This window comes from Mycoplasma sp. 744 (assembly GCF_034863305.1).
In the GTDB taxonomy this organism is placed as follows: Bacteria; Bacillota_I; Bacilli_A; order Mycoplasmatales; family Metamycoplasmataceae; genus Mycoplasmopsis.
In genome coordinates, this window is sequence record NZ_JAYFFF010000002.1 from 57672 (window position 1) to 115342 (window position 57671).

At 23.0% G+C, this 57671-nt stretch carries 39 protein-coding genes, 2 tRNA genes and 1 pseudogene (2 of these 42 cut by a window edge); 26 read left to right on the forward strand and 16 right to left on the reverse strand.

The window, feature by feature from the left end; all coding sequences use genetic code 4:
• The 10 genes from VBM87_RS01455 to VBM87_RS01500 form a co-directional block, all read left to right on the forward strand.
• Nucleotides 1-6184, forward strand: the 3' portion of a protein-coding gene (locus VBM87_RS01455; RefSeq protein ID WP_323177063.1) for a hypothetical protein. 5678 nt of this gene lie to the left of the window's left edge; only the last 6184 of its 11862 coding nucleotides appear in the window; its start codon lies beyond the left edge, outside the window; it ends in the stop codon at nucleotides 6182-6184.
• A gap of 263 nt (nucleotides 6185-6447) precedes the next feature.
• On the forward strand, nucleotides 6448-7653 hold the full coding sequence (locus tag VBM87_RS01460; protein WP_323177064.1) for an arginine deiminase family protein: 1206 nt from the start codon (nucleotides 6448-6450) through the stop codon (nucleotides 7651-7653).
• Nucleotides 7654-7751: 98 nt separating this feature from the next.
• Nucleotides 7752-8795: an ornithine carbamoyltransferase gene (gene argF, locus VBM87_RS01465; protein WP_257076224.1), complete on the forward strand. Its 1044-nt coding sequence runs from the start codon at nucleotides 7752-7754 to the stop codon at nucleotides 8793-8795.
• Nucleotide 8796: 1 nt separating this feature from the next.
• Entirely contained in the window at nucleotides 8797-9735 is a 939-nt protein-coding gene (arcC, locus tag VBM87_RS01470; protein ID WP_323177065.1) for a carbamate kinase, read from the forward strand.
• A 94-nt stretch (nucleotides 9736-9829) separates the two neighbouring features.
• Nucleotides 9830-11560 carry an APC family permease gene (locus VBM87_RS01475; protein ID WP_323177066.1) on the forward strand — a complete coding sequence of 577 codons (1731 nt, stop codon included), beginning with the start codon at nucleotides 9830-9832 and terminating at the stop codon, nucleotides 11558-11560.
• 834 nt (nucleotides 11561-12394) lie between these two features.
• Complete coding sequence (locus VBM87_RS01480; RefSeq protein WP_323177067.1) at nucleotides 12395-14377, forward strand: S8 family serine peptidase; 1983 nt, start codon at nucleotides 12395-12397, stop codon at nucleotides 14375-14377.
• Nucleotides 14378-14527: 150 nt separating this feature from the next.
• The gene (locus VBM87_RS01485; protein WP_257075567.1) at nucleotides 14528-15070 is read left to right on the forward strand and encodes a hypothetical protein; all 543 of its coding nucleotides are present in this window, start codon (nucleotides 14528-14530) and stop codon (nucleotides 15068-15070) included.
• 349 nt (nucleotides 15071-15419) lie between these two features.
• The gene (locus tag VBM87_RS01490) at nucleotides 15420-17024 is read left to right on the forward strand and encodes an IS1634 family transposase (RefSeq protein ID WP_416349187.1); all 1605 of its coding nucleotides are present in this window, start codon (nucleotides 15420-15422) and stop codon (nucleotides 17022-17024) included.
• A gap of 521 nt (nucleotides 17025-17545) precedes the next feature.
• A complete protein-coding gene (locus VBM87_RS01495; RefSeq protein ID WP_323177069.1) occupies nucleotides 17546-19588 on the forward strand; it encodes an HsdM family class I SAM-dependent methyltransferase in 2043 nt (680 codons plus the stop codon).
• A gap of 59 nt (nucleotides 19589-19647) precedes the next feature.
• Nucleotides 19648-20715 carry a restriction endonuclease subunit S gene (locus VBM87_RS01500; protein WP_323177070.1) on the forward strand — a complete coding sequence of 356 codons (1068 nt, stop codon included), beginning with the start codon at nucleotides 19648-19650 and terminating at the stop codon, nucleotides 20713-20715.
• A gap of 232 nt (nucleotides 20716-20947) precedes the next feature.
• Here the strand turns inward: VBM87_RS01500 and VBM87_RS01505 are convergent, their stop codons facing one another.
• Both VBM87_RS01505 and VBM87_RS01510 read right to left on the reverse strand, forming a co-directional pair.
• Nucleotides 20948-22030, reverse strand: coding sequence for a M42 family metallopeptidase (locus tag VBM87_RS01505; protein WP_323177071.1), 1083 nt, complete (start codon nucleotides 22028-22030; stop codon nucleotides 20948-20950).
• Nucleotides 22030-28011: an MGA_1079 family surface serine endopeptidase gene (locus VBM87_RS01510; protein ID WP_323177072.1), complete on the reverse strand. Its 5982-nt coding sequence runs from the start codon at nucleotides 28009-28011 to the stop codon at nucleotides 22030-22032. Before VBM87_RS01510 ends, VBM87_RS01505 begins: the two co-directional genes overlap by 1 nt.
• 255 nt (nucleotides 28012-28266) lie before the next feature.
• Between VBM87_RS01510 and VBM87_RS01515 the strand changes: the two genes are divergently transcribed.
• The 3 genes from VBM87_RS01515 to VBM87_RS01525 are packed head-to-tail and all read left to right on the forward strand — an operon-like array spanning nucleotide 28267 to nucleotide 30105.
• Nucleotides 28267-29136 carry a hypothetical protein gene (locus VBM87_RS01515; RefSeq protein WP_323177073.1) on the forward strand — a complete coding sequence of 290 codons (870 nt, stop codon included), beginning with the start codon at nucleotides 28267-28269 and terminating at the stop codon, nucleotides 29134-29136.
• A gap of 13 nt (nucleotides 29137-29149) precedes the next feature.
• Nucleotides 29150-29587 (forward strand): transcription antitermination protein NusB, encoded by a 438-nt coding sequence (locus tag VBM87_RS01520; RefSeq protein ID WP_257075573.1) that lies wholly within the window; start codon nucleotides 29150-29152, stop codon nucleotides 29585-29587.
• An 8-nt stretch (nucleotides 29588-29595) separates the two neighbouring features.
• Complete coding sequence (locus VBM87_RS01525; RefSeq protein WP_323177074.1) at nucleotides 29596-30105, forward strand: hypothetical protein; 510 nt, start codon at nucleotides 29596-29598, stop codon at nucleotides 30103-30105.
• 40 nt (nucleotides 30106-30145) lie between these two features.
• On the opposite strand, the pseudogene VBM87_RS02925 reads toward VBM87_RS01525, so the two are convergent.
• Nucleotides 30146-30964: pseudogene (locus VBM87_RS02925) on the reverse strand (ATP-binding cassette domain-containing protein); the annotation flags it as partial.
• A 696-nt stretch (nucleotides 30965-31660) separates the two neighbouring features.
• Here VBM87_RS02925 and VBM87_RS01545 point away from each other — a divergent pair.
• The 7 genes from VBM87_RS01545 to VBM87_RS01575 all read left to right on the forward strand — a co-directional run bounded on the left by VBM87_RS01545 (nucleotide 31661) and on the right by VBM87_RS01575 (nucleotide 35576).
• Nucleotides 31661-32077 carry a hypothetical protein gene (locus tag VBM87_RS01545; protein ID WP_323177078.1) on the forward strand — a complete coding sequence of 139 codons (417 nt, stop codon included), beginning with the start codon at nucleotides 31661-31663 and terminating at the stop codon, nucleotides 32075-32077.
• Between the two features lie 121 nt (nucleotides 32078-32198).
• The gene (locus tag VBM87_RS01550) at nucleotides 32199-32414 is read left to right on the forward strand and encodes a hypothetical protein (RefSeq protein WP_323177079.1); all 216 of its coding nucleotides are present in this window, start codon (nucleotides 32199-32201) and stop codon (nucleotides 32412-32414) included.
• A 73-nt stretch (nucleotides 32415-32487) separates the two neighbouring features.
• Nucleotides 32488-32661: a hypothetical protein gene (locus tag VBM87_RS01555; protein ID WP_323177080.1), complete on the forward strand. Its 174-nt coding sequence runs from the start codon at nucleotides 32488-32490 to the stop codon at nucleotides 32659-32661.
• 110 nt (nucleotides 32662-32771) lie between these two features.
• Nucleotides 32772-32927 carry a hypothetical protein gene (locus VBM87_RS01560; protein ID WP_323177153.1) on the forward strand — a complete coding sequence of 52 codons (156 nt, stop codon included), beginning with the start codon at nucleotides 32772-32774 and terminating at the stop codon, nucleotides 32925-32927.
• Between the two features lie 51 nt (nucleotides 32928-32978).
• On the forward strand, nucleotides 32979-34961 hold the full coding sequence (locus tag VBM87_RS01565) for a lectin like domain-containing protein (RefSeq protein WP_323177081.1): 1983 nt from the start codon (nucleotides 32979-32981) through the stop codon (nucleotides 34959-34961).
• Nucleotides 34962-35016: 55 nt separating this feature from the next.
• The gene (locus tag VBM87_RS01570; protein WP_323177082.1) at nucleotides 35017-35250 is read left to right on the forward strand and encodes a hypothetical protein; all 234 of its coding nucleotides are present in this window, start codon (nucleotides 35017-35019) and stop codon (nucleotides 35248-35250) included.
• Between the two features lie 125 nt (nucleotides 35251-35375).
• On the forward strand, nucleotides 35376-35576 hold the full coding sequence (locus tag VBM87_RS01575; RefSeq protein WP_323177083.1) for a hypothetical protein: 201 nt from the start codon (nucleotides 35376-35378) through the stop codon (nucleotides 35574-35576).
• Between the two features lie 37 nt (nucleotides 35577-35613).
• On the opposite strand, the gene uvrA is transcribed toward VBM87_RS01575, so the two are convergent.
• From uvrA to eno, 10 genes are all read right to left on the reverse strand, one after another.
• Nucleotides 35614-38445 (reverse strand): excinuclease ABC subunit UvrA, encoded by a 2832-nt coding sequence (gene uvrA / locus VBM87_RS01580; RefSeq protein ID WP_323177084.1) that lies wholly within the window; start codon nucleotides 38443-38445, stop codon nucleotides 35614-35616.
• Nucleotides 38446-38478: 33 nt separating this feature from the next.
• Entirely contained in the window at nucleotides 38479-40473 is a 1995-nt protein-coding gene (uvrB, locus tag VBM87_RS01585; RefSeq protein ID WP_323177085.1) for an excinuclease ABC subunit UvrB, read from the reverse strand.
• Between the two features lie 55 nt (nucleotides 40474-40528).
• Complete coding sequence (locus tag VBM87_RS01590) at nucleotides 40529-42079, reverse strand: PhnE/PtxC family ABC transporter permease (RefSeq protein WP_323177086.1); 1551 nt, start codon at nucleotides 42077-42079, stop codon at nucleotides 40529-40531.
• A gap of 197 nt (nucleotides 42080-42276) precedes the next feature.
• Nucleotides 42277-43020: an ATP-binding cassette domain-containing protein gene (locus tag VBM87_RS01595; protein WP_323177087.1), complete on the reverse strand. Its 744-nt coding sequence runs from the start codon at nucleotides 43018-43020 to the stop codon at nucleotides 42277-42279.
• A 2-nt stretch (nucleotides 43021-43022) separates the two neighbouring features.
• Nucleotides 43023-44288, reverse strand: a complete 1266-nt coding sequence (gene cypl / locus VBM87_RS01600; protein WP_323177088.1) for an ABC transporter thiamine pyrophosphate-binding lipoprotein p37/Cypl — start codon at nucleotides 44286-44288, stop codon at nucleotides 43023-43025.
• A gap of 123 nt (nucleotides 44289-44411) precedes the next feature.
• Nucleotides 44412-45374, reverse strand: coding sequence for a Holliday junction branch migration DNA helicase RuvB (gene ruvB / locus VBM87_RS01605; protein WP_323177089.1), 963 nt, complete (start codon nucleotides 45372-45374; stop codon nucleotides 44412-44414).
• Complete coding sequence (gene ruvA, locus VBM87_RS01610; RefSeq protein WP_323177090.1) at nucleotides 45340-45954, reverse strand: Holliday junction branch migration protein RuvA; 615 nt, start codon at nucleotides 45952-45954, stop codon at nucleotides 45340-45342. Before ruvA ends, ruvB begins: the two co-directional genes overlap by 35 nt.
• A gap of 120 nt (nucleotides 45955-46074) precedes the next feature.
• Nucleotides 46075-46157: transfer RNA gene (locus VBM87_RS01615), tRNA-Leu, on the reverse strand.
• A 50-nt stretch (nucleotides 46158-46207) separates the two neighbouring features.
• Nucleotides 46208-46283 (reverse strand) — tRNA-Thr (locus VBM87_RS01620).
• Between the two features lie 63 nt (nucleotides 46284-46346).
• Complete coding sequence (eno, locus tag VBM87_RS01625; protein WP_323177091.1) at nucleotides 46347-47714, reverse strand: phosphopyruvate hydratase; 1368 nt, start codon at nucleotides 47712-47714, stop codon at nucleotides 46347-46349.
• A 298-nt stretch (nucleotides 47715-48012) separates the two neighbouring features.
• Between eno and VBM87_RS01630 the strand changes: the two genes are divergently transcribed.
• A complete protein-coding gene (locus VBM87_RS01630; protein WP_323177092.1) occupies nucleotides 48013-48861 on the forward strand; it encodes an HAD hydrolase family protein in 849 nt (282 codons plus the stop codon).
• Nucleotides 48842-49390 (forward strand): hypothetical protein, encoded by a 549-nt coding sequence (locus tag VBM87_RS01635; RefSeq protein WP_323177093.1) that lies wholly within the window; start codon nucleotides 48842-48844, stop codon nucleotides 49388-49390. Before VBM87_RS01630 ends, VBM87_RS01635 begins: the two co-directional genes overlap by 20 nt.
• A gap of 6 nt (nucleotides 49391-49396) precedes the next feature.
• Here the strand turns inward: VBM87_RS01635 and VBM87_RS01640 are convergent, their stop codons facing one another.
• From VBM87_RS01640 to trpS, 3 genes are read right to left on the reverse strand one after another with little or no spacing between them, the layout of a single operon-like run.
• Nucleotides 49397-49801, reverse strand: a complete 405-nt coding sequence (locus VBM87_RS01640) for an MAG3450 family membrane protein (RefSeq protein WP_323177094.1) — start codon at nucleotides 49799-49801, stop codon at nucleotides 49397-49399.
• Complete coding sequence (gene thrS, locus VBM87_RS01645; RefSeq protein ID WP_323177095.1) at nucleotides 49794-51542, reverse strand: threonine--tRNA ligase; 1749 nt, start codon at nucleotides 51540-51542, stop codon at nucleotides 49794-49796. Before thrS ends, VBM87_RS01640 begins: the two co-directional genes overlap by 8 nt.
• A gap of 8 nt (nucleotides 51543-51550) precedes the next feature.
• A complete protein-coding gene (gene trpS, locus VBM87_RS01650; RefSeq protein ID WP_323177096.1) occupies nucleotides 51551-52546 on the reverse strand; it encodes a tryptophan--tRNA ligase in 996 nt (331 codons plus the stop codon).
• Between the two features lie 87 nt (nucleotides 52547-52633).
• Here trpS and VBM87_RS01655 point away from each other — a divergent pair, with 87 nt between their 5' ends.
• From VBM87_RS01655 to VBM87_RS01670, 4 genes are all read left to right on the forward strand, one after another.
• Complete coding sequence (locus VBM87_RS01655) at nucleotides 52634-53002, forward strand: hypothetical protein (protein WP_323177097.1); 369 nt, start codon at nucleotides 52634-52636, stop codon at nucleotides 53000-53002.
• Between the two features lie 200 nt (nucleotides 53003-53202).
• Nucleotides 53203-55560, forward strand: a complete 2358-nt coding sequence (locus VBM87_RS01660; RefSeq protein WP_323177098.1) for an MnuA family membrane nuclease — start codon at nucleotides 53203-53205, stop codon at nucleotides 55558-55560.
• A 154-nt stretch (nucleotides 55561-55714) separates the two neighbouring features.
• Entirely contained in the window at nucleotides 55715-56032 is a 318-nt protein-coding gene (locus VBM87_RS01665) for a hypothetical protein (RefSeq protein ID WP_323177099.1), read from the forward strand.
• 10 nt (nucleotides 56033-56042) lie between these two features.
• Nucleotides 56043-57671: the 5' portion of a hypothetical protein gene (locus VBM87_RS01670; protein ID WP_323177100.1), read on the forward strand. 948 nt of this gene lie beyond the right edge of the window; the window shows 1629 of its 2577 coding nt (coding positions 1-1629); its start codon is at nucleotides 56043-56045; the stop codon falls past the right edge of the window.

Below are 57671 nucleotides of genomic sequence, written 5' to 3' on the forward strand. Positions count from 1 at the left end.
AAATTTAGATACTATATTAAATAATTTAAAAAATTTTGATGTAAATCAAAAATCACAAATTAAAAATCTTATTGAATCAAAAACTAATAAAGCTCAAAAAGATCAAACTTTAAGAATTATTTTTAACTATGATAAATATTTAAATCAAACTAAATCATTACTTGAAGAATTAAGTAATATCAAAAATCAAGATATTTATTTACAAGATAACACATTAAATAAAAATAATTTTAATAATAGTTATTCACAGTTACAAAATGCATTGCAAATTAGTAATACTTTAGATTTTACTAATTTAACTGATAATCAAATTGATCAAAATTTGGCCCAATTGATTACCAATTTTAATGATTTAAAAACTAAATTTAATCTTTTAAATGGTTTACAATTGCAATTAATTCAAGATTTAGAAAAGTTTTCATTTTTAAATTTAGCTAATAAAAACGAATTAAAATTACAAATTAATAATTTAAAGAAAAATCTGGAACAAACTGATAAAGATAATATTTATCAACAAGCTTATCAATATAGTAAAAACAATGTTTTAACACAATTGAATGATAAAAACAATAGTTCTTTTTTAGCTACAGCAGAAAAAACAACTTTTATTGAACAAATTAATCAAAGTAATTATGATTTAAATCAAAAAATTTATGATCAAAAATTAGTTGATATTTTGCAAACCTTTATTAACCAAAATCATCAAAAATCACTCTTTAGTAGTCAAATTAATAATTTACTAAATGAATTAAATTCTACTCAAAAAAACTTTTATATAAATGAAATAAAAAATAATGCTTTAAGTATGAGTGAATCATTATATGAAAGTGCTAAAAAATTAAATGAGCAAATGATTAATTTGAAAAAATTAATATTAGCACACTTAAGTCATTTAACTCAAAAAGAAATTTTTGATATTAATAGTAAAGAAAATAAAATTAATCGTAATTACTTATATGCTAATGAAACTATTAAATTAGAATATGATACTAATTTAAATAATGCTATTTTGGTTTTTGATACTAATCAAAATATAAATTGAACTTCAGTAGAAATAGAAAATATTATTCAAAATTTAAATAGTGCTTTTAATGCTTTAAATACTAATGCAAATAATCAAAAATTACTTGATACTATTAATGAGTTGATGAATTTTGATCGTCAAGCTAAAGATCAATTAATCGTTAATGTTTTAAGGGAAAACGAAGAACAAAGAGCACTTTATGTATCAAATTTAAAAAATTTAGATCTTTTGATTACTCAAGCAAATAATTTAATTAATTTATCTAATGAAATTAAAGAAAGTCAAATTTTTCAAACAGATACAAAAGAAAATCAAAATTCTTTATTAGAAACTCAAAAAAATTTAATAGCTTTAAAAAACAGTTTTATTACTTTTGATATAACCACTTTGACTAAAGATAAAACTCTTGATTTAATAAATGATTTTGAAACTAAAATAAAAGCTCTTAATAATGCTAACAATTTATTAGATGGACAAAGAGGAGAAATTAAAAATATTATTGAAGGTTTTTATTTATTAACTAGTGAGCAAAAAAATAATTTAAAAGAAGATGTTAATAAATTAAGTAAAGAACCAACACAACAAGAGAAAAATAATATTTTTGATGTAGCACAATCTTTTGTTAAAGTTAATACAATTAATCAGTTAATTAAAAATAATTTATTAAATGCACAAGAAATTAATTTATTTGTCAATCAAATTAATCAAGCAACAATTGATCTTTCTAAAAATGTAGGAGCGGATCAAACTTTTGCAAGGATTTTACAAGAAGCTCAGCAATTAAATAATCAAAAACATTTAATAATTGAAGAAATAGGATTATACGCTCATTTAAATAATGCTCATAAAGAATATTTTGCTTTACAATTAAGAAATCAAAATTTAGACAAAATAGAACAAATTAAAGCTAATGCTTATAATTTAAGTCAAAAGTTGATAAGTTTAGAAAATCTTTTAAAACAACAAATGAGTCTTTTAGCTCAAGAAGATATTAGTGATATATTTAAAAATATTAATAAAGTTTATATTAACTATCGTTTAGCTACTAATGAAAATAGAAATAATTATGATAATGTTTATTTAAATGCTTTAAGTTTTTTGGATATAAATAATATAAATAATTTTACAATCTTGCAAGTTGAACAAATAATTAATGATTTAACTTATAGTTTTGCTCAATTAGATGGTCAAAATAACTTAGATAATGCTTTAATTAATCTTAATAATTTAAATTTAAATCAAAATCAAATTCAAAAAATAAATAATTTAATGACTCAAGCTTTAAATTATGATACTTTAATTAAAATTTCTTTATTAATTTCTAATTACAAAAATAATTTAACTTCTTTAGCTAATTTACTTAATCAAGCTCAATTAATTAAAAAAGAAGATATTTATTTATTAGATACAATAGAAAAAAGAAATAATTTTGATCAAATTATGCAAGATTCGCAAGTTAAATTAATTGAGTGAACAAATGATGATTTTGCTAATATAAATTATCAAAATTTTGAACACATAGTTATAAATACTAGCGAACAAAAAGAAAATTTAGAACATGTAATATTAACTTTAGATGGAATTAGAAACAATTTAAGAGTTAAAATTCATAATATGTTTAATTTACAAGCAAGAGAAATTTTACTTTTAGAAAATAAAATTAATTTGCTTGATTATAAACCCTTAAATATTGAAATAAATAATCTCTTATACGAAGCTTTTGAAAGAGCAAAATCTAATGCTCAAACTGAAATAGGGCGTTTAAATAATGTTAATGAAAGTGAAAAAAGTAATTATTTAAGCGAAATTAGAAAATTAGTATTTAATTTTGAGCAAATTGATGAACCAATTGATTTAGTTATTGATAATTTATTGAAAGAAATTAAAAAGCTTGATGAAACTAAAAATAACTTAATTACTTTATTAAATCAAATGCAAGCTTTAAATAATGCACAAAAAAATAGCTTTATTAATGACATTAAATCTTCTTTAAATACTGAATTAACCAATTTAAATAATGAGATTATTAATTTAAATAATGCAATGCAAAATTATAAAAACATTGCAACAATAAGTCAAAGTGATATTAATTTTGATCAAGCTTCAGATATTAATAAATATGCATATTTAAGTGCTATAAATGAAAGAAATGAAATTATTAATTATCAAAATGGTTGAAATATTTCTTTAACATTATTAAATGAAAAAATTGAACAATTTAATAATGTTATTAAACAACTTGATGGTTTGCAAAGATTAAATAATGTACAAGAAAAAATAAAATCAAAAATAAAAGCTAAAGAATTTAACAATTTAACTCAACAACAAATTGATGCAGCTTTAAATTTAATTGATAATCAAAAGACAATTAATAATGTATATCATTTAAAAGCTTCTTTAAATTTATTAAATACTAATTTAAACGATTTAAATACTTATATTAATAATAGTAATGTTATTACTCAAGATTTAAACTATACAGGTTCTGAAGTATCTTTAAAATTAGCTTATGATAATGCTTTAAATGAAGCTAAAACATTATTAGCAAACTTTAACAAAGAATATTCTTTAGCAAATGATATTTTAGATAATACTAAAGTGCAACAAACAATTGCAAATTTAGCCCAAGTAATTAATAATTTAAATGGTAAAGAAAATATTTTAGAAGTAAGAAAAGAAGCAATTAATAAAGTTAATAATTTTATTAATTTAAATAATGCCCAAAAACAAGGTTTAATTACTGAAATTGATAAAATTGTTACCCCAGAATTAGTAAGAGAAAAAGCTCTTATTGGCGAAGAAATAGATAAAATAATGTTTAATTTTAGCCAAAGAATTCAACAAGTAAAATTATTATTAGAAAGTGCTAATTATTTAAATGCTTCAAGTGATAAAAAAACTAATTTTGAAGCTTTATTCAATCAAACGAATAATTTAATTAATAAGGAATTGGGTTCAAATCTTACAAATCATCAAACTTTAAATTCATTATTAAATGATTTAAATTTAGCAATTGAAGATTTAGATGGTAATTTAACTTTAAAAGCTAAAGAACAAGAAATTATAAGTAAAATTGATTCCTTAGAACATTTAAATAATAATCAAAAAAATCAACTAAAAATAATCTTAGCAACATATAGTATTACTAGTCAAATGGACACTTTATTTAATCAAGCTCAATTAAGAAATAATTTAATGATGCGTATTAAACGTACTTTTAATGCAATTAATAGAGAATTAAATAATACTAATAATTTTTCTTATACTCAAGCAAGCGAAAATATTAAAAATCGTTTTGATCAAGCTAGAAATACTTATCAAGAATTAATTAAAGAAAATGGTCTAAATTATGATGAAAAACAAATTGTGCGTTTAGAACAAGAATTATTATTAACCTTTACTAATTTAGATGGAAATGTAAATTGAGCATTAATTAAACAAATTTTAATAGATGAAATTAATGATGAACATTTATTATTAAGTGAAGATAAAGAATTATTAATTAATCAAATTGAACAATTAGATGTTAATGTTAATAACGCGCAAAAAGAAGAATTTGAAAATTTAAGAAAAATTTTTAATCATTTAAGAGATAAAAAGATTTTAATGTTAACTATAAGAGAAAATAAAATTTTAGATATTGATGAACAAAATTCATTAATTGAAAATGTTTTAACTATTGGTGCTGATGATTTAGATAATTTAAAAAATAATAAAAATTTATTTGTGCAAAGTAAAACTAATTTATTACAAAAAATTGATTTTATTGCTTTATTAAAAACTGAGTATTCAGTATTTTTAACTAATGAACAAAAAACAAAAATTATTAATTTTTTAACTAATTTAGATTTAACTAATAATTTATTTGGTCAAAAATTAAATAATGTTAAATTAGCTTTAAATGCTTTAAAAATTATTAATGAAAATACCATTTTAAAAGAAGAAATAAAAAATACTTTTATTGAAAAAATAAGTTATTTAGAAATTGCAAACAATTTATACAATCAAGAATTAAATAATCTTTTAACATTATTTAATCAAATGCAAAATATTTATCAAAATCAACAATATAACAATGATTTTAAAATTGAATATTTGAATTCAATTAAAGAATTTGCTCTAAATGTAACAAGAGAAAAAATTATTCAAAATATTGAAAATCTTGAATTGCATTTAATTTTAAAACAACAAATTAAAGAAAGTAACTTAAATCAAACAAATAAAGATTCATTATTAAAAGAATGAAAAGAATTAAATTTTACTGATAATAATTATCAAATTTTAAATAAATATTTAAAACGTAAATTAGATGAATTAGTAAATTTAGAAACAAAAAATAATTTAGATTTAAATATTATTTCAAAATTAAACAATAATTTCTTAAATGTAAAAATTAATAATAATGAATATTTAAGCAAAATTAATTTTATTAATAATCAAATTATAGAATTAGATAAAATTTCACAATTAAATTTAAATAATATTAATTTAGATCTTTTTAATCAAAAAATTATTAATCTTAATGATAATAATGATTTAGAAAATAAAAGAGAAGAATTTAATAATTTAATTACTCAAATTAATAAAATTAACACTTTAGATATTGCAAAACAACTTAAAGATAATTTTATTTTTAATGTTTTAAATAACGATTATGCAAAACTTGATACAGTTATTGCTAATAATTTAATTAAAAAAGAAAAAATAGCAACTTTAAAACAAAATTCATTAATAATTTTACAAGATTCTAATTATGCTTTATTTGACCAATTAATAAAAGAAATTTTAAATATTAATTCTTCTGCTACATCTTTTAGTTATTTAATTAGTCAAATTGATAATAAAATTAATACTATTAATAATTTATTACAATCATTGGAAGATTTAAAAATTAAAAATAATGAAAATCAAAGTGATATTGATTTAAAAGAACAAATTCAAGATGCAGAAATAAAATCAAAAGAAATTTTAAAAAATTTAAATTTATATAATAATGAACAAATTAATAAGCAATTGACTTATAATCAAAATCTAATTGATAATAATCAAAATAGTAGCAAATCTTGAATTTGAATAACATGTGTTTCAATAGGAGTGCTTTTAACTTTAGGAGCATTAGGAATTTTCTTATATATTAAAAAGAAAAAAAGATTTTCATAAGTAACAAAAAAAGACAATACTTGTCTTTTTTAGTTTTTTTTATTTTAAAATCTGGTTTTTTCAGAAATTAGAATAATATAAAAAATAAAATAAATCAAAAATAAAAATATTTTTTATTTTTATGCAAAAAATTATTTTTTTTCATTATTTAGTTATTTATTTCAGGCATTAATTGTTATCTATTTAATAAATAATATAATTTAAATTGCTTAATTAAATATTAAGCATTTGTAATCTTATTCTTCTATATTTAAGGAGTATTCGTGAGTAAAATCAACGTATATAGTGAAATTGGTGTATTAAAAGAAGTTTTAGTACACACCCCTGGAGACGAAATCAGGCGTATCGCACCTGCTCGTCTTGATGAATTATTATTCTCAGCTATTTTAGAACCAAATGATGCTGTTAAAGAACATAAAAGTTTTTTAAAAATCTTACAAGACCGTGGAATTAAAACAATTCAATTAAGTGATCTTGTGGCTGAAACATATGTTAAATATGCTTCAGAAAAAGAAAAAGAAGCTTTCATTGAAAAATGATTAGATGAAGCTACTCCAGCTTTAACAAATGAATTAAGAAGCAAAGTTAAAACATTTGTTTTATCAAAAGCTGGCCAACCAGTAGAAATGGTTAGAACAATGATGGCTGGTGTAAGTAAACAAGAATTAAATGTTGAATCAGACATTGAATTAATTGTTGATCCAATGCCTAACTTATACTTTACCCGTGATCCATTTGCATCAGCAGGTAATGGTATTTCATTAAACAATATGAAATATGTCGTTAGAAAAAGAGAAACAATTTTTGCTGAATTTATTTTTTCAATTCACCCTTCATATAAATCAACTCCTCATTGATTTGATCGTTTAGATAACGGAAGTATTGAAGGTGGAGACGTATTTGTTTATAACAAAGACACCTTAGTAATAGGTGTTAGTGAAAGAACAAACAAAGAAGCTATACTTACAATTGCAAAACACATTCAAGACAACAAAGAAGCTAAATTTAAAAAAATCGTTGCTATCAATGTACCTCCAATGCCAAACTTGATGCATCTTGACACATGATTAACAATGGTGGATAAAAATAAATTCTTATATTCACCAAATATGTTATCAGTACTTAAAGTTTGAGAAATTGATTTAAGCAAAGAAATAGAAATGGTAGAAACCAATAAACCATTAGCAGACGTTTTAGAAAGTATTATTGGTGAAAAACCTGTTCTTATTCCTATTGCTGGTGAAAATGCAAGTCAATTAGATATTGATATTGAAACACACTTTGATGGTACAAATTACTTAACAATAGCCCCTGGTGTTGTTGTAGGTTACTCAAGAAATAGAAAAACTGAAGAAGCTCTTAGAGCCGCAGGTGTAACTGTTTTATCATTTGACGGTAACCAATTATCTCTTGGTATGGGATCAGCAAGATGTATGTCAATGCCATTAGTAAGAGAAGATGTCGAATAGTTAATATTTAATTTCTCCTTTTACATTTACTATATATTTTTAATTTATTTTAAAACTTAATCGATAAGATTAATTTAACTTTCAACGAAAGGAATATTATGCCTATTAATTTATTAGGTCGTAGTTTAGATTCTGCATTGAATTGAACTACTGAAGAAGTTAATTACGTTTTAGATTTATCATTAGATTTAAAAAGATCTAAACAACAAGGATTACACGTTAATTCTCGTCCACTTGTTGGTAAAAATATTGTTATTTTATTCCAAAAAGACTCAACAAGAACTCGTTGTGCTTTTGAAGTAGCGGCTGCTGATTTAGGTGCATCATGTACTTATATAGGTCCTTCAGGTTCAAATTTTGGTAAAAAAGAATCAATTGAAGATACTGCAGCAGTTTTAGGACAAATGTATGACGGTATTGAATTTCGTGGTTTTAAACAATCAGATGTTGATGCCTTAGTTAAATATTCAGGTGTTTCAGTATGAAATGGATTAACTGATGCAGAACATCCAACACAAATGTTTGCTGATTATTTAACAGTTAAGGAATTCAAAGGTGATTTAAAAGGTAAAAAACTTGTTTTTGCTGGTGATATTAAAAATAACGTTGCTCGTTCATTAATGATTGGTGCAGCATTCTTTGGTGTTCACATTGTTCTTTGTGGTCCAAAAGCACAATGAGATATAGTACAAAATGGTCCAGAACACAAAGAAGTATTTGAAAAAGTTCAAGAATTATTTAAACGTAATGGTGGATCTGTTACTTTCTCAGACAATAAATTAGAAGCGGCTAAAGATGCTGATGCTATTTACACTGATGTTTGAGTATCACTAGGTGAACCATTTGAATTATTTGAACAACGTATTCAAGAATTAGGTGATTTCCAAGTTGACATGGATATGATTAAAGCTGCTAAAGAAGATGTAATTTTCTTACATTGCTTGCCAGCCTTTCATGATGATCACACTACTTTCTCAAAAGAAATTAAAGAAACTTTAGGTAAAAAATATCCTGTTGTTGCAACTGGAGCTATGGAAGTTACTGATGAAGTTTTCCAATCAAAATACAATAAATCAATCCAACAAGCTGGAAACCGTATGCACACCATTAAAGCTATTATTTTAGCTACCTTAGGATACTAAAATGGCTAAAATTGTTATTGCTTTAGGTGGAAACGCCTTAGGAAATAATCCTGAAGAACAAAAAAAATTAGTACAAATTCCAGCTCAAAAAGTAGCAGAATTAATTAAAGATGGCCACCAAGTTTTAGTAGGACATGGTAATGGTCCTCAAGTAGGTATGATTTTTAATGCTTTTGCTGATGCTAAAAAAGTAAATGAAAAAACTCCTTTAGTTCCATTTGCTGAAGCTGGCGGTATGAGTCAAGGATATATTGGATATCATATGGTTACTGCCATTTCAAACGAATTAACTAAAGCACAAATTAGTAATAAAAATGTTCTTTACTTTTTAACGCAAACTATAGTTGATGTTAATGATCCTGCTTTTAAAAATCCAACAAAACCAGTAGGCCCATTTTATTTAACTAAAGAAGAAGCAGAATTAAATAATCCTAATTCTACAATTATTGAAGATGCAGGAAGAGGATATCGTAAAGTAGTTCCTTCACCAAAACCTTTAGATGTTGTAGGTATGGAAGGAATTAAAAAAGCATTTAACGACGGTAATGTTGTTATTGCTGGTGGTGGTGGTGGAATACCAACTATCATTAAAGAAAACAATCTTTTAGAAGGAGTAGATGGCGTTATTGATAAAGATTTTGCATTAGCAAAAATTGCTTCTAAAGTAGAAGCTAATTACTTTATTATTTTAACTGCTGTAGAACATGTTTATGTTAACTATAACACTCCTGAACAAAAGAAATTAGAAACAATTACTGTTAGCGAATTGGAAGAATATGTAAAACAAAATCAATTTGCTGCAGGAAGTATGTTACCAAAAGTACAAGCTGCTATTAGTTTTGTAAAAGAACATAAAGATAATGTAGCAATTATTGCTTTATTAGATAAAGTGGGTGAAGCAATTAATGGTACTTCAGGTACAAGAGTTATTAATGGTTAGTTTTAACTGTTATAAATTATTATATAATTATATTAAGCTTAAAATTTAAGCGTGTCATTGGGACTTATTAACTTTATTAATTAAAGGAAAAAAAATGAGTAACAACAAAGAAACTAAATCTATTTCTGAAATGTCTAGCTCAAAGAAAATTTCTTTCTTTAGTGCTATGTTCATTGTTATCGGTGGATCAATTGGTGCTGGTATTTTCTTCAAATCTGAAAGCGTTCTTAAAGGTTCACAAGGCAGTTTAGCTTTAGCTATTTTCTCATGAATTATAGGCTCATTTGCTGTTATAGCTATGGCCTTAGCTTTAATTGAAATAGCTAGTGTTAAAAATGACAACTTATCACTTATAAGTTGAACAAAAATTTTTAATGGTAAAGCAATATACAACGCAACCAAAAACTTCATGGTATATGTATACTTACCATTAACATACTTCTTCATGCCACTTTACGTTATTTTATCGTTACAAGATGGTATTGGTGCTCTTATTAATCAAGATGCATTTATTTTTGGCACACAAGCTGATTGAGTAATTTGAACAATTATTTCGTTAGCAATGTCAGCTTATTTCTTAATTGTGCCTTCATTATGATCAAAAGTAGGTAACATTCAAAATCAAATCGTTACATATATTAAATTCATTCCTTTAGCATTTGTTGCTATTATAGGTTTTGTATTAAAAGGTACAGTTGAAACTAGTCAAATTTCAGTAGGTATTGCTGAAAGTGCTGCACAAACTATCGCTACTGGAGGTAAACTAGGCAGCGTTTACGGCACAGGTGCAGGAATTGGTATTTTCTTATCAGTAAGTGCTATTTTCTTTGCATATGATGGTTTTTATGTTGCGGCTGGTATTTCTTCAGAAATGAAAGAACCTAAAAAAACTCCATTGGCTTTATTCTTAGGTTTAGCAATAACAACTGCGATTTACTTAGTAATTGCAATTTCTATGTCAATTAATGGCGGTGACTTCTTTGGTATGAGAGATTCAATGGCTGTATTATTCTCAGGTGGATCAAACGCAAATGAAGCAGCTAAAGAAACAGGAAAATTAGTTGCTAGAATCATTTTTGGTATTATGAACATTGGTATTGCTATAGGTGTTCTAGGTATACTAAATGGTTTTTCAATGTGAGCCCCTCGTTATGTAGAAGATTTAATTGCACAAGGTGAATTGCCTTATTGAGAAAAATATCATAAAAAACTTAACCCTAACTTCCCAATTGTAGGTGTTATTTACTCTCTTATAATTACAGTTCCTATTGTTATATTATTTACAATAATTGGTGCTTTAGGATATTCATTAACAAATTCAGCATATGAAATTTATAGTAATGATACTATCAAAACTATGGGTAAATTATATTCATTTGCTGATTTAATGGCGAACTGAACAGCATTATTTACTTTTGGATTTATTGGTTTTGCTATTTACGGTGCTCTTAAAAACAAGAAAACTAATAAAATAGAAATACCGCAAAAAGTTAAATTCTTTAAATTATGAGCAGTTAGTGCTATTATATTAATTTTACTTTCATTAGCTGTTACTATGTTAGTTCCTATTATTGACTTAATTTTATTAGGTGATTTCAGCGAAACTGCATATTTAGCTGCTAATACGGGTAAAACAGCTTCAGATGCTAAAGAATTTTTCCAAACTGAACTTATTTCACGTATTATGCTTGTTATTGTTTTAGGTATTTTTATTGCTTTATGTTTTGCTCCTTCAGCAATTCAAGATGCAATCAACAAGAAAAAATACGGTTCATTAGCTAAATTCGATGAACACAGAACAAAAGTTTTAGGTATTGAAGTTTAATTTGTAAATTTTAATTAAAAAAGGACTTAAGTCCTTTTTTCTTTTAATTCAATCTCTTTAAAGTTTAAGCATATTAGTATAAAAAACTTTAACAACTTCCTATATTAAATCTAAATTTATTTGAATATCTTCTAAAGAAATTAGTCGATAGAAGCATTTCAATAAAGTTGCGATATAGATAAAGTAATAGTAGACACGCACCATAACCATATGTAATTTATAACCATCAGTTGCATAACTTTCAGTTATATATTTATAAGTAGAAATATTATGTTTTGTTGTAATTTCTTCAATAATTTGTACTAATTTAGAATCGGTAAGAATTTTTGCATCTTAAATTAATAATGTTACACTATTATCTAATTTAGGAGTTCTTTTAGGAGAATTTTAGTTGTATTATTTGAAGCTCATGTATCAATAGCAAAAACTAAAAATTTAAACTATGAAATTTTTTATTAAGAATATTTTAAAAATCTTTTTCGATTTAAATAAAATAGCAATTAATATCAAATGTTATATAATTTTTGAAGTTACTTCTTTTATGTTTTGATGTGTTTTTATTACAAAAAGAAGACTAAATTTTATATCAGTAAAAACTTATAACAAAAAATTGTTAACCAAAATAATATTTTTAAAAGAAAATACTAACATTATTTTGTAAAATTATTTTTTCTAAGAGTTATATAATAGCAAAATTAAACTTTTATTTACAAAATTTTCTTTTTTAATAATTAAAAAATAAAGTAAATTGTGAAACTAATAATTTTTTTCAAAATTTTTATTATTTTTTTACATTCTTCAAACATATAAAATATAAAAACATAAAATTATTATATGAAGATAAAAAATATTTTTAATAAATTTGGAAAGTTAACTTATTTAGCAATACCTATTATTCCTTTTTCAGTTGTTATATCATCATATGGCAGTCATCATACAAGAGGAAGAGATACATTAAAACATATTAATGGTTATGGTATAACTAGATTAGTAAAAATAGAAGAATTATCATTTGAAAATAACCAACTAGTTATAAGAAATGTTGATAATGTAAAATCAGCAAAAATAGCAATGGTAAAGTTAAAAAATAAATTAAATAATAATGATAATTATAAAAATATAGAAAATACCAATAATAAAGTCATAAATAAATGAAAAAATCAATATTCTAATCTCAAATTAAATTTTGAATCTTTTTTAACAGACTATAGAATATGAATAATTTCTAGAGATATTTTTTCTAAAGAAGAAGTTGCATTTTTAAATAAAATAACTAGAGATAATGATGTTGAATATGTAAGTGTAATGACAAATAAAAATTATGAAAAATATTATGAACCTAATTTTTTAAGATCAGTCGCTTATCAAAAACAATCAATAGCTTATATGAAAATTAATGAAGAAGGTACAAAAAAACAATTAGAAGCCATTAACGTTTACAATCATTTAAAAAGTGAATCATTTAAAAAAGAAATTAACATAAAAACTAATATAAATCAAAAAAGATTTAAAGTAGGTATTATAGAACATGATGCTTGACTTGATAGACATCACAATGTATTTTATGAAAATAAAATTGAACAATTAGAACAAAATGAGAGAATCAATCATCCAGAGTTTTATAATTATAATTTTTATAATATACCTTCAATTCATGCGATGAATGTTGCTACAATTTTAGCAAGTAGATATGGTATAGCACCTGGAAGTGATATATTTGTTGCTCCTATTTATAACATAAAACAAAATATTTACACAGATAATAATTGTTTAAATAAGACAAAATATAATAAAGAATCTTATCTCTCACAAAATATAATAAACTTAGATTTTTATTATAAAGTTTGAATTAAATCTATTGATTATTTAATATCTAAAGGAGTTAAAGTAATTAATCATAGTTATTCAAGACCTGACAATAATATAGTTAGCGAATATATTAATGAAACAACTATTAAATATAATGTTTTACATGTATTTGCTTCTGGAAATCAAGGGAGAATAAATGGTAAAACGCAAAATTGGAAATTAGATCAAAATTCAATAGTAGTAGGTTCTGCTAAATTAGGAAGACATTCTAAATGAAGTTTAAGTGATTTTAGTACTTATATGACACAAGATAATATTAAAAATCCTCTTAATCCCTTGATAGTTGCTCCTGGAGAGGATTATGATTTATTTGATGGAAAACAATATGGAACTAGTTTTTCAGCTCCAGTAATAAGTGGATTATATAGTTTATTTATAAGACATCCTGAGATACTAAAATTTAAGGACTCACAACTTCCAGAATTATTTAAATCTATTTTAGTAACAGGTGCTAGTCAAATAAATAATACAGGTATAAAAAAATATAAAGTAAACGGATTAGAAGAAAGAACAGGAGCAGGAATGCCTGATTATGAAAAAATGTTAGAAATAATAAATAATGAACAGTATGAAGTTTTTAATAACTTAAGACTCAATCATTCGCAAATAGTTAAAGGTAAAAATAAAATTAAACTAAAATTTTTAGATAAAATAAAAATATCTCTAGCTTATAAAGATATTCCAGCTATTAAAAATAAAACATTAAAAGAAAATAAAGATAAAAAAATTACTTTTGCCCTTGTTTTAAAAAGAATAACCAAATCAGGTCAAATAGAAATAGTAAAAAGAATTTATGATATGTTTTCAAATGTTTTAGTTTTAGAACACAATAATTTTAAAGAAGATTCAGAATTTTTTTATGAATTAGAAACTATATCACAAGATAATAACTATATTAACAATCCAAATCAAACTATAGCAATCAGTTATTTGATTAATCATTACTAAATATTAAAATAATATAGTTTTAAAACTATATTATTTTTTTGTATTTTTTATTTTCATAAACTTGAAACTAAGGAATTAATTCCTTAAGGTGAATTATCATATTGAGAAAAATATCACAAAAAATTAAATCCTAACTTCCCAGTAGTAGGTGTGATATATTCATTAATTATTACTGTACCTATTGTAATTATCTTTAGACTAATTGGTGCTTTAGGTTACAGTTTAACAGCAGCTGATTATTCAATTTATAGTATTGATCATTCAATGTGTAAATTATATTCATTTGCCGATTTAATGGCTAACTGAACTGCATTATTTACCTTTGCATTTATCGGTTGTGCTATTTATGGAGCAATTAAAAACAAAAAAACTAATAGAATTAAAATTAATCAAACAGTACCTCACTTTATGTTTTGAGCAATAAGTGCTTTAGTATTAATTTTTGTTTCATTATTAATTTCTACTATTATTCCAATTATTGATTTATTCTTATTAATTGGTATTAAAGATAAAACTACAGATGCTTTTAGTACTCTATTAATTTCTCGTTTAATGCTTGTAATTGTTTTAGGTATTTATGCTGCATTATGTTTTATACCTTCAATAATTCAAGATGCAATCAACAAGAAAAAATATGGATCATTAGAAAAATTTGAAGAATATAGAAATAAAGTATTAAACTTAACAGTTTAATATTATAAAAAGGGGGATAATCCCCTTTTTATTTTTTTATAAAGTAACTAATAAATATATTAATGCAAATATTTAATTGGATAATAAATAATCAATATTCATTTTATAAATTTAAAACTTATTTATTCATTTTAATTTAATAATTGAATTAAATTAATGGTTGTTAGAAATCCCGCATTTCCCACTTGCGGGTTTTTTTATGCTTTTTTAACACCATACATATTTATAAATAAATATGTAAAAATTATAGCATTATGCTACTATTTTATGGTATAATTAGTTTATGGCAAGTAAAACAAGAAAAAGAACATGAATAATTTCTGTCTCAAAAAGATCAAAAGGTAATTACATTCAAATCGGTTATCAAAAATTAGATGGTGTTGGTTATGAAACGAGATTTGCAATTGGTTTTGAAAAAGATTTTGAAAAATACCAAGAGAACGCTATTGAAAAAATTAAAATGTTAATCAAAGATATGCCTTTAACCTACACTAAAGAAAAAATTTTAGATGTAATAAACAAGAAATTAAAAAATAACAAAACAGACTTAATCAAATACAGCGAAATATACAAAGGATTGAACCTAATCGGCTTATTAATAGATCATTTCGACATTTTTAAAGATTGTAATAAAACAAAATCAATAAGCCTAAATGAAGTTGTAAAACAACAAATTTACCACAGAATTAAACAACCATTAAGTGTTTGAGCAACATTTAACAGTTTGAAAAAAGAACAAGAAAATGTTTATTCAAAAAATGCATTTTATAGATCTTTAGATTACATAGCGGAAAATAGAGAACAAATTTTGCAAAACTTAAATGATGTTTTAGTCAAAGAACATAAAAGAAACGTAAATATTGTTTGATATGACTCAACAACAACTTATTTTGAAACATTTGATAGAAAAGGTTATAAAAAACCAGGTTATTCAAAAGATGGCAAGTTTAAAGAAGATCAAATTGTGATTGGCATGGCAACTGATTCAAATGGCATTCCCATTCACTACAAAGTCTTTCCGGGAAATACAGCTGATTCAAATACATTTATCAAATTTGTTTTAGAACTCCAAAAAATATACAAAATAAACAATGTAACTATTGTTGCTGATAAAGGTATGTCTGTTAATAAAAATATTAGATTTTTGGAAGACAAAGGTTTAAACTTTATTATTTCTTACCGTATGAAAACTGGAAGCAGACAATTTAAAGAATATGTCTTAAAACAAGAAGATTATGTACATTCTGATGCTGGATTGGTGTACAAAACACAAGAATTCGCATCACTTTATAGAAATGGCAGAAGCAATGGAAAACTTAGAAAAAGAATAATTACATTTAGTAAAAAAAGAGCAAAAAAAGACGCCGAAGATAGACGTATTTTAGTTGAAAACTTCCTTAAAAAAGCCAAAAACGGAAAAGTGTCATATGAAGATATGGCAGGCAATAAAAAATATAAATTCTTTAAACCGGTGAATGAATCTGGTTACTATGAGCTAGATACAGAAAAAATTGAGCAAGATGAAAAATTTGACGGCTACTATGTTTATGAAACAAATAGACAAGATTTAACTCCTGATCAGCTTGTTGATCTCTATGCTAAACAATGAAAGATTGAAGATAATTTTAGAAGTTTAAAAGGTTCATTAGCTATTAGAGCAATATATTTATCAACCTGAAAACACATCGAAGGTTATATATGTCTTTGTTTCTTAAGTTTAGTTTTACTTAAATTTTTAGTTTTTAAAATTAATGATTTAACTGGATTATCTGGAAAAGATAAATTTACAGAAGGTAGATTAATTGACATGATGAATAATGTCAAAGAAATTCAAGAAAAATTCAACAACCAAATAACAAAAACATTCGAGATAAACGATGATAATCTAAGTCAAAATTGAGATGATTATCATTTGGTTGAAAAAGTTTTTGAATTAACAAAAATTAAAAAATAAATATCCGCTAAAACGGATATTTTACAATTTATGCTACAAAGTGGGAAACGTGGGAAAAAGGGGGATAATCCCCTTTTTATTTTTTTATAAAGTAACTAATAAATATATTAATGCAAATATTTAATTGGATAATAAATAATCAATATTCATTTTATAAATTTAAAACTTATTTATTCATTTTAATTTAATAATTGAATTAAATTAATGGTTGTTAGAAATTTTAAAAATAAATAAATTTTATTCATTGAAATTATAATTTTAAAATATAAATATTTATTAAGATTGCATTAAATTTAAATAAAAAATTATTGATATAATAATAAAAACTCAAATTATGAAAATAAATAAATTCAAACTATAAAAAATAACAAAAATTTCAAAACAAAAGCCATCATAATAACAAAATTAAACAATAAATGTTATTAAATAAATATATAAAAATGAACTTAATACAATTAAAATTTAGAAATAGAGATAATATATTAAGTATTTAAAAATAAATATTTTAAAAGGACAATAAAATGAAAAAAATACAATCTATTGAACCAAATATAGCTGATCTTGTTAATGGTTGACTTAAAAGTTATGGCTTAGATTATAAATTAGAACAAGAAAAGCTAAATGAACAAATAGATAAAGCATTAGACGAATACAAATCTAAAAGTGGTGGCACAGGTGGTAATAGACCAGATGCCAAACTTTTATTACGTGATGAATATTTAAATTATTATCCTATTTTGATTGAATATAAAGGTTATAAAGATAAACTCGTTAAATTAGATAACTATAATAGAGTAGATAATAAAACTATTAAAAATGAACCTAATTATCAAAATATCAATAATTATGCTGTCAATGGTGCAATACACTATGCAAATGCTATACTTCATTATACTAATTACACAAAAATAATTGCTATAGGTGTTACAGGATATAAAAATAATGCTGGCAAAATTGAACATTCTATAGGAGTATATTATGTATCAAAAGATAATTTAGGAATGGGACAAGAAATAGGCAAATATAGTGATCTTTCATTTTTAAGAAAAGAAAACTTTAATGAGTTTATCAAAAAAGCTAATGAATTATTTTTATCTAATGAAGAATTAGAAGAACTTAAACAAAAAAGAGAACAAGAAATTACTTCAAGCCTTATAAAACTAAATAATGATATATATGCAAATGAAAAAGGTCTTAGCGAAAATGATAGAGTATATCTTGTATCAGCTTCAATAATGGCAACCTTAGGTATACCTAATAAAGTAAGTCCTTTAGAAAAATCTGATTTAAAATCTTCAATAGAAGAAGGTAACACAGATGGCGATATCATAGTAAGAAAAATCGAATCCTTTTTAAAAAATAAAAATTTGCCCAAATCCAAACAAGATCTTATTGTTAGAACTCTTAAAAACACTTTATTATCAGATAATATTAATAAACCAATCAATGGAGAAAGTCAATTAAAGAGAATCTTTTGTAAAATCGTAGAAGATTTAGGAATATATTACAAAATAGGTTTAACAACTGATTTTACTGGGAAATTATTTAATGAAATGTATTCTTGATTAGGTTTTACTCAAGATAAATTAAATGATGTAGTTTTAACACCATCTTATGTTGCAAATTTATTAGTCAAATTAGCCAGAGTAAATAAAGATAGTTATGTATGAGATTTTGCAACAGGTAGTGCGGGATTACTAGTAGCCGCCATGAATGAAATGATTAATGATGCCAAAGCAAAAATTATTTCTCCTTTAGAATTAGCAGAAAAAGAATTAAAAATCAAAGCTGAACAACTCTTAGGTTTAGAAGTATTACCTAATATTTATATGTTAGCGATTTTAAATATGATTCTTATGGGTGATGGTAGTGCAAATATTTTAAATAAAGACTCATTAATTGATTTTGACGGTAATTATGGTTTTGGGAAAATCGATGAAAAATTTCCTGCTGATGCTTTTGTTCTTAATCCGCCATATTCAGCAACTGGTAATGGTATGATTTTTGTTGAAAAAGCTTTTTCAATGATGAAAAAAGGCTACGCGGCAATTATTATTCAAAATTCAGCTGGCAGTGGTAAAGCTAAAGAGATTAATCAAAAGATACTAAAAAATAATACGCTTCTTGCAAGTATAAAAATGCCTATAGATTTATTTATTGGTAAATCAAGTGTACAAACTAATATATATGTATTTAGAATTGGTGAAGCACATCATAAAGATAACATTGTTAAATTTATTGATTTTTCTAATGATGGTTATACAAGAACAAACAGAAAAAAGGCAAATGTTAATTTAGTAGATTCAAATAGAGCTAAAGAAAGATATCAAGAAATTGTAGATCTTGTACGTTTTGGAAAAAATAAACTTAATATATTTACTGAAAAAGAATATTATGAAGGATATATTGACCCAGAAAATGGTTCAGATTGAAATCAAAGTGCACCAATAGATACAAAACCCACACTTGTTGATTTTAAAAAAACAGTAGCTGATTATTTAGCTTGAGAAGTTTCTAATCTTATTAAAAACAGTGAAACGGAGGATGAAAATTTAAAAAAATAAATGCCTCACTGGATGAAAAATTACAAAATATTCAGTGAGGCGAATATAGAATTGGTGATTTGTTTGAAAAAATAAATACAAATGATGTCACAAGCAATTTAGAAGGAAATTTACCAGCTACAACCGCCACATGATCAAATAATCAAATTGGCAAATATATTTCTAGAAAAAATGCTACTATATTAAAAAATGTTTTTTCTGCAACTGCAAATGGATCAGGAAAAGTATTTTATCAACCTAATGAATTTACAATTTTCCAGGATAGTTATGCTTTTAAATTTATTGAAAATAATATAAAAACTGAAAAAATACATCCAATTATCGTTGCAACACTAAATAAAATTTTTTCTCAATATAATTGAGCAAATAAATCGAATTGAAATAAAATAAAAAATGAAAAAATTCAACTCCCAATAAAAAACAACAAAATAGATTTTGAATTTATGGAAAACTTTGTTACTGAGCTGGAAGCTCAGCGTGTTACTGAGCTGGAAGCTCAGCGTGTTACTGAGCTGGAAGCTTATTTAACTGTTACTAATTTGAAAGATTATCAACTTACAGTAGAGGAAAAAATTGCATTAGAAAATTTTGAAAATATTAAATGAGGTAAATATAGAATCATAGATTTATTTAGTGTAAATTCCTATAAGAAAAGATTTGATGCTAATAAAATTACTTTATTAGCAAATGGTGGTTATCCATATATTGTACGAACAGCTTTGAACAATGGTCTAAAAGGATATATAGATGAAAATATAAAATATCTAAATGATGGAAATACTATTTCTTTTGGACAAGATACAACTACAATGTTTTATCAAGAAAAACAATATTTTACTGGAGATAAAATAAAAATATTAAAATCTAAATTTGATAGATTTGGAAAAAAGAATGCACATTTTATACTTGCATCTATGGCAAAATCCTTTAGTTCTTTTTCTTGAGGAGCAAATAGTTATAGTGTAGCTATAATTGAAAATCAAATAATAAATTTACCAATTTATAATTCAAAAATAGATTTTGAATATATGGAAACTCTTATTTCAGCGATACAAAAACTTGTAATAAAAGACGTTGTAGAATGAACTGATAAAAAAATTAAATTAACAAAACAAGTTATAAATTAAAAGATAACAATTTTGTTATCTTTTTTAATAAAAAAACAAATTAAAAAAAAGAATAATTTATAGAAAATATAAATTATTCTAACAATATTATTTTTTTAGAAATATTAGTAAAAGAAATTAATCTATTTTATAGTATTTTAAAAACAAATAATGTTTAATAAATTTATATATATAAATGCATATAAATTTATCTAAATTTATTAATTACATTTTTATAAAATTAGTGAATTAATTATAGATTTTTTAATTCTTTTAACATATTATTATCAAACACTTTAACAAATTCATATATTAAATCTAAAGTTGCTTGAATATCTTTTAAAGAAGCTACTCCTATAGGAGCATGTAAATAGCGTTGTGGTATAGATAAAGTAATAGTAGGTACGCCACCATAGCCATATTGCAATTCACAACCATCAGTACCACCACCTTCTGCTATATATCTATAGCAAGGAATTTGATGTTTTTGAGCAATATTTTCTAATAAATTTACTAATTTAGGATCAGTTAAAATTGCTGAATCTTGAATTAATAAAGCAACTCCATTATTTAATTTAGCTACACCTTTAGGGGCATTAGTTGTATCATGTGCGGCTCCAGTATCAATAGCAAAAGCAACATCAGGTTTAATTAGTTGTACGCTAGTTTTAGCTCCTCTAGTACCAACTTCTTCTTGAACTGTACCAACAATAAAAGTTTGATTAGGTAAATCTAAATTTTTGATTTTATTAGCTAATAAATCAATTACAGTTACACCAGCTCTATTATCCATTGCTTTACCAGCCATTAAATCATTAGGCATTTCAAAAGTTTGACCACTTAAATATACTCTATCACCAATTTCAATTCCATATTCAATTGCTTCTAATTTAGAATTAAAACCACAATCAACATATAATTCTTTAGTTGTAGGAACTTTAGTAATATTTTCTTTATTCATAATATGCATTGAAGTATGACCAAAAACACCATAAATAGCTTTTTCGTTTTTATTAGTTACTACTTTAGCTCTTGTGCCAATTATAGCCGCAGATCAAATGCCGCCCACAACACTTAATAATAAATTACCATTTTCTTCAATTGATCTAACTAAATAACCTACTTCATCCATATGAGCAGCAATCATTATTTTAGGAACATTTTCTTTTGCTTTAGTTGCAATTATTAATGAACCTAAACCATCTCTTGAAAAAGTTAAATTAGCATCTTGTGTATTTTTTTTCAATAAGTTAACAACTGGTTCTTCAAATCTGCTAATGGCTTCTAATTCCATATAAGATTTTAATTTTGTTTTAATTTCATTATAATCTTTCATTATTTCTCCTTATTTTTAACTTGATTATCAAATTGAGTTAATTTAATTGGGTTAATAATTCAATCAGGTATTTTAATTGAACTATCTCAAGCACTTAATTTTAAAAAGTTGGCTGCTAAACTATTAGTATTAGGTGCATTTAATAAATCTTCAGGTTGATCTACAAAACCAAAATAATTAAAGTGTAAATAATCTTTTTTGTTTGCTTCTCAAATTTTTGAATAATTGTATCACGAAGTACCTAAATAATATAAAGCGGCTGAATTAATTGAGGAAATATAATTACCTTTATCATCTACTATACCTGTACCACTTAAACCGCCTCTAAATAAAATAGGGGCATAACTAGTACTATCAGAAGTACGAGTAAAGAATTCACGATTATCACTGATATTATTTCTATTGACAATATGACTTACTTGTCTAAAAGCAGGTCAACCAGTAAATAAACGATTAGTTGAATAAATTGGTTTATATTCTCATTTAAAACTTCTAGCATTATCACGATTAACAGCATTTAAAAAGTAAGTAAAATTGTCTTTATTGTAATTTGAAACATTTAAATCAGGTAAATTTTTAATATTTTCAAATCAACTTAAAGCTTTATATTTACCTTGATTTTTTAAATTATCTATAGCTTCATTAATATCAATCATATAAGCACTTAAATCAACATTTAAACCTGTTCTAGCTTCCTTAGCTTCTGTGATTTGTTTAATACCAGTTCAAAAGACAAAAGTTTGTACCCTAGTATTGTTAAAATCATTTCATCCACCTTCAAAAATATCACCTGATCTTCATAATTTATCTAAAGATGAATGAGTAACTAAATTTCTACTTTGTCAAGCATTAGCTACAGGATTTTCTACAAAATTATTATTATTTACAACATGATTATTAGTTATAAAATAATATTTACCATCTTTAGGATCATCACTAACTTTACCAATCAATAATGAACTTCCTTGTCCTAAACCTAAAACTCTATTATTAATATCATTGATTCTTGGATCTTTATATGATTGATGCATCATTTCTATACTAGTTTTATAACCTTCATGTCATTTATAAGGTAAAGTCTCATTAGGATTATATTTAAATAATTCATTATGATTATAACCTTCGTTATAAATGTAATAAGGCATATTGTCAAATTTGTTAATTGACATATTTTGATAATCAAATTTGTTGGTTAAATATTGACTAAAAGTTTCATTAGCTTGATTATTAGCATATTCAATAACTACTGCCGAGCCAAAATTTTGGTTAAAGAAAATAGCTTCATCAGGATTAAATTTAATTTCAGGTAAATTATTAGCATCATGAAAATATGTACGTTTTGCAAATTGATCTCCAACAATTCTAAAGCGATCATTATCTAATAATGAATAATTAAATTTAATTCCTTCATTAGTTAATGTAAAAGTTAAACGATATTTAACTTTGATTTCATCCGTTGCCGATGTTTCTTGATCTATAATAATTTGTTTTTCTTTTAATAATTTTTCATAATCTAAATCTACACTAATGCCACGATCATATTTAGAAATTCTTCAAATACGATAAGCATCTTGATAAAGTAAATTAGCAAAAAAGTGGAATTTTATTTTAGATTCTAAAAGATTTTTTCTATTTAAAATTGCTTCATAATAATCTTTTTTAAAAATTCAATTTACTTGATTATTAGCTTTATCAATTTCAAAATAATTATCTTTATAATTTAAATTAATTTTACGTCTTCTTAAAATTAAATCATTTGCTAAAAAGACTTTTTTCATATCATAAACAGCATTAAGATTATCTAAAATCTCTTCATTATTTATATTATCTATTATTTGATTTTTAAAGCCATTTATTTCATATCAAACATCACCTTTGATAACTTGATTTACATCACCAGTAGCTTTAGGTAAAAGATAATTATTATATTTAAAACTAACAAATAATCTTTGTGATTGTTCTTTATTAATAATTTTAACTTGATCAATTGATAAATTGTTTTCTCAATTATCTAAAGTAAAATCATGATAAGCTTTTTGTTGCATTTTAACTAATTGATTTGCTTGTTCTAAATTATTTTTAACTAAATTATTAAATTCATTAACTGTTAATTTAGCAATTTCATTTTTATTAATAATTAATTCTTTGTTAGTTAAATTATTAATAAGAGCTAAAGGATAAGCTTCTAATTGATAATCATTATATAAATTTTTTAATGTAATTTCTTTATTTGCTGTATATCTGATTTGACTGTTTTTCTTATTAATAATGCCTAATTTAAAAGTTAATTCATGATTATTATCACTTTTAACATCGTAAAAATAAATAAAATAATTATTAATTAAAGGATTTAAGGTTAAATTGTTCTCTTGATCTTTTTCGTTTTTAATTTGTGCATAAGTTAATTGATTGTTATTATTTGAAACAAATCTTAAAAGATGATTTAGTTTATCAAATGCTTTTTGTTGCATTATTAATTTAGGATCTAAAGTTCTTCTAGTTCTTATATCATTATTAGCTGTTTGAGCACGATATTCACCTTGAACAAAATTATAAGTAAAATTAGTGCTATTGATTTGATCAACTAAATTTATTATGTTTGCTTCTGGTTTTTGATATTGTTCATTATTGAAATCATCAGTTATAAATCATCTATTTTTAGGAGCAAAATCTTGAGCTTCTAATTCTTTAAAATATCTTAAAGTAAAAGTAGAGTTGGTTTTAATACCGGTAAATTCATCATTTTTATATAAACCAAATCTTACTGTAGCTGTGCCATCATTTTCTTTATAATAAGCATTATTTCTTATTTGAGCTAATTCTTTAGGTAAAAATTTAATACTATATTCGCCTTGTTTAGGTAATTCATATAAATCATTTAGTTTATCGTAAATTTGTGAAGGAATATAATCTTCATGCGAACGAAAAGCCTCTTTAACTTTTAAGTTTCTAATGATTCTACTTACATTATTATTTTTAATTAAATTCGTAAAAACTAAACTATCTTTATTTGTTTGATCTACTATTAAATTACTAAATATTATTGGATAAATTAATTCTTGTTCGCCTTTAGTTAATTTAACTAAAACTTTTACATATGGTCCATGAACAAAAGCAAAATTTAAAATATTTGTTAAACTAGGATCTTTAATATAAGCAAATTTTAAAACTTCGCTAATTTGTCAATTATCTAATTCAAAATCAAAACTTTTTAAAATGATTTCTTTAAATAATTCTCTAGTTAAGGAATCATCTTTATTTAATCAACTTAAATTAGATGGAATTGATTTATATTTATTACCAGTTTCTTTTTTAATATCACTTGCTGCTTTGGCAAAATAATTGCTAAGAGAAACATTAGTAGTATTATTTTCAAATTTAGCTTCTTTAATAAAATATTCACTTGGTTTATAATTGAAATGACTTGCTTGTTTATTGATAAAAGTATAAAGAAAATTATTAGTAAATAATTCAAATCTAGTGTGATCAATTGTTTGTTTAACATTATCAATAGTTTTAATAAGTAAATTATTATAAAATAAGTCAATACTAAAATTTCATAATACTTCGTAAACTTCAGCTTCTGTAGGTTTACTATTGATTCTAATATTTTTAGTTACTTTAACAATTTGACTAGAAGTGCGATCTCAATTAATTTTAAAATCAAAAAGATTATTTACTTTAGTATTTTTTTTCTCAAAAGCTTGTTCTAAAAGATCTAAATTATCATAAATTTTTTGGCCACTTAATAAATTGATTAATTGATAATCAACATTATAAAGACTTTCTATATTATTAATTTTAATATTCGTAGTTAAATCATTAAAATCATTAGTAAATTTAATACTTCTTTTTTCTTCAATGCTAATATCATTTTTAGTTGCCACTAAAGTTAAATGTAAAGTATTTATATCATTTTTATCTAATTCTAAATCTTTAATGGTTAATTTAATATTTTTATCATTTATTAAATTAAGAAAATATAATGCGTTAGTTTTATTAATACTTGTTGAATAAAGTTTAATGTGTAAATCAGGATTAATATCTTGATTAATTTTTAATTCAAAGTTTTTCATGAAGCTATTTAATTCTTGTAAGGTTGAACTTTGTTTTCAATTTAAAAAGCCATTTAATTGAGTTTGTTTTCAATTTGAAACAACATTAGTTTCTTTGTTTATTAAACGATATTCAAATTTGATAGTATTAGTTTCTAAATCAAATTGTAAGTTTCTAAAAGATTCTACTGGATAATTAGAATCTAAATTCTTTATAATAAGATTTTCATAAAGCACGTGTTTAACTAATGTATTTTCTTTATTAGGATAATCAAATTCATAATTTAATTCATTCATTTGTTTTGTTAATATATTAATTTGATTTTCATTTGGCATAACTTTAAGAAAATTATTGATTGAAGCATAAAAAATTTGACTATAAATATTTTCTTTTAAATTATTGTTATATTTACTAATTTGATAAGCCAAAGTAACTTGACCTATTTCTTTATTTAAATTAATAATTTCTAAATTAACTAATTTATAATCATTATTATTAACAATGAATATTTTGTTTAAATCCAAATCTTCCACTTTAGTTTTTTCTTTGTTTGAATAATCAAGATTTAAATTTAAATCATTTAATTCTCTTTGTGCATCTATTATCAAATTATTATTAACACTTTGATTATTAAAATGATTGAATAATAATAATTTTTGATTATTTAAACTAAAATTAGCATTATTACTTTGATCTTTAACTTGATAATTAATTTCTATTAGACCATTTTTTGCATCATAATTAATATCATTAATTTTTAAATTTATATTATTTTTTGTTAAAAAATCTTGATCTATTTTAATATTATCAATGGTTAGATTTTCTAAATTATTATTTGTTTGAATTGTAAAAATATTATTAGCTTTTTTGTGTAACTCTTTTAGTATCTTTAATAATTTATTTTCAATTTGAGTTTTTTGCTTTTTTAATTGAGCAAAAAAATCTACTTTAATTTGCATTAAATTGGAACTAATGCTACCAAAAATATGATGATCTCTTTTAAGAGCATAAGTAATTAATAAACTGCCATCATAATCATCAAAATCACTAATTGCATAAATTTCAAGATTTAAGCTACTATATTTTTGATTTTGATTTTTTCATATAAAACTATTAATTTGAGCTTGAGAACTCAAAACATTTTCTTTATTTTCATAATCAAAAATTACTTCTTGAGCTCAATTATTTAATTCATTATTAGCTTCTATTCATAATTGATGATTTTCTTTGTTATTAAAGTTATTAGTTTTTTGAAAACCAAAAATAGTGTATTCTAAAATGTCTGAAGCACTATTATAAGAATTATTTTTATTTATTATTTGATAATTAATTTTTAATGAACCTTCTAAATCGTTAGCTTCATTTAATTTGATAATAATTTGATAATCATTATCTACATTAGAATTTTTAGTAATAATTTGTGATTCATTAACACTGGAAGCTAATAAATTATTTTTATCTAAAACATCAAAAATTAAATTTTGGTTATTTAATTGATTTTTATCTAGCAAAATTTGCTCTTGATTTTGACTAAATAAAGAATATTGAGTAAAACCACTATTGCTTTGATATTTTTTAAAATCAGTAATTGTTTTTTGAAAAATTTGACTTTTATAAATACGATTTTGATAATCTAATTTCAAAATATAATTTAAAGTTATTTGTCCCTGCAAACTATTGGTTTGAATAATTTGCAAATTATCAATACTAATATTATATAAATCATTATTTTTTACTTGATATGTTAAACTATTAATATTAAAATCAGCAACTAAAGTATTTTCTTTATTAGGATAATTAAATTCGATTCTAACTTTATCAAAAATACTTTTACTATCAATATCTTTATTAATACAACTAGCTGCAAAAATAGTTAATGAACTTATTGGTAATAAATTTAAAAATAATTTAAAAATTTTTTTCATTTTGCTCCTTTAATAACATTTAATAATAACGTTGTTATTATTATAAGAAAAATAATAGTAATTAAACGAAAATTTAAAAAAAGTAAATTTTATCTAATTTACTTTTTTTATTAATTTTTATTCTACTTTAGCCCATAGTAGAAGAATTTTTAATATTTGCGTAATTTAATTTGTAATTAAATTATTTTTTTATTAATCTTAAGATAAAAAATAAATATTAATAATAATTTTTTTATCTAATTTATAATATTAATTATGAACAAGGAAGAAAACGTTAAAAAATGACAAAATTTAAAATGAAATTTTAAAATTTCAGTTTTTGAAATGTGTTTGATGGGAATTATTCTAGGAGCTCATTTAACATTTGATTTTATTAGTCGTTTTACTATAGCTAAATTATTACCTATAAATATAGAAATTATTTTTGCAATTATTTATGGTTTAATTTTTTCATATTTTAAAGGAGCACTATTAGCTTTTCTTGCTGATACATTAATAATTTTAATAACGGGACAAATAGGAACTTGATATTGGATGTACGCAATAATTCCGCCTTTAATAGCTATTTTATCTGCTTTAATTTTAGAACTTTTTAAAATTAATCGCACTACAGGCGTTATATTTAGTTACATTGTATTTTTTATCACCATAGCTTCTGTAATTTATTTTATTATTGATAGATTTAATGAGGGTAAAACAATTTCTTTAAATAGAACATATTTTAGTACTAATACAAGTTTAATTTTAGTTATTATTTTTGTAAGTTTATATGGTTTAATTGGTTTAATAGTCAATTCAATTTTTTTAGTTTTATACAAAAAAACTAAAAGAGAATTTTACATGAATTATTTTATAATTTTTACTTTAGTTTCTATCACAATTGTTTTATTTAGATGAATTTTTGGTTCTTATGCATGAATAAATTATTACAATTATTTCTTTAAAAATACAGAAAAATTTAAATTAAAAACAGTAGGAACAGATTTTAAAATTACACTTTTCCCTATTTTAATTCGCTCAACTATACCTTTACCTTTTTATATTTATTTACTTTCGCCATTATACAATGTATTAGAAATATTAAAGAAAAAATATATGGTTGATCCAAGAATAGTTAAATGATAAAAGGACAAATAAAATGAAATTTAAAAGTCAAAGAGATGCTAGAATTGAACTAATTAATATAATTTATGCGCATGAATTATTAAATGAAAAATTAGACATTAATCAAATTTTTAGCGATGAGTTAACTTTAAATAATAAACAAATTAAAAGTCTAGAATTTATTAATCAAAATTATGATTTTTATATTAAAATAATTTCACATTTTATAAAAGAAGGATGAAATTGAGAACGTATTAGCGCCTTACATAGAGCTATATTAATTAATGCTACTAATGAAATGTTTAATAATTTAGCTGCTAAAGTTGCAATTAATGAAGCAATAGAAATTACTAAATTGTTCTTTGACGATGAAAGTTATAAAATGATTAATGCTATTTTACAAAATGTATATAAACATTTAATTTCTTTGGCTCTTTTAGATAAAAAAATTAGTTCTAATAAAAATGATTAAAATTAAAAATGATTAAAATTAAAAATGCTTTAATTTATAAAAGTAAAAGAAAACTAAAAGAAAATAATGTCTTATTACAATATTGAATAACATTTAATCTTATTCGCACACGTTTTAGTATTGAAAAAATTTTAACTATTTTTAAATGGGATTTTGATGCTGTTAAATTAAATGAGTTTAATTTAAATATAAGTAAAAGTAAAAATTGAAATTATGAAATATTTATAAAAAATATTTTGCAAATTTTTCCTAATTTGCAAAATGATCATTACCAATATGAATTATTATATAATTTTTGAAGTTTTTATTTTTATGCTTTAATGCGTTATTATTTTAAAAAAAGACGTAAATTAAATTTTATAAGTGTTAATTCCTATAACAAAAAAACAATTAATCAAAATGATATTATTAAACGTAATTATTATCATAATTTCTTAAAATTAATTTCTCAGCAAGAAAATTATAATGTTAGAATTAGATATTTATTTACTAAGTTAAACTTCTTATTAAGTACATAATAAAAAACCAGATCAAATTATAAAAATTATATCTGGTTTTTTATTTTAACATTTTTTTCAAATATTGTCCTGTATAACTTTTTTCGTTTGCTGCTACTTGTTCAGAAGTTCCAGTTGCTACTATACGTCCTCCATTTACGCCACCCTCAGGACCTAAATCAATAATATAATCTGCTGTTTTAATAACATCTAAATTATGTTCAATTACTAAAACAGTATCACCATTATCTACTAATCTATTAAGTACATTTAATAAATTCTTAACATCATAAGAATGCAAACCTGTAGTTGGTTCATCTAAAACAAATAATGTTTTACCAGTAGGTTTTTTTGTAAATAGGTAGCTAATTTTACTCTTTGCGCTTTTCCTCCTGATAAGGTAGTTAAAGATTGACCTAATTTAATATAACCTAAACCTACATCTTTTAAAATTTGTAATTTTTTAATAATATTAGCTCTAGCAGCAAAAAAAATCAATTGCTTCATCAATAGTCATGTTTAAAACATCAGAAATATTTTTATTATGATATTTTATTTCTAATGTTTCTCTATTATATCTTTTACCATCACATTCATCACAATTAATGTATGCATCAGGTAAAAAATGCATTTCAATTTTTATTGAATCATCCTCTTGACATTTTTCACATCTAGTACCTGGAATATTAAAGGAAAAGCGAGATTTACGATAATTTCTTACTTTTGATTCATTAACATTAGAAAAAATATCTCTAATATCATCAAAAACACTAGTACAAGTTGCAGGATTTGAACGAAGAGTTCTACCAATAGGAGATTGAGAAATAGAAATAATTTTATCAATTAAATTAGCATTTTTAAAAGTTTTGAATTTTCCAACTTTTCTTGCATCTCTCACTTACGGATTTTTTATGCTTTTTTAATCCCTTACATATTTATAAATAAATATGTAAAAATTATAGTATTATACTATTATTTTATGGTATATTAGTTTATCGCTAGTAAAACGAGTGAAAGAACATGAATAATTTTTGTATCAAAAAGATCAAAAGATAATTGCATTCAAATTGGTTATCAAAATTAAATGATGTTGGTTATGAAACAAGATTTGCAATTGGTTTCGAAAAAGATTTTAAAAATACCAAGAGAACGCTATTGAAAAAATCAAAATGTTAATCAAAGATATGCCTTTGATCTACACCAAAAAAAATTTTAGATGTAATAAACAAGAAATTAAAAAATAATAAAACAGACTTAATCAAATATAGCGAAAAATACAAAGAATTGAACCTAATTGACTTATTAATAGACCATTTCGACATTTTAAAGATTGTAATAAACAAAATCAATAAGTCTAAATGAAGTTGTAAAACAACAAATTTATCACAGAATTAAACAACCATTAAGTATTGAGCAAGATTTAATAGTTTGAAAAAAGCAAGAAAATGTTTATTCAAAAAATGCATTTTATAGATCTTCAGATTACATTGCAGAAAATAGAGAACAAATTTTACAAAACTTAAATGCTGTTTTAGTCAAAGAACATAAAAGAAACGTAAATACCGTTTGATACGATTTGACAACAACTTATTTTGAAACATTTGATAGAAAAGGTTATAAAAAAACAGATTATTCAAAAGATGGCAAATTTAAAGAAGATCAAATTGTGTTTGGGATGCCAATTGATTCAAACGCCATATCAGTTCACTACAAAGTCTTTGCGAAAAAATACAACTGATTTAAATATATTTATCAAATTTGTTTTAGAAACAAAATAAACAATGTAACTATTATTGCCAATAAAAGTATGTCTGTTAATAAAAATATTAGATTTTGCGAAAACAAAGATTTAAACTTTATTATTTCTTACCGTATGAAAACTTCGAACAGGCAATTTAAAGAATATGTCTTAAAACAAGAAGATTATGTACATTCTGATATTAGATTGGTGTACAAAACACAAGAATTCGCATCACTTTATATATATAAATAGCTGAAGCAATGAAAAACTTAGAAAAAGAGTAATTACATTTAGTAAAAAAATAACAAAAAAAAGACATCGAGATAGACTTATTTTAGTTGAAAACTTCCTTAAAAAAAGCAAAAACGAAAAAATGTCATATGAAGATATGGTAGGCAATAAAAACTATAAATTCTTTAAACAAGTGAATGAATCTGGTTACTATGAGATAGATACAGAAAAAATTGAACAAGATGAAAAATTAGATGGTTTTTATGTTTATGAAACAAATAGACAAGATTTACTCCTGATCAGATTGTTGATCTCTATGCTAAACAATGAAAGATTGAAGATAATTTTAGAAGTTTAAAAGGTTCATTAGCTATTAGATCAATGTATTTATCAATCTAAAAACACATTAAAGGTTATATATACTTTGTTTCTTGAGCTTAGTTTTACTTAAATTTTTAGTTTTTAAAATTAATGATTTAACTGGACTATCTGGAAAAGATAAATTTACAGAAGGTAGATTAATTGACATGATGAATAATGTCAAAGAAATTCAAGAAAAAATTCAAAAACCAAATAACAAAAACATTTGATCTAAACAATGATAATCTAAGTTAAAATTGAGATGATTATCATTTAGTTGAAAAAGTTTTTGAATTAACAAAAATTAAAAAATAAATATCCGCTAAAACGAATATTTTACAATTTATGCTATAAAGTGGGAAACGTAGAAAAACTTATAACAGTAACAACTAAAACTGTAAATGATAAGGTTATTGATGAAATCATTAATAATTTAGATTCAAATCATTATGAATTAAACCAAATATATAAAGATTTTTTATTCGTTATAGATAAACTAGGAAAAAAGTAGAAAGTTTTTTATTTTCTGTCTACTTTTCTTATTCTAGTTTAAAATAAATATATGAGATTAAAAAATAAAAAAATATTAACTAGTTTATTAGTTAGTCCAAGTTTATTGATACCTTTTAGTGTGATAAGCACAACCACATCAGCTAAGTCTGACGCACCAAATTTAGAGCTTTTTCAAACTAAAACCGCAGAAGAAATTGCAAGAATGCCTTTTTTCGACGCAAGACAATACAATTTAGTTACTAGTGTTAAGAATCAAGGCCATGAAGGTCTTTGTTGAGCATATACAATTGCTTCAATGTTAGAAACTAATATTTTAAAAAATAATATAGGGAATTACACTAAAAATTCTTTAGATATTGATGAACACGCAATTGATTACATAAGTAATAGTTGAAATCACAAAGCAGATAAGTTAGATTTAAATCTCGATGCTAAAAAATGAAAAGGACTTTTAGGCGAAGGAAATTATTTATCTCACTCATTTAATGGTTTAATGAGAAATACATCCCCAATTGCTCAAACTAGTCAAACTGAATTTCCTAATTTTGATAACCCTACAATTGCCAAAATTAAAAATGCTGTAAAAATTAATCATACTGTTGATGATATTAAATTAGCGATTGCCAAATACGGTTCTGTGGGTATTGCTTATGCTTTTAATCAAATGAATTTTCATCCTGATACCGTTTGATACAACGAACCAAATTCAATTATTATAACTAAATCACCTAAAGAAAGATATATCAGAAATCATGCTTCAGTTATTGTGGGCTGAGACGATGATTATCGTAAATCTGATTTTGGACCTGAAACACCGAAACAAAAAGGTGGTTTTATCGTTAAAAATAGTTGAGGAACTAAAAATATGCATGCTCAGGGATACTTTATACTTTCATACGATTCATTAGATTTACTTCATGAAGTAATGGCGGTTGAAGTAGAAGATAATAATGCATATCAAAATACTTACTATTATGATACAAAAAATTCATTTTCTTTATTTGAACCCGTTGGTACTAATGAAAGAACAATGGCAAATATTTTCCCAGTTAAAAAAGCAAATGATCAAATTGTAGAAAAATTAAAGTCAATTAATTTTTCGCTTAAAGGTTCAAACATTACTGCTGAAATCAAAATTTATGTTAAAAATTCTTCAATGTCTAATCCTGAAGATGGCGAACTAAAATTAACTCAAAAAGTGCAAATTCCAAATTCTGGTGATAAAGGATTTTATACAATTGATTTAAATAAAGAAATTATTTTAAACAAAGGACAATATTTTTCAATCATAGTTGACGTCACTAACAAAGGTGGAAAAAACGTTGATTTGGTAGCAAGTGATGAAACTAGAGAAATTTTGAGTTTTTATAAACAAAATAATCAATGAGTAAATAGCAAAAAAAGTTTTGTTGTATTTGGAATTAAAGCTCATACTCTTGAAATTCCAATTAATGAATTAAATAAAAGCACAACAGTTAATGAAAAAAATAAAGAATTAGAAGAAAGTTCTAAAACTAATAAAAATAATAATCCTAGTGAATCAGATACGGAAAATAATTCACCTAGAAGTGATGACAGTGAAAGTGAATCAAAAAGCTCTGAAAATGAGTTAGAAACAGGAACAAATTTAGCATCACAAGATAATAACAAACCTACAACAGAAGGTTCTGCAACTGAAAATAAATATTCTACAAATGAAAGTTCAACACGCGATCAAAGTAATTCAAATCCTGAAACCAAAGAGCATCAAATTAATGATTCTTCGACATCTAAATCACAACCAAATAATCCAGTCGAAACAGGAGAGCAAGCTAATTCAAATCCAATTACTAATGAAAGTTCAACTATAAAAAAGAATAATTCTGATAATAAAAAAGAGTCAGAAGATGTTTCAATAGAATCTGAAAAATCTAAAACCAATAAAATACATATTATTTTATGAAGTATTTTAGGTGTTTCCACTGGAATTATAACTTTTGGTATAGGAATTTTCTTTATTATTAAATTAATGAAAAAAAGAGTTAAAAAATAGTTTTAACTCTTTTTTCGATTTTAGAAGTTTAAAAGATTCTTTTGCTATTAGACCAATGTATTTATCAACCTGAAAATACATTGAAGATTATATATGTCTTTGTTTCTTAATTTTAGTTTTACTTAAATTTTTAGTTTTTAAAAGTAATGATTTAACTGGATTATCTGAAAAAGATAAATTTACAGAAGGTAGATTAATTGGCATGATGAATAATGTCAAAGAAATTCAAGAAAAATTCAAAAACCAAATAACAAAAATATTTGATCTAAACAATGATAATCTAAGTTAAAATTGAGATGATTATCATTTAGTTGAAAAAGTTTTTGAATTAACAAAAATTAAAAAATAAATATCCACTAAAACGGATATTTTCCAATTTATGCTACAAAGTGGAAAACGTGGGTTTATGCTTTAATGCGTTATTATTTTAAAAAAAGACGTAAATTAAATTTTATAAGTGTTAATTCCTATAACAAAAAAACAATTAATCAAAATGATATTATTAAACGTAACTATTATCATAATTTCTTAAAATTAATTTCTCAGCAAGAAAATTATAATGTTAGAATTAGATATTTATTTACTAAATTAAGCTTCTTATTAAGTACAAAATAAAAAACCAGATCAAATTATAAAAATTATATCTGGTTTTTTATTTTAACATTTTTTTCAAATATTGTCCTGTATAACTTTTTTCGTTTGCTGCTACTTGTTCAGGAGTTCCAGTTGCTACTATACGTCCTCCATTTATACCACCCTCAGGACCTAAATCAATAATATAATCTGCTGTTTTAATAACATCTAAATTATGTTCAATTACTAAAACAGTATCACCATTATCTACTAATCTATTAAGTACATTTAATAAATTTTTAACATCATAAGAATGCAAACCTGTAGTTGGTTCATCTAAAACAAATAATGTTTTACCAGTAGGTTTTTTTTGTAAATAAGTAGCTAATTTTACTCTTTGTGCTTCTCCTCCTGATAAGGTAGTTGAAGATTGACCTAATTTAATATAACCTAAACCTACATCTTTTAAAGTTTGTAATTTTTTAATAATATTAGCTCTAGCAGCAAAAAAATCAATTGCTTCATCAACAGTCATGTTTAAAACATCAGAAATATTTTTATTATGATATTTTATTTCTAATGTTTCTATATTATATCTTTTACCATCACATTCATCACAATTAATATATACATCAGGTAAAAAATGCATTTCAATTTTTATTGAACCATCACCTTGACATTTTTCACATCTACCACCTGGAATATTAAATGAAAAGCGAGATTTACGATAATTTCTTACTTTTGATTCATTAACATTAGAAAAAATATCTCTAATATCATCAAAAACACTAGTATAAGTTGCAGGATTTGAACGAGGAGTTCTACCAATAGGAGATTGAGAAATTGGAATAATTTTATCAATTAAATTAGCATTTTTAAAAGTTCTAAATTTTCCAACTTTTAAACCAATAGTATTTTTAGATAATACTTTAACTAAACCATTAACTAAAATTTCATTAACCAATGTACTTTTTCCTGAACCACTCATTCCTGTTACTGCTATAAATTTACCTAAAGGAATTTTTACATCAATATTTTTTAAATTATTTTCGCTAGCACCAAGAATTTCTAAAACTTTACCATTGCCACTTCTTCTAGAATGAGGCACTAATATTTTTTCTTTAGCACTAAGAAATTGACCAGTAATTGATTTTTCTTCTTTTATAATATCTTCTATAGTTCCACAAGCAACTACTTGACCACCATGTATGCCAGCTTTAGGACCTATATCTACAATATAATCGGCGGCTCTAATAGTATCTTCATCATGTTCCACTACTATTAAAGTATTACCTATTTCCACCATATGTTTTAAAGTATTAATTAAACGATCATTATCCCTTTGATGTAAACCTATGGATGGTTCATCTAAAACATATAAAACACCAGTTAAATTTGATCCAATTTGTGTGGCTAATTTAATTCTTTGACTTTCTCCACCGCTTAACGTTTCAGCATTACGATTTAAAGTTAAATAATTTAAACCAACATTGTTTAAAAAAGATAAACGATTGTATAACTCATTCATTATTAATGAACAAATTTGTTCTTCTTCTTTTGTTAAAGATAAATTAGCTAAATTTATTAAAGCATCATTAACACTCATTTTGGTAAAATCATAAATATTTAAATCATTTATTTTTACAGCTAATGCATATTTATTTAATCTAGTACCCTTACATACTGTACACGTAAAAGTACCCATGAATTTTTTTAATCAATCACGTATTTTATCACTGCTCGTTTCATAATATTGACGTTCTATTTTAGTTAAAATACCCTCAATAATTTTTTTTCTGCGTTTAATTTCACCTTTAGAATTAATAACTTCAAATTCAAGTTCTTCTTTAGAACCATATTTAATAATATCTAAATCATTTTTATTGAAATCTTCAATCGGAGTATTTAAATCTATTTCATAATAATTACATAAAGCTACAAATTCTTGTCATTCAATTGTAGTTTCATCGCCTTCATTATTAAGTGTTAAAATTGCTCCTTGATTAAGTGTTTTTCATTTTTCTGGTACTAAAGCATCAAAATCAGCTTTTAAATCAACACCTAAGCCTTTACAACTTTCGCACATTCCATAAGGAGAATTAAAAGAAAATAATCTAGTTTCAATAGGCTTCATATCAAAATCTTTGTAAATACAAGAATGTTTTTTAGAAAAAATTTTAGTTTTATTATCTAAAGTTTCAATTTTTACTAGACCATCACTATATTCTAAAGCACTATTAATAGCTTCTGAAATTTCATTATATTTTTCTTCTTTAATTACTGTTCTTCTAACGACAATATCAATAGTATGTTTGACATTTTTTTCTAATTTTATTTCTTCATCTAATTCATAAATTTGATTATCAATTTTTAAACGATGAAAACCTTCTTTTCTTAATTTTTCAAATAAATTAACAAAAGTTCCTTTTTCTCCATCTATTAAAGGAGCTAAAATAGTTATTTTAGTATCAAGAGGTAATTCAAAAATAGAATTTATTATATCTTTATTAGTTTGATTACTGATTGCTATATTATGATTAGGACAATAAGGTATACCTATTCTAGCAAATAATAATCTAAAATAATCATAAATTTCAGTAACTGTACCAACTGTTGAACGTGGATTATTATGTGTAGTTTTTTGTTCTATAGATATAGAAGGACTTAAACCTTCAATTGATTCTACATCAGGTTTACTAGTTCCGCCTAAAAACATTCTTGCATAACTTCCTAAACTATCAACATATCTTCTTCTACCTTCTTCATAAATAGTATTAAAAGCAAGTGAACTCTTGCCACTACCTGAAAGACCTGTAAAAACTATTAATTTATTTTTTGGTATAGTTAACGAAATGTTTTTTAAATTATTTTCTTTAGCACCTTTAATAATAATTTGTTCTTTAGTTGACATTTTTTGTTATTTCCTCTTTCTATTTTATTTATATTAATCATTTATTTTTAATTCTAAAATTAAATCTCTTAATTCAATTGCTCTTTCATAATCTAAATTTTTTGCAGCTTGATTCATTTGTTCTTCTAATTGTTTTATTATTTCTTTTTTACTATATTTATTATTTTTGTTTTTATTTTTTTCATTTTTGAATAATAATTCAACCGCATTTTCCAAACCATGACCTTGTATAGGCTCTGGAATTGCTTTAATAATAGTTTTAGGAATAATATTATGTTCTTGATTATATTTTATTTGTAAATCTCTTTTATATTTATTATCATCTATTGTTTCTTGCATACTCTTAGAAATTTTATCGGCATAAAAAATTACTCTACCGTTTACATTTCTAGCTGCTCTACCAACTATTTGAATTAAACTGTTTGTGGATCTAAAAAAACTTTCTTTATCTGCATCAAGAACTATTATTAAACTAACTTCAGGTAAATCAATACCTTCTCTTAAAAGATTAACACCTATTACAGTATCATAAGTGCCTAATCTTAATTTTCTTAATATATTATTTCTTTCAAATGTTTTATATTCAGAATGAATATAGGCAATTTTTTCTTTTCTTTCCAAAAAATAACGAGTTAATTCTTCAGATAATCTTTTTGTAGTAGTTAGAATTAGAGTTCTTTCATTTAATGCTTTTTGTTTTTGCAACTCATCATAAATATCTTCAACTTGATTTAAAGTAGGTCTTATTTCAATTTTAGGATCTAATAATCCTGTTGGTCTTACATATAATGGTGTTATAACTCCTAAAGTTTTATCTAATTCATATTCATCAGGTGTGGCGGAGATAAAAATTGTTTGAAAATAATCAAAAAAGTTTTCAAATTCATCAATTCTTAAAGGTCTATTATCCAATGCGCTTGGTAAACGAAATCCATATTCTACTAGAGTTTCTTTTCTAGATCTATCGCCTTTATACATTGCTTTAAGTTGAGGCATCATCATATGCGATTCATCAATAATTAATAAAGGATTTTTATCTTTAAAATAATCTAATAAAGTAAAAGGTCGTTCTCCTGGTAATCTTTTATCCATATATACGGCATAATTTTCTATTCCTGGACAAATACCAAATTGATCTAAAGAATCAAGATCTCTTTCTGTTTTTTCTTTAATTCTTTGTGCTTCTAATAATTTATTATTTTCTTCAAAATATTTAATTCTTTCTTTTAATTCATGAGATATTCTTTTAATAGAATCATCAATAATATCTCTTGATAAAGTATAAGCTTTGGCAGGAAATATCAAATGTTCTTTTACTTTTTTTAAAACAGTTTTATTTAAAACATCAATAAGAGTAATTGATACTATTTCATCATCAAAAAATTCGACTCTAATAATATAACCTTCAGAAGTTGGAGGATTTATAAAAACAAAATCACCTTTAACATTAAAAGTTCCTCAACTAGTAGTATCTACTTCATTTCTTTCATATTGCAAAATTACTAATTTTCTTAAGAATTCATTTCTTTCTATTTTTTCTTTAATACTTATATTTCATAAATGATTTGAATATTCTTCTGGATTTAAAGCTCCATAAATAGCTGATACTGAAGCAACCACAATAGTATCATTTCTAGTAATAATTGAATTAATTGTAGATAATCTCATAGCATCTAATTCTGCATTAGTTTGTGAAACTTTTTCGCTATAAGAATCACTAGCAACATGATAATATTCTGGTCTATAATAATCAAAATAAGAAACAAAATATTCAACTTTGTTATTAGGAAAAAAGGATTTTAATTCGCTATATAATTGCGAAGCCAAAGTTTTATTATGAGAAAGAACTAAAACAGGTCTAGCAAATTCTTTTATTACGTTTGCTATAGTAAATGTTTTTCCTGACCCTGTTACACCTTTTAATACTTGATATTTAGATCCGTTTTTAATATTAGAAACTAATTCAGATATTGCTTTTGGTTGATCTCCAGACGGTGCATAATTTGAGACTAATTCAAATTTATTCATATTGATATTTTATATTAAAGTTTATTTATTAAAAATTATAAAAACAAGAAAAAAATTAACTTATAAATACAAAAATATTCTTTTTGTTAAAAAAATTAATATTTTTTCTTGTTTTTAATTTTCATATTAAAAAATTATTTAAATAATTAATTGATAAAATAGCAAAGGTAGCAATTCACACAAATGCAAAAGCTTTATTCAAATCGAAATCTTTTGAATTAAAATAATAATTAATATTGTATCCTAAAGCTAAATCATTTCCTGTTAAAATACTGTAAGTAATTGAATTTCTAAATGATATTTCAAAATATAATAAAAATAAAGAAATTAGTTCATATTTAATAAAAGGTATTAAATATAATCAATAGATTTTAAATTTACTCATTCCTTTTGATTTTAAAAGTAAATATTTCTTTGAATCAAATTTATCAATCATTTCCCAACATTTTTTTAAAAATGTTGAAGACAACTTTATTATTAATATGATAATTAATAAAGTTAATGAAGATAAAAATAATGGATTCAAAATAAAGAAAAATACTATTGTTGGTATTGTTCTAAAAGAAGCATTAATTGATCTATTTATAAAAGTTAGAAAAGGATTTGTTATTATTTTTGAATAATAAGGTAAAAATAATAATGTGATGCCTAATGCTATAAAACTAATAAAAAAGGCAAAACTAAAAGATTGAATCAATTGTAAAAAAGGATTAGTATTTATATCAAACAATTTTATATTAAAAACATTTCAATCAGGATTAAAAAATGCTTTAAGATAATCATTTAAAGATTGTGTGTTAAGAACTCTAAAATTAATAGTTGCAAATGCATAAATTGTAATTATTAAACAAAATAACAAAATTAAATTTTTTATTATTAATTTTCAGTTAATAAAATCTGTATTTTTTATTTTCAATAATGTTTGTTCAAATTTATTTTTTTTACTTTTTATTTCGTATAAAAACAAATTAAATAAATAATTGATTAACTCCAAAAAAATTATAAAAATAATTAATATTACAAGAGGGATTGCTAATTGATTGAATCTAAAAGTTGTTTTTGTTGCAAAAGAAATTAAAGAACCTATTCCACCTAAACCTAGCATTGATAAAATTGATGATCATCTTGCATTAGATTCAAAAGAATATAAAAACAATGCAAAAAATCTATTGCTTACTCTAGGTAAAATATCATTTTTAAATATTTTTAATTTATTATTTGTTAATGCTAATTTAAAATAATAATTTTTTCAATTTATATTATTTAAAATTTCTAAATAATATTTATGCAATCATAATCAAGTAAATCATACAAAAATTAATAACATAGCTAAGCGAGAATCAAATAACTGAGTAAATAATAAAATAAATGTTAGTTCTGGAATACTTCTTAAAATAATTAAAATTTGTTTAAAAATAAAACTTAAATACCTATTATTAAATGATTTATTAGATAAAAAAGATGTAGTAATTGCTAATAAAAATCCAATAAAAGTTCCAGCTAAAGTATATATTATAGTTTCTAATAAAAATGACAATGACAATAAAAATAAATTACTTGTTGAACTAGAAAAAATAAAATTACTTCTATTAGAAAAAGAAAACATTCTTTTTAAGTTAGAAAAAAAAATATTATAAGAATCAGTGTTGGCGTTTAATTTTCAATTTAAATTAAAAATTAAAAGAATTATTAAAATGGATATTAAAAAAATAAATAATCTTTTTACATTTATTTTGAAAAAATAAATGTTTTGGTTATTTTTATTTTTATATTTTAAAAAGATTTTATTTAAAAAAAATTTTTTTAACTGATTAAACATTTTTTGATTGATTCCTCGTTTATTTGATCTTCTTTTAAACTATGTATGATATTTTTTGAATTCAAAATTAATACTTTATCAAAGTAAAAATTATTGACTAATGATAAATCATGTAAATTAACAATGATAGTAATTTTATATTCTTTATTAATTTTTTTTAATAAATTCATAACTTCTCTAGCTGAAATATAATCTAAGCTGGATGTTGGTTCATCAGCTAAAATAAGACTATTTTTATTTAATAATATTTTAGCAATTTCTACTCTTTGTTTTTGTCCACCTGATAAATCTGCTATTTTATAAAAAGTTTTATCAAGCAAATTTAAACTTTCTAATATTGATAAAATTTGAATTTTTCTCGAATTGGAAGTTATGTTAAAAAATTCAAAAAAGCTATTTTTAAAAACATTATTAGCTTTTACTATGTTTGTAAAAACGGTTTCATTTTCGTTTAGAATAGGTTTTTGAGTTAAATAACCTATTTTTTGTGTTATTTTTTTTCATTCTTTTTTATTTAAAGAATAAATATTTTTTTCGAATAAAAATATTTGTCCTTTTAATAATTTATTTGTTTTTATTAAAGAATTAAATAATGTAGTTTTACCTACACCACTTTTACCAACAATAGCAATCATTTCTCCTTCAAAGATTTGATAGTTAAGATTTTCTAATATTTTTTCATTTTTAAAACCAATAGTTAAATTATTAAAAGAAACAATATTTTTCATAATTATTGAGCCTCTTTTTGCATTTCTACATATTTTTTAAAAAGATCAAAGTCTATTTTATCTATTTTATTATACCCTGTATAAATACCAAATGTATTATCTTCTTGAGATAAATTGCTTAATGTTTCGATGATTAGTTCTTTTTGAATTGTATTAAGATTTTTTCTGCCTAATAAAACATCATAAGGTGCTGGATTAGAAAATATTAAATTTCTAACTACCACATTATTTTTACTATTATAATCATTAGAAAGATCTTTATTATAGCCAGTTGGTTGATATCTGCCTTCTCTTGCTCTTGTTCAATTAAAAACACCTTCATTATCAAAAGCTATATGATAAGTAAAATTATTACTATCAGTTTTACCTAATTGGTCTCTAGGTCTTGAACCCACAAGAACTAAATTATTATTTCGTGATTTAAAAAATTTTTCTATTTCTTCTAAACTTAAATTAAAATGTTTTGACAATAATTTTATTGGATATTTAAATCCTGTTCCACTGTCGAAACTTCTTACTACAAAACCAAATGATTTAAATTTATCTCAATCTTTATTATCTCAAGCTTCAATTATTTTATTTCTTTGTTGCAAATTACCTGCTATAAGAATTGAACTTCTATGTACAGAAGTAAATTGATTATAATCATAAAAAATACTATAAACCGAACCATTAAAATTTAATTCTTTGTCTTTTGATATTCAAGAAGGAAATTCACCATAATTTTTAAATTGTTCGATATTTTGTTGTTCCGCTAAAATTCTTAAATTATCTGTCATTGATCCATCTTTATAAGAAGATAACTCATTTAAATTAGATCAAATAAATTTGTTAGCTAAAGTTTGACCAACTATTTGAAAATCGTAATTAATATTTGAATTAGTATCTAAAGAATCAACAAATCGAGTGTATGACAAAAAACCTAAATCAACAGTATTTTTATTTGATATTAAATCTTGAAAAATAGCTTCTTTTTCTTCATTTAATTCTATTTTAAATCTAACATCTGGTAAATCTTTAACTAGTGAATTTTGATTTTTTAAATAATTAAACTTATCAGTAATTTTATTTAGAAAATTTGTTTCTAAATCAGTTGACAAAAAACCATTATTAATTTGTGGAACAACAATTGTTATTTCATTATCTCAATTATCTAAATTTTTGTTAAGAACATTTTTTGGTTGATTAAAATTAATACAACTTACTGCAAAAAAAGGGATAAAACTTAAACTTCATCCCAAAATATTTAATAATTTATTTTTTTTCATTTTTTCCTTTCACAGGGGAAAATAAAAAAATCTAAGCCACGCAAGCATTACCTTGATCTGCTTATAGGTATAATCTCAGCCATAAAAATTTATAGCACCCCTGATACATTAATTATAAAGTTTTTAATTATTAAATTTAATATTTAGTAAATAATCTATTCCTTTTGATGTTAACGTTCTTCCTCTAGGAGTTTTTTTGATTAATTTATTTTGTATTAATAAAGGTTCAATTTCGTAAATTAAGTTTTCTTTTTGAAAATTTAACATCGAAGCAATAGTATCAATCGAAACATATTGAGTATCAAAAGTATTTTTTAATAAAAATAAATAATCTATATGATCTTTATTTAAACCATAAGGATATAAATCTAATAATTTAAAAGCATTATTAGCTATTTCTTTACTTATTCTTTCTTCTTTTAAATTAATAGCTAAATCTCAAACTCTTTTAATTAAATGCAAAGCTACTCTCGGTGTGTTTCTTGAATATGAAGCAATTAATTTTAAACAATTTGGATCAATTTTAATGTCAAAATTAGATTTAAAATTTCTTAAAATATTTATCAGATCTTCTTCATTATAAAAATTAAGTTTTGCTTTTAAACCAAAACGATCTTTAAGCGGTTGACTTAATAAATTCGGTTTAGTTGTTGCTGCTATTAATGTAAAAGGTTTTAATTTCATTCTCATTACCTTTGTATTACCTTCAGGTCCTATTATAATATCTATATTAAAATCTTCCATGGCGCTGTAAATTAATTCTTCAACATTTTTATTTATACTGTGAATTTCATCTATAAAAACAATATCTTTTTCATTCAAAGAACTAAAAACAGATAAAATATCTGCTTTCTTTTCAAGCATTGAACCTTGTAAATAATGAATTTTAGTATTTAATTCATTCGCTATTATTGTAGCTAATGTGGTTTTTCCTGTTCCGGGAGGTCCATAAAATAAAATATGATCTAAAATTTCTTTACGATAAGTAGAAGCGTGAATCATTGTTTTTAATAAAAAAACTAATTTATTTTGACCGATAAAATTATCAAAATTAGTTGGTCGATATATTGTTTGATTGTTTCTCATAAGATTTAGAAATAATATTAATAGCTTCCTCAATCATTAATTCAATATCTGTATCAGTTTTTAATTCTGTAATAGCATTATCAATTTGTTTAGTTTTAAAACCTAACATTTTTAAAGTATTTTTTACTTCTTCTAAATTATCATTTGCTTTAATTTTATTTTTTATTTCTTCATTATTTATATTTAATAATTTCATTCATTTACCTTGTAGCTCATTAAATATATTTTTTATCATTTTAATATTTATATAAGGTATTTTTAATAATTCTTCTTGTTTAGAAGCTAAAATTAGATTTGCGCATTTTTCTCATCCAATATTTAAAAGATTAAAAGCAGCTCTTGGACCAATTCCATTTATATTTATAAGATCCAAAAATAATAATCTTTCCTTAAAATCTTTAAATGCATAAGTTTGTTTATGATATTCTGTATTGATTTCACAAATAAATAATTTTAGTTTTGATTTTATTTCAAATCTTTTTTCATCTGGGACAATTACTGAATATCCTGTACCATAACTTTCAAAAATTAAATTATTTTGATTTTTATAAATAATTTCACCTATTCGATATAAAATCATTTTTCCTCCTAAAACATTATTAATAAAATAAAAAAATAAAGAGAAAAAAGAACAAAAGATAAAAAAATGATTTTAAAAAATAAAAAAACTTGCTATAGCAAGTTTTAGAGTTTACACAAATGGTGCGCAAGGAGGGACTTGAACCCTCACGCCGAAGCACTAGAGCCTAAATCTAGCGTGTCTGCCAATTTCACCACTCGCGCATATAATGCTTTAAAAGGAATCGAACCTTTTTAAACACCAAGTAAGCATATGGTGCCGCCTATAGGACTCGAACCTACGACCTACTGATTACAAGTCAGTTGCTCTACCAACTGAGCTAAGGCGGCATTCGTTAATATTATACAATAATAAAAAAATAAGATAAAAAAAATAACCAGATATTTATCTAGTTATTTTTTTAAATTATAAAATGATTTAACACCTTTAAAAATAGCGCTATTACCTAATTCTTCTTCAATTTGTAATAATCTATTATACTTAGCAATTCTATCACTTCTTGAAAGAGAACCAGTTTTAATTTGTGCAGTATTTAAAGCAACAGCTAAATCAGCTATAGTAGAATCTTCAGTTTCGCCTGAACGATGTGAAACAACAGCTGTTAAATTATTATTTTGTGCCAATTGAATAGCATCCATAGTTTCAGTCAATGTTCCTATTTGATTTAATTTTATTAGAATTGAATTCATTGCTTTTTGTTCAATTGCTTTTGCTAATAATTTAGGATTAGTAACAGTTAAATCATCACCAACAATTTGTACTTTATGGCCAAATTCTAAAGTGAAATTTTCGAATCCTTTTCAATCATTTTCGGCAAATCCATCTTCAATTGAAATTATTGGATATTTGTTAATTAAATCTTTGTAATAATTCAATAATTCTTCGCTTGTAAAGTCTAATTTAATTTTGTTTAGATGTTCAAAACCACTTCTTTGCTCTTTAATAGCTTCTTTAAGTTTTTTAAATGAATATAATTTAGTATTTTCATCATAAATTTCACTTGAAGCAGCATCTATTGCTATAGCAATAGCTTTTTCTCCTTTTGTTGCAGGAATAAAACCGGCTTTTTCTATAGCTTGAACTAAATAATCTAAAACTTCTTCATGACTTTTAGCGTTTGGTGCAAATCCGCCTTCATCACCAACTTGAGTACCATGACCATTAACTTTTAAGATTTTAGCTAAATTATGAAAGACATGATTAGCCATTTGTAGAGCTTCTCTAAATGATTTTGCCCCTACTGGCATAATCATAAATTCTTGAAAATCAACTGTATTTGAAGCATGTGCTCCACCATTTAAAACATTTAACATAGGTAATGGTAAAACTGAAGCATTAGTTCCACCTAAATATCTATAAAGCGGTAACCCTAATTCATTTGCTGAAGCATGTGCATTTGCTAAAGAAATACCTAATAAAGCATTTGCGCCATATTTATCTTTATTTGCTGTACCATCTAATTTAATTAATAATTGATCTAATTCTCTTTGATTAAGAGATTCAAAACCAATTAATTGTGGTGCTAAATGTAAATTAATATTATCTACAGCTGTCATAACACCTTTGCCAGCAAATCAATTATTTTCGTATTTAGTTCCTTTATCTCTTAATTCTAAAGCTTCTTTAGAACCAGTTGAAGCTCCAGAAGGTACATTAGCAATACCATAACCACCATTTTCAGTTCATAATTCAACTTGAACTGTTGGATTACCTCTTGAATCTAAAATTTCTCTTGCAATTATTTGTTTAATAGCAGACATTATATTCTCCTTTATTAAAAAACCTATATGATTATATAACTTTTATTTATTATTATTTTATTAATTTAATTATTTATATAATTAACTTAAATTATGTTTTTAAAATATGTTAAAATAAAAATGCACATTTAATTTAATGTGCAATCGTTAAACTTTATATAAAAAATTTTTTATTTGGTACAAATTTTAAATTAAAACATATTTTTATAACTTTTAGAATAATCAATAATCTAAGCTAGGAAATGTTATTTCCTAGCTTTTTAAAATTATTTTCATTAATAAGTTTATAATTAAAATTATGAAATCAAATATTCAAGCTTATTTTGTTGATTTAGATGGAACATTTTTAGATCAATACGATGATCCTAATTATCCTGTTTCACAAACAAATTTACAAATGGCAAAAAAAATTAATCAAACTAAAAATTTTATTATTTCGACCGGTAGATCAAATAGTGATTTTGTTGTCGATTTAGCTAAAAGAATTAACTCAAAATATCTTATTTGTCAAAACGGGGCAATAATATTAGATGTTAAAAAAAATAAAATTTTAAGAAATAATTTAATAGATAATGAAACTGTTCATAAAATTAAAAATTTTATGCAAATAAATAATTTACATTACACTATAAATGGCGATCCTATTATATACACTAATAATCCAGATAAAATTACTTTAGATCGCCCTTGAGCAAAAGATTTTAAAAAATTACCTTATGAAAAAGCAAATCTTAATCAAGAAATTAATCGTTTGTTAGCTTTTGGTTTAAATACTATAGAAGAAACTAATAAATTGTCTGAGCAAATAATGCAAATGTTCCCAAACTTACGCACACACAAAGTATCAAAAGGTTTGTCTTTGGAAATTACAAATGCTTTATCAACTAAGGGAATAGGAGATGAATTTGTAGCTAAATTATTAAATGTTAATTTAGAAAATGTTTGACATATAGGTGATTCAGGTAATGATATTAGTGTAAAAGAACAAAATATTAAATTAGCTGTTATGCAAAATGCTATTGATTCTATTAAAAAAGAAGCGGATTTAATTACTTTTGATTATCAAAATGCAGGCGTTGCTAAAACGATTGAATTATTAGAACAATTTTATCAAAAAGGAGATAAAAATGTTAAATATGTTAGATAATATTGCTGACCTTATAATATTTATTGTTTTTTGAAGTGCATGAATAATGTTAACCATTTTAACTTTTTTTGCTTACAAACAATATTTGAAATTAATTAAGGTATTTAACGAAGAAAAAATATTTTATGATAAAGAAATAAAAACAATGATAACTAAAGATGTAAAAATTTTTTTAATTAGATTAACTTTACCATTATTAATTATGTCAATAACTTTATTTTTTAGAAAAATAAATTTTTTTAATTATGAAGATGCTATTTTTAATATTAATAATGATATTTATGCACAATTAACTATTGTTTATATTGTTTTAGTTTTTTTAAGTTCTTTATTATGAGTAATATTATTTTTAAATAAAAGAAATAAATTTAAAATAATTGAAAGAAAAAAAATTCAAGAAGAACAAGAAATTACTTTTAGTGCTTTAGATGAATATAAAAAACTTGTAGATAAAATTGTTAAAAATAAATATCATATCTTTTTGTTAAATAATGCTAGATTTAAAAAACAAAAAAAGACAAACAAATAAAATATATTATTGTTTGTCTTTTTTATTGATTAATTGAATTTTTATAATTTTATGTACAATAATATTACTTATTAAAGCACTAATAATACTTATTAATAGAGCTAAAAGTAATTTATAAATTAATTCTAAATTAACTTGCGATAATGAAATCATCAAAGTAAACACAGCACTTATTGGTATATTAATAGTAAAAGTTTTAATACTTATAAAATTAATTTTTATTAATATAATTTGAACAATAAAACTTATAATAAGCAAACTAAAAAAGATTATATATAACCAAACATACGATTTAAATATTGAAGACCCTAAATCATTAGAACCTAAAAAATATATTATTGCTTGAGGAATTATGCAAACAAAAGTTAAAAATAATCAATTATATAAAGCTAAATACTTTGATTTATTCATAATTTGCTTTTTTATTGTGCAACATTTGAATGAAATTATCTAATGTAGTATTAATTGTTTCTTCTTGATTATATTCACGATAAGAAATAGTATTAGTTTCTATTTCTTTTGCTCCTAAAATAATTTGATATTTAACTTTATTAATTTGTGCTTCACGAATTTTTTTATTTAATCTTTCTTCTCTATCGTCTAATTTAACTCTAAAGTTATGAGCAAATAATTTTTCGTAAATATTTTGAGCATAAGTTAAATTTTGCTCTAAATTAACTGGAATAATACTTATTTGTCTTGGAGAAAGTCAAAATGGTAAAACTCCTTTAGTTTGCTCTAATAAAATAGCCACAAATCTTTCATATGTTCCAATTAAACCACGATGAATCATTACAGGTCTAACTAATTGATTATTGCTATCAACATACGTTAAGTCAAAATTCTTTGGTAATAAGAAATCTAATTGAATAGTTGATACAGTGATTTCATGCCCTAAAGCTGTATGAATTTGAATATCAATTTTAGGGCCATAAAATGCTGCTTCGCCTTCGATAATTTCATATTGAATATTTAAATCATCTAAAGCCTTTTTAAGAATAATTTCAGCATTATTTCACATTTTATCATCATCAAAATACTTATCTTTAGCGTTTTTATCTCTTAATGATAAAGAAATATAACTTATTTCAATTTTAAAAATGTTTAAAGTTTCTGATATTAATTCAAACATTTTTTTAATTTCTTCTTCGATTTGATCTTCTCTAACAAATAAATGGCCTTCTGTTAATAACATTCCTCTTACACGTTCTAATCCTGTTAAAGCTCCAGATTTTTCATAACGATATAATTGACTTTGTTCTGACAATCTTATTGGCAAATCACGGTAAGATTTTTTATTCATTTTATAGCAAAGAATATGATGAGGACAAGTCATAGGACGGGGTATTAAACGTTCTTTTTCTACTATTAAAGGACTAAACATATCATCTTTATAATGAGCTAAATGTCCACTTATTTTATATAATTCTTCATTTCCAAAATGTGGAGTTAATACTTCTGTAAAACCGTATTTACGATCCATTTTTAAAATTAAATTTTTAATTTCATTATGAATATACATCCCATTTTCTAATCAAATAGGAAATCCTTGACCACTTAAATAATCGAAAGCAAAAATATCTAAAGCTTTTCCTATTTTACGATGATCTCTTTCTTTTCTTTCTTGTAAAATAGCTAAATAATTATCCAATTCTTCTTTAGTTTCTCATGCTGTTCCATAAATTCTAGTTAGTTGAATATTGTCACTATTGCCTCTTCAATAAGCTCCAGCTAAAGAAAGTAGTTTGAAATGTTTAAGATTTTTAGTATTTTCAATATGGCCGCCAGCACATAAATCACTAAAAATAATTTCTTTATTTAAAGGATCTTGTAAAGCATAAAATGTTATATTTTTGCCTTGAGATTTTAATTCTTCATAAAGCTCTTTTTTATAAGGTTTATTATCAAAAGAATATTGATATTCTTCAAAAGGAATTGTAACTAAATTTCTTGAAGCCAATTTTTTCATTACTTTTTCAATTTTACTTAATTCTTCTACACTTAAAGGTTTACTGAATTCAAAATCATAATAAAAACCTTCATCAGTGGCAGGACCAAAAGCTAATTTTGTATCAGGATATAGTTTTTCAATGGCTGCAGCTAATAAATGACTACAAGTATGATTTAAATTTTTTTCAGCTTTAATTTTCATATTTTCTCCTAAATAAATCCCATTTTTTCTTGAATTTCTTTAACTATTGGTTGGCAAATATTTTTAGCAGCTAATTTACCTTCTTCAATAACTTTTTTAATTAAAGGTTTAACAAGTTGATAATTAGTTTGAATTTTAATTAATTCTTCTTTAACTGCTTGTGCTACTGCTTGTTTAAATTGAGCATAATTTGAGTCTTTAAATAAAGCTTCACTTTCTTCTAGTGTTAAATGTTTTAAAGAACTATAAATGTGCAATAAATTTAAAATACCAGGTTTATTTTCAGAAATATAAACTTTATTTTCAGAATCTGTAACTGCCTTAAGAATTTTTTTATAAGCTATTTGAGGATCATCATGTAAATAAATAGTAGATTTAGCATCATTTTCACTTTTTGACATTTTAACAAGCGGATTGGTTAATGATTTAATTCTGGCCCCTACTGAAGGAATAAATGGTTGAGGAATTTTTAAACTTGTTTGATAATGTTTATTTAATTTAATTGCTATATTTCTAGTTAATTCCAAATGTTGTTTTTGATCTTCACCTATTGGCACAACATCAGCATTATAAATAAGAATATCAGCGGCCATTAAAACAGGATACATTAATAAACCAATAGGAATAGTTTCTGTACCATTATTTTGTTTAGAAATTTTTTGGGATTTATCTTTAAATTGAGTCATACGATTTAAATCTCCCAATGCCACTTCAGAAGTTATTAATCATTGTGCTTGAGCGTGCTCATAAATATCACTTTGGAAAAAAATATGTGTTTTTTTAGGGTCTAAACCGCAAGCTAAATACATATTAACAATTTCATATCTGGCATGATTTAATTCTTGTGGATCTACTTTACCTGTTGTTAATGCGTGTAAATCTGCTACAAAAAAATAAGCTTCATATTCATCTTGTAATTTAACAAAATTCTTAATAGCTCCAATATAATTACCTAAAGTTAAATTACCCGTGGGTTTTATACCGCTAACTAATCTTTTTTTCATAATTTTCCTTAATTTTTTTAAAATTAAAACATTAATAAAAATTTTACTTTATATTTTTATTTTATGTTCATTTTATATAATTAATTTATGAAATTTAAAGATAAAATGTATATAATTTTTCTCACAGTAATAACATTAGGCTTTTGTTGAATATATTGAAATAAACAACAAAAACATATTAATAATCATAATAATGGCATAATTAAATTACCAAAAAATATTAATTTAGAAGAATTAATTTTGTTTTTAGGTAAAAAAAATAATTTAGATAATGTTAATGCTACAACTTCTAAAGTAACAATTCATTTTAAAGATCGCAATTTAATTGAATTAGAAAAAATTAAAAATTTAAAATATGTTAGTGGTATTATGTTCAATGAAAATAAAATAACTTTAATAGTTGGTAATATTGCTCTAAGTTTAGCGCAAGAAATTATTAAAAATTTAAATAATTAATTTACATTTAATTAAAAACTCTCATTTTGAGAGTTTTTTTATTATTTACTTAAATATTTAAAATAAAATTTTAAATTAAAAAATGAAAAAAAATATTATTTTTCATATTTAAAATTAAAAAATATTTAAATATTAAGTTAAACGATTAAATTATAAAATTAATTATAGTAAGATATTTTTATTTTATAAGGAGTAAAATTATGAAAATTAAAAATAAAATTAAATTATTATATAGTTCTTTTATTCCATTATCTTTAATTTCTTTTACTACTTCTTGTTTAAACATTAATGAAAATAATAAAGAAGAAAAAAATCAAAAATTAGCAAAAACTCTTAAAGAATTAGAAAAAATTAAAAGTGAAACTCAACTGCTTGTTTCAAAACAAGAAATCATAGTATCTGATAATCAAAAATTAAAAATTAAAAATAATGAATTAATACAAAAAAGCAAAAATAATTCTGACAGAAGAAATAAAAATATTAATAATTTTGTTAATAAAATTGAATTAATTCAAAACAAAAATACAACTTTGTTATTAAAAATAAGAAATGAATTAACTAATTTTAAAAATGAATTTAATATCAATTTAGGCCAATTATTAACAAATTATTTACAAGAAATAGAAAATCAAAACAATCATTATTTAAATACTTTAACAAATATAGAAAATAAAGAAAAATTATTTGAAAATATTATAAGTACAGAAAGAAAATTATTATTAATTAATGAGCAAATTTTTATTGATTTAAAAGCTATAGAACAATTAAAGAAAACTTTAAAAAATATCAATTCAAATTTAATTATTAAACTAAATGAAAAAGAAGAAAATATTTTTAATAACACGAAAATTAATTTTGAAGATTTAGAAAATGTTTCTCTTATAAGAGAAACGATAAGCGAATATTTAAAATTTTTATTTACACAAAATCACCCAAGAAATTATGGTAAAAATAGAGAAATAAAAATAAGTGAAAATTTAAAAATATCATTAAATAATTTAAATAAAAATTTTTCTAATAATTTGAATAAAACAGAAAATTTATTAAATGAAATAGTAAAAGATAATGAAGTTGATAAAAATCTTTTTGCAAATAGTTATATTGAATATTTAAAAAATCAAAATAAATCAATAAATTCTAGTATTGAAAAAGAATTTATTAACAATAACTATTCGTCAATAACTCAAAATCTTAATTCTTTGCAAACAATTAATAACAATTTAATTAATACTTTAACAATTTTGAACCAAATAAATGAAGTTTTAAGATTATTTAATATAGAGACTAAAAAAATAATTTTTAAAAATGTTGAAAAAGAAATAGAGAAATTTTTACAACAACATGCAAATATTAATATAAATGATTTAAATCAAATTTATAAAACAACAATTACTAAATATTTCTTAAATTTAGAAAAAGAAACTTCTAAAACTAATAATAAAGTTGAATCAAAAGCAAATGAAGAAAATAATATTCAAGAAAAAACAGAGCAAAATTCATCTTTAGCAAAAGAACAAGAAATAACATTAAAACAAGTACGTTTAGCACATTGAAATGTTTTAAATCTCAATTTAAATGATACTAATGAAAAACTAGTTACTAACACAAAAATTAAATCTATAGCACACTTAATTAATTATTTAAATATAGATTTACAGGCTTTAACAGAAATTGATAATGAACTAGCTGTAAAAGAATTAACTAGACAATTGAATCAAATTAATAAACAAGCAAATTGAAAATACATTATTAGCCAAACAGGACCAAATGGCAGAGATAGAAATAAACAGGTAAATAATCAAACTAGTGAATTTATTGCTTTTGTTTATCAGGCAAATAAATTTAAACTCAAACCATTCATTAATCAAAAAATAAATGAAGGGTTAGCATATGATAATCAAAATTTTATTCATCATTACAACAAAAATTTAAATGGCGGATATACTAGACCTCCATATGGTATTTTTGTTGAAACATTAGGAAAAGAAAAAAATGATTTTACTTTTGTAGCGGCTCATTTTGATTCTCCAGGTATAAGAAGATCTACTAATAATGAAATTAGAGAACATAGCGTTCCTAATCTTAGAAATTTAGGAGCTCAAGAAGCTGATGAAGCTTTAAATACTATTAATGTAATGAATTATTTTGATAAACATGATGGTAATAATGATGATTTAATTTTTATGGGTGATACTAATATAAATGAAAGACATCATGATATATTATTTGACAATTTATTAAATAATGGTTATAAAAATTTAATAGATAAAACAATTAATACATCTTTAGGTACTACATTTAATAGATATAGTAATTCATATGACAAAATATTTATTAAAAGTAATTTAAAAACTAAAAATGCACAAACTTATCCTTTATATCAATTTTTAGATGATCAAATTTATCCAGGCTATAATAATTTTAATCAATGAAAAAACTTCGTTGATCAATATAGAAAAAATCCTTATTCTAATGATGCTAATTATATTAGAAATGTAATAAGCGATCACAACCCTATTTATGTTGATTTAATTTTAGATCAAAATGATGAATTTTAAGTAGATAGTATATATCTACTTTTTTTATATAAATATAAAAATTATTTTGCAAAAAAAATAAAATTTTGCAGGAAAAATACATATTTTTAAACTATTTAGATAAAACAAAAATTAATTTTTGCTAATATATATATATATATATATTGGATGAAAGATGTGAAAAATAGTTACTAATATTTATAAATTCAATTGAAAAAAATTGCAAAAAAATCAAGAAAATAAAATAAATGTTTTTAAAAATTCTCATTTAGAAATTGAATTAATATATTCAAATCAAATACAACTTGATTGAATGCAAGACAAAAAAATTGAAAACGTTTTTTTAATTAAAGGTTGGGCTATTTTAGAAGATAAAAATCAACATAAAATTAAAATGAAAAAAGGTGATTTATTAACTATTAATATAAATTATTCGCATCGAATTATTAAAACAGCAAGAAGAACCATTTGAGTTGCTATTTTAAGTAAATAAAGAGGTGTTTATGAAATTAAAGAAAAATAAATTATTTTTTATAAGTGCAAGTGCATCTGTTTTAGCTACTATAAGTTTAGCAGTTGCTTGTGAGATGCAAGAAGAAAACAATAAAGAAAAAGATATTAATTCTCAATTAGAAAAAGCTTTAAAAGAAATAGAAATTCTTAGTAAACAAAAAGCTGAATTAGAAAATAAACAAAATGATTTTTCACTTGAAAATAAAACTTTAAAATATAAAAATACGGAATTAGAAAAACAAAATTCGCAAGAAAGAAACCGTCGTAAAAAAGATTTTGATACATTTAAAAAAGCTTATGACAAATTTAGCAATCATGCAAAAGAACAAATAAATAAAATTAATGAAACTATTTTAAGTTTATCTATTAAATATGAAATAGATGTGGTTAAATTAGGTTCACAATATCCTAAAAGTTTAGAACAAGAAGCTTTAACTAAAATAAACGAATTAAATAAATTATTAATGTCTGATGAAGCAGATGTTTTTGCAACGTCTTTAGTTATTAATACTTCTTTAAGAGAATTATATGAACAATTATTAGCAGAATATAGAGCACTTACACAATTAGAATATATTTTGAGCATTAGTAGTGAAAAACAATTAGCTAATTTAAAAGCAAATATTGATAATATTTATACAACAGAAGTTAATAAAGGTAAAAATCTTAATTCAACTGAAGTATTTTATCCATCAATTCAAACACTTGCTAATGAATATATTAATACTTTAATTAAAACACCAACTACTGAAGAAATTAAATCTTCAGAAGAAGAACAAAAACTTAATTCAACCTTTGCTAGTGAATTAAACAAATTAAAAACAGAATTTAAAGAAATTTATAGAGTAACTCAAGAAAACTTAGAAACTTTAGCTACAACACATTCAATAAACAAAGATTTTTTAGGAATTAAATATCTTGAAGATTTAAAAGCACAACAAGCAAAACAAATTGAAATTTTAGAAAAAGATGTAACAATAGAAAATTACACGCATGCCATTAAAGCTTTAAATGTTTTAGATGCAATTAATAATAATATTGCTCATTCATTAACTAGTTTAAATCAATTAGATAAACTTTTACAATTATTAACAGTTGAACAAAAAGCACAAATTATTAATAACGGTGAAACAAATTATAAAAAATTAGTTCAAGAAACTAAAAAATCTTTCCCAGAAACACCTGAAGAAAATATTTATCCAACAATAGTTCATATATATCAAGGCATATCAAAAGAAATTACTAATTACTTGGTAGAAAATAACAAACAAGCAACAAAAGAAGTTGATCAAAAAAATACAGAAAAATCTAAGGAAACAACTAACGAAGATAAAACATTAGAAAAGATTACTTCAAAAGAAACTATGGAAACTAATAATTCAAATGATCAACCAAAAGAAGAAAAAGAAACTAAAAAAACAGAAGAAAATTCTCCTGTTGTTATAACTGAAGAAACGTCAAAAGAAACAGCAGAAACTAAAAAAGAAGACAATGAAAAACAAAATGAAAATTCAGAAATAATAACGCCTGCACCTTCTGTAGAATCAAAAGAAAATAAATCTGAAGAAATAACACCAAGCGATACTACATCGCCTGAAACAACACCTGCTGAAAAAACT